Origin of the sequence: Alteromonas sp. KUL150 (genome assembly GCF_009811475.1) — a bacterium.
Taxonomy (GTDB): Bacteria; Pseudomonadota; Gammaproteobacteria; order Enterobacterales; family Alteromonadaceae; genus Alteromonas; species Alteromonas gracilis.
Window position 1 is genome coordinate 1 of the sequence record NZ_BLIJ01000037.1, and the last position, 57,671, is coordinate 57,671.

General features: G+C 45.2%; 53 protein-coding genes and 1 pseudogene (1 of these 54 running past the window's edge). 33 read left to right on the top strand and 21 right to left on the bottom strand.

Annotation, left to right across the window (positions count from 1 at the left end; translation table 11 throughout):
• From GVO62_RS08440 to GVO62_RS08460, 5 genes are all read left to right on the top strand, one after another.
• Positions 1–1,459, top strand: a 1,459-nt coding sequence (locus GVO62_RS08440; protein ID WP_159118571.1) for a TonB-dependent receptor, incomplete at its 5' end; no start/stop codon positions are given.
• A gap of 84 nt (positions 1,460–1,543) precedes the next feature.
• Entirely contained in the window at positions 1,544–3,112 is a 1,569-nt protein-coding gene (locus GVO62_RS08445) for a tryptophan halogenase family protein (protein ID WP_159118572.1), read from the top strand.
• A 26-nt stretch (positions 3,113–3,138) separates the two neighbouring features.
• The gene (locus GVO62_RS08450; protein ID WP_159118573.1) at positions 3,139–3,882 is read left to right on the top strand and encodes a SapC family protein; all 744 of its coding nucleotides are present in this window, start codon (positions 3,139–3,141) and stop codon (positions 3,880–3,882) included.
• Positions 3,861–4,562 carry a DUF6445 family protein gene (locus tag GVO62_RS08455; RefSeq protein ID WP_159118574.1) on the top strand — a complete coding sequence of 234 codons (702 nt, stop codon included), beginning with the start codon at positions 3,861–3,863 and terminating at the stop codon, positions 4,560–4,562. Before GVO62_RS08450 ends, GVO62_RS08455 begins: the two co-directional genes overlap by 22 nt.
• Before the next feature lie 170 nt (positions 4,563–4,732).
• Positions 4,733–4,915 (top strand): DUF6435 family protein, encoded by a 183-nt coding sequence (locus tag GVO62_RS08460; protein WP_105932721.1) that lies wholly within the window; start codon positions 4,733–4,735, stop codon positions 4,913–4,915.
• A 29-nt stretch (positions 4,916–4,944) separates the two neighbouring features.
• Here GVO62_RS08460 and GVO62_RS08465 read toward each other — a convergent pair whose 3' ends face one another.
• Entirely contained in the window at positions 4,945–8,031 is a 3,087-nt protein-coding gene (locus GVO62_RS08465) for a TonB-dependent receptor (protein WP_373996013.1), read from the bottom strand.
• A gap of 290 nt (positions 8,032–8,321) precedes the next feature.
• Between GVO62_RS08465 and GVO62_RS08470 the strand changes: the two genes are divergently transcribed.
• From GVO62_RS08470 to GVO62_RS08480, 3 genes are all read left to right on the top strand, one after another.
• Positions 8,322–8,912, top strand: a complete 591-nt coding sequence (locus tag GVO62_RS08470; protein ID WP_159118576.1) for a sigma-70 family RNA polymerase sigma factor — start codon at positions 8,322–8,324, stop codon at positions 8,910–8,912.
• The gene (locus tag GVO62_RS08475; protein WP_159118577.1) at positions 8,905–10,011 is read left to right on the top strand and encodes a FecR family protein; all 1,107 of its coding nucleotides are present in this window, start codon (positions 8,905–8,907) and stop codon (positions 10,009–10,011) included. Before GVO62_RS08470 ends, GVO62_RS08475 begins: the two co-directional genes overlap by 8 nt.
• Positions 10,012–10,187: 176 nt before the next feature.
• On the top strand, positions 10,188–10,934 hold the full coding sequence (locus tag GVO62_RS08480; RefSeq protein ID WP_159118578.1) for a hypothetical protein: 747 nt from the start codon (positions 10,188–10,190) through the stop codon (positions 10,932–10,934).
• 123 nt (positions 10,935–11,057) lie between these two features.
• Here GVO62_RS08480 and ppiC read toward each other — a convergent pair whose 3' ends face one another.
• Positions 11,058–11,339 (bottom strand): peptidylprolyl isomerase PpiC, encoded by a 282-nt coding sequence (gene ppiC, locus GVO62_RS08485; protein WP_012520075.1) that lies wholly within the window; start codon positions 11,337–11,339, stop codon positions 11,058–11,060.
• Positions 11,340–11,542: 203 nt separating this feature from the next.
• Between ppiC and GVO62_RS08490 the strand changes: the two are divergent.
• Positions 11,543–12,037: pseudogene (locus GVO62_RS08490) on the top strand (YgjV family protein).
• A gap of 84 nt (positions 12,038–12,121) precedes the next feature.
• Here the strand turns inward: GVO62_RS08490 and cyoE are convergent.
• From cyoE to GVO62_RS08520, 6 genes are all read right to left on the bottom strand, one after another.
• Entirely contained in the window at positions 12,122–13,018 is an 897-nt protein-coding gene (cyoE, locus tag GVO62_RS08495; RefSeq protein ID WP_159118579.1) for a heme o synthase, read from the bottom strand.
• 197 nt (positions 13,019–13,215) lie between these two features.
• Positions 13,216–13,587, bottom strand: a complete 372-nt coding sequence (gene cyoD / locus GVO62_RS08500; RefSeq protein WP_159118580.1) for a cytochrome o ubiquinol oxidase subunit IV — start codon at positions 13,585–13,587, stop codon at positions 13,216–13,218.
• Complete coding sequence (gene cyoC / locus GVO62_RS08505) at positions 13,587–14,204, bottom strand: cytochrome o ubiquinol oxidase subunit III (RefSeq protein ID WP_159118581.1); 618 nt, start codon at positions 14,202–14,204, stop codon at positions 13,587–13,589. The genes cyoD and cyoC overlap by 1 nt, the downstream gene beginning before the upstream one ends.
• Positions 14,201–16,189, bottom strand: a complete 1,989-nt coding sequence (gene cyoB, locus GVO62_RS08510) for a cytochrome o ubiquinol oxidase subunit I (protein WP_159118582.1) — start codon at positions 16,187–16,189, stop codon at positions 14,201–14,203. The genes cyoC and cyoB overlap by 4 nt, the downstream gene beginning before the upstream one ends.
• 2 nt (positions 16,190–16,191) lie before the next feature.
• Positions 16,192–17,133 carry a ubiquinol oxidase subunit II gene (cyoA, locus tag GVO62_RS08515; protein ID WP_159118583.1) on the bottom strand — a complete coding sequence of 314 codons (942 nt, stop codon included), beginning with the start codon at positions 17,131–17,133 and terminating at the stop codon, positions 16,192–16,194.
• Between the two features lie 147 nt (positions 17,134–17,280).
• On the bottom strand, positions 17,281–17,688 hold the full coding sequence (locus GVO62_RS08520; RefSeq protein ID WP_159118584.1) for a hypothetical protein: 408 nt from the start codon (positions 17,686–17,688) through the stop codon (positions 17,281–17,283).
• Positions 17,689–18,205: 517 nt separating this feature from the next.
• Here GVO62_RS08520 and vapB point away from each other — a divergent pair.
• Complete coding sequence (gene vapB / locus GVO62_RS08525) at positions 18,206–18,397, top strand: type II toxin-antitoxin system VapB family antitoxin (RefSeq protein ID WP_159118585.1); 192 nt, start codon at positions 18,206–18,208, stop codon at positions 18,395–18,397.
• 238 nt (positions 18,398–18,635) lie between these two features.
• Here vapB and groL read toward each other — a convergent pair whose 3' ends face one another.
• From groL to GVO62_RS08540, 3 genes are all read right to left on the bottom strand, one after another.
• Complete coding sequence (gene groL / locus GVO62_RS08530) at positions 18,636–20,273, bottom strand: chaperonin GroEL (protein WP_159118586.1); 1,638 nt, start codon at positions 20,271–20,273, stop codon at positions 18,636–18,638.
• A gap of 40 nt (positions 20,274–20,313) precedes the next feature.
• Complete coding sequence (locus GVO62_RS08535; protein WP_012520088.1) at positions 20,314–20,604, bottom strand: co-chaperone GroES; 291 nt, start codon at positions 20,602–20,604, stop codon at positions 20,314–20,316.
• A 304-nt stretch (positions 20,605–20,908) separates the two neighbouring features.
• Entirely contained in the window at positions 20,909–21,424 is a 516-nt protein-coding gene (locus GVO62_RS08540; protein WP_159118587.1) for an FxsA family protein, read from the bottom strand.
• A gap of 211 nt (positions 21,425–21,635) precedes the next feature.
• Here GVO62_RS08540 and cutA point away from each other — a divergent pair, with 211 nt between their 5' ends.
• The 8 genes from cutA (at position 21,636) to GVO62_RS08580 (ending at position 29,279) form a co-directional block, all read left to right on the top strand.
• Positions 21,636–21,950 carry a divalent-cation tolerance protein CutA gene (cutA, locus tag GVO62_RS08545; RefSeq protein ID WP_159118588.1) on the top strand — a complete coding sequence of 105 codons (315 nt, stop codon included), beginning with the start codon at positions 21,636–21,638 and terminating at the stop codon, positions 21,948–21,950.
• Positions 21,951–22,016: 66 nt separating this feature from the next.
• Complete coding sequence (locus GVO62_RS08550) at positions 22,017–23,888, top strand: protein-disulfide reductase DsbD (RefSeq protein ID WP_373996014.1); 1,872 nt, start codon at positions 22,017–22,019, stop codon at positions 23,886–23,888.
• Positions 23,854–24,759: a M23 family metallopeptidase gene (locus tag GVO62_RS08555; protein WP_159118590.1), complete on the top strand. Its 906-nt coding sequence runs from the start codon at positions 23,854–23,856 to the stop codon at positions 24,757–24,759. The genes GVO62_RS08550 and GVO62_RS08555 overlap by 35 nt, the downstream gene beginning before the upstream one ends.
• Before the next feature lie 247 nt (positions 24,760–25,006).
• On the top strand, positions 25,007–25,447 hold the full coding sequence (aroQ, locus tag GVO62_RS08560) for a type II 3-dehydroquinate dehydratase (RefSeq protein WP_159118591.1): 441 nt from the start codon (positions 25,007–25,009) through the stop codon (positions 25,445–25,447).
• Positions 25,448–25,461: 14 nt separating this feature from the next.
• Entirely contained in the window at positions 25,462–25,926 is a 465-nt protein-coding gene (gene accB / locus GVO62_RS08565) for an acetyl-CoA carboxylase biotin carboxyl carrier protein (protein ID WP_014951276.1), read from the top strand.
• 14 nt (positions 25,927–25,940) lie between these two features.
• Complete coding sequence (gene accC / locus GVO62_RS08570; RefSeq protein WP_105932537.1) at positions 25,941–27,284, top strand: acetyl-CoA carboxylase biotin carboxylase subunit; 1,344 nt, start codon at positions 25,941–25,943, stop codon at positions 27,282–27,284.
• A 367-nt stretch (positions 27,285–27,651) separates the two neighbouring features.
• On the top strand, positions 27,652–28,581 hold the full coding sequence (locus tag GVO62_RS08575; RefSeq protein ID WP_373996015.1) for a hypothetical protein: 930 nt from the start codon (positions 27,652–27,654) through the stop codon (positions 28,579–28,581).
• 257 nt (positions 28,582–28,838) lie between these two features.
• Complete coding sequence (locus tag GVO62_RS08580; RefSeq protein WP_159118593.1) at positions 28,839–29,279, top strand: hypothetical protein; 441 nt, start codon at positions 28,839–28,841, stop codon at positions 29,277–29,279.
• 82 nt (positions 29,280–29,361) lie between these two features.
• On the opposite strand, the gene GVO62_RS08585 is transcribed toward GVO62_RS08580, so the two are convergent.
• Positions 29,362–29,625, bottom strand: a complete 264-nt coding sequence (locus tag GVO62_RS08585; protein WP_105932719.1) for a TIGR03643 family protein — start codon at positions 29,623–29,625, stop codon at positions 29,362–29,364.
• Positions 29,626–29,743: 118 nt separating this feature from the next.
• Complete coding sequence (locus GVO62_RS08590) at positions 29,744–31,891, bottom strand: exonuclease domain-containing protein (protein ID WP_159118594.1); 2,148 nt, start codon at positions 31,889–31,891, stop codon at positions 29,744–29,746.
• A gap of 530 nt (positions 31,892–32,421) precedes the next feature.
• Here GVO62_RS08590 and GVO62_RS08595 point away from each other — a divergent pair.
• From GVO62_RS08595 to GVO62_RS08605, 3 genes are all read left to right on the top strand, one after another.
• Complete coding sequence (locus GVO62_RS08595) at positions 32,422–32,613, top strand: CPXCG motif-containing cysteine-rich protein (RefSeq protein WP_159118595.1); 192 nt, start codon at positions 32,422–32,424, stop codon at positions 32,611–32,613.
• Positions 32,606–33,235, top strand: a complete 630-nt coding sequence (locus GVO62_RS08600; protein WP_159118596.1) for a flavin reductase family protein — start codon at positions 32,606–32,608, stop codon at positions 33,233–33,235. The genes GVO62_RS08595 and GVO62_RS08600 overlap by 8 nt, the downstream gene beginning before the upstream one ends.
• Positions 33,236–33,446: 211 nt before the next feature.
• A complete protein-coding gene (locus GVO62_RS08605) occupies positions 33,447–33,740 on the top strand; it encodes a high-potential iron-sulfur protein (protein ID WP_118491294.1) in 294 nt (97 codons plus the stop codon).
• A gap of 76 nt (positions 33,741–33,816) precedes the next feature.
• On the opposite strand, the gene GVO62_RS08610 is transcribed toward GVO62_RS08605, so the two are convergent.
• Both GVO62_RS08610 and GVO62_RS08615 read right to left on the bottom strand, forming a co-directional pair.
• Positions 33,817–35,454, bottom strand: a complete 1,638-nt coding sequence (locus GVO62_RS08610; protein ID WP_159118597.1) for an amidase — start codon at positions 35,452–35,454, stop codon at positions 33,817–33,819.
• 138 nt (positions 35,455–35,592) lie between these two features.
• Entirely contained in the window at positions 35,593–36,351 is a 759-nt protein-coding gene (locus GVO62_RS08615) for a substrate-binding periplasmic protein (RefSeq protein WP_159118598.1), read from the bottom strand.
• A 226-nt stretch (positions 36,352–36,577) separates the two neighbouring features.
• Between GVO62_RS08615 and prmA the strand changes: the two genes are divergently transcribed.
• The 6 genes from prmA (at position 36,578) to purD (ending at position 43,281) form a co-directional block, all read left to right on the top strand.
• Complete coding sequence (gene prmA, locus GVO62_RS08620; protein ID WP_120962483.1) at positions 36,578–37,456, top strand: 50S ribosomal protein L11 methyltransferase; 879 nt, start codon at positions 36,578–36,580, stop codon at positions 37,454–37,456.
• A 346-nt stretch (positions 37,457–37,802) separates the two neighbouring features.
• On the top strand, positions 37,803–38,801 hold the full coding sequence (gene dusB, locus GVO62_RS08625; protein ID WP_159118599.1) for a tRNA dihydrouridine synthase DusB: 999 nt from the start codon (positions 37,803–37,805) through the stop codon (positions 38,799–38,801).
• A 30-nt stretch (positions 38,802–38,831) separates the two neighbouring features.
• Positions 38,832–39,125: a DNA-binding transcriptional regulator Fis gene (fis, locus tag GVO62_RS08630; RefSeq protein WP_012520109.1), complete on the top strand. Its 294-nt coding sequence runs from the start codon at positions 38,832–38,834 to the stop codon at positions 39,123–39,125.
• An 81-nt stretch (positions 39,126–39,206) separates the two neighbouring features.
• Positions 39,207–40,805 carry a bifunctional phosphoribosylaminoimidazolecarboxamide formyltransferase/IMP cyclohydrolase gene (gene purH, locus GVO62_RS08635; protein WP_105932525.1) on the top strand — a complete coding sequence of 533 codons (1,599 nt, stop codon included), beginning with the start codon at positions 39,207–39,209 and terminating at the stop codon, positions 40,803–40,805.
• A 340-nt stretch (positions 40,806–41,145) separates the two neighbouring features.
• On the top strand, positions 41,146–41,961 hold the full coding sequence (locus tag GVO62_RS08640) for a class I SAM-dependent methyltransferase (protein WP_159118600.1): 816 nt from the start codon (positions 41,146–41,148) through the stop codon (positions 41,959–41,961).
• A gap of 27 nt (positions 41,962–41,988) precedes the next feature.
• Positions 41,989–43,281 (top strand): phosphoribosylamine--glycine ligase, encoded by a 1,293-nt coding sequence (purD, locus tag GVO62_RS08645; RefSeq protein WP_159118601.1) that lies wholly within the window; start codon positions 41,989–41,991, stop codon positions 43,279–43,281.
• A gap of 101 nt (positions 43,282–43,382) precedes the next feature.
• Here purD and GVO62_RS08650 read toward each other — a convergent pair whose 3' ends face one another.
• Positions 43,383–44,096, bottom strand: a complete 714-nt coding sequence (locus GVO62_RS08650) for a sugar-binding protein (protein ID WP_373996016.1) — start codon at positions 44,094–44,096, stop codon at positions 43,383–43,385.
• Positions 44,097–44,299: 203 nt separating this feature from the next.
• Between GVO62_RS08650 and GVO62_RS08655 the strand changes: the two genes are divergently transcribed.
• The 5 genes from GVO62_RS08655 (at position 44,300) to envZ (ending at position 49,936) form a co-directional block, all read left to right on the top strand.
• Positions 44,300–45,235 carry an ion transporter gene (locus GVO62_RS08655; protein WP_159118603.1) on the top strand — a complete coding sequence of 312 codons (936 nt, stop codon included), beginning with the start codon at positions 44,300–44,302 and terminating at the stop codon, positions 45,233–45,235.
• Between the two features lie 120 nt (positions 45,236–45,355).
• The gene (locus GVO62_RS08660; RefSeq protein ID WP_105932506.1) at positions 45,356–46,261 is read left to right on the top strand and encodes a phosphoribulokinase; all 906 of its coding nucleotides are present in this window, start codon (positions 45,356–45,358) and stop codon (positions 46,259–46,261) included.
• A 152-nt stretch (positions 46,262–46,413) separates the two neighbouring features.
• Positions 46,414–47,544: a DUF2855 family protein gene (locus GVO62_RS08665; RefSeq protein WP_159118688.1), complete on the top strand. Its 1,131-nt coding sequence runs from the start codon at positions 46,414–46,416 to the stop codon at positions 47,542–47,544.
• Positions 47,545–47,744: 200 nt separating this feature from the next.
• Positions 47,745–48,467: an osmolarity response regulator transcription factor OmpR gene (gene ompR / locus GVO62_RS08670; protein WP_105932714.1), complete on the top strand. Its 723-nt coding sequence runs from the start codon at positions 47,745–47,747 to the stop codon at positions 48,465–48,467.
• Between the two features lie 134 nt (positions 48,468–48,601).
• On the top strand, positions 48,602–49,936 hold the full coding sequence (gene envZ, locus GVO62_RS08675; protein WP_159118604.1) for a two-component system sensor histidine kinase EnvZ: 1,335 nt from the start codon (positions 48,602–48,604) through the stop codon (positions 49,934–49,936).
• Between the two features lie 36 nt (positions 49,937–49,972).
• Here envZ and GVO62_RS08680 read toward each other — a convergent pair whose 3' ends face one another.
• The 5 genes from GVO62_RS08680 to hslR all read right to left on the bottom strand — a co-directional run bounded on the left by GVO62_RS08680 (position 49,973) and on the right by hslR (position 57,346).
• Positions 49,973–51,151 carry an MFS transporter gene (locus GVO62_RS08680; RefSeq protein WP_159118605.1) on the bottom strand — a complete coding sequence of 393 codons (1,179 nt, stop codon included), beginning with the start codon at positions 51,149–51,151 and terminating at the stop codon, positions 49,973–49,975.
• A gap of 137 nt (positions 51,152–51,288) precedes the next feature.
• Positions 51,289–53,727, bottom strand: a complete 2,439-nt coding sequence (locus GVO62_RS08685; protein ID WP_159118606.1) for a TIM-barrel domain-containing protein — start codon at positions 53,725–53,727, stop codon at positions 51,289–51,291.
• 253 nt (positions 53,728–53,980) lie between these two features.
• The gene (locus tag GVO62_RS08690) at positions 53,981–55,543 is read right to left on the bottom strand and encodes a phosphoenolpyruvate carboxykinase (protein WP_159118607.1); all 1,563 of its coding nucleotides are present in this window, start codon (positions 55,541–55,543) and stop codon (positions 53,981–53,983) included.
• Between the two features lie 475 nt (positions 55,544–56,018).
• Positions 56,019–56,918 carry an Hsp33 family molecular chaperone HslO gene (hslO, locus tag GVO62_RS08695; protein WP_159118608.1) on the bottom strand — a complete coding sequence of 300 codons (900 nt, stop codon included), beginning with the start codon at positions 56,916–56,918 and terminating at the stop codon, positions 56,019–56,021.
• Between the two features lie 23 nt (positions 56,919–56,941).
• Complete coding sequence (gene hslR / locus GVO62_RS08700) at positions 56,942–57,346, bottom strand: ribosome-associated heat shock protein Hsp15 (RefSeq protein WP_105932498.1); 405 nt, start codon at positions 57,344–57,346, stop codon at positions 56,942–56,944.
• Positions 57,347–57,475: 129 nt separating this feature from the next.
• Here hslR and gspC point away from each other — a divergent pair, with 129 nt between their 5' ends.
• Positions 57,476–57,671 carry the 5' portion of a type II secretion system protein GspC gene (gene gspC, locus GVO62_RS08705; protein WP_159118609.1) on the top strand. It continues 722 nt past the right edge of the window, so only the first 196 of its 918 coding nucleotides appear in the window; it begins with the start codon at positions 57,476–57,478; its stop codon lies beyond the right edge, outside the window.

Sequence of the window (57,671 nt, forward strand, 5' to 3'; positions counted from 1 at the left end):
AGACGAAGTAAGCCAACTGCGCTTTGACGGCGAATACGTAACAGATGGCAGCGGCCTAACTGAAATTCGCTTTGGCACACAGTACAGTACCGAAACCAAATCACTCACCCGCTGGGACAATGAAGGCGTAGGTATTCACTGTACTTACTGTGGTTACCCTGACTTACCTGAGATCCCAGCAGGCAGCCAATACGTTTTTGATGCGGGCAGCGATTTCCTTTCTGACGTAAGTGGTAGCGGTCGTATGCCCACCTCTTGGCTTGCCCATGATGGCGAAGCGAACTTTGCGTTTCTAGAATCTTATTATCAAAGCGTAAATGGCGAATCTATTAGTTTTGATGCGGTACGTCGCAACAATAGCTTTGAAGTTGAAGAAGATATTCTCTCTACCTACGTAGAATTCGATTTTGAAGGCGAAGTAGCAGACATGTTCTTAAGCGCAACCGCTGGTGTGCGTTATGAAATGACGGATGTAACGGTTAACGGAACGCAGGCGCCAATAACAGGCTTAACGATTCTGGATCAAACCGAAATGCTCGCGGGTTTTGGCGACGCGCAAAGTATTGCCACAGAGTCTGATTACGACGTGCTATTACCAAACTTCAGTGTACGTTTGGAAATTACCGACGACTTAATTGCGCGCTTTGCGGCAAGTTCAACTATTACTCGGCCCACGCTTAACAGCATGTCGCCGGTAACAGTCATTACGACCACCCGCCAAGGTGGTGACTTAACGTCCACAAGTGGTAACCCTGCACTAGAGCCATTCAAATCGGATAACCTGGACTTATCCCTTGAGTATTACTACGACGAAGCAAGCTATGCATCGATTGGTTACTTCAGAAAGCTGGTATCGAACTTTATTGTTAATAGTCAAGAAGACAAAACGTTTGAGCTTGCTGACGGCGGCCTGCTAACCGACCCTTCTACAGGAGCAAATACTAGCGCGCCAGATGCGGGTGACGAGGTGGCTGTGTTTACCAATACACTGCCAAATAACGGGGAAGACGCAACAGTAGACGGATTCGAGCTTGCAATTCAACATACGTTTGACAACGGCTTTGGGGTACTTGCCAACGGAACCATCGTTGACAGTGACGCCGAACTAGACCCGTTCGATATTAATCAAGTATTTGCGCTAACTGGGTTGAGTGATTCATACAACTTAGTGGCATTTTATGAAACTGACGACTATCAAATTCGACTTGCCTATAACTGGCGTGATGAGTTTGTTCAGTCGTTAACACAAGGGCAGGGTGACGGCCCAACCATTGTTGAGTCTTACCAACAGCTTGACATTAGCGGTAGCTACAGCGTGACAGACAATGTAGAAATCTTCTTTGAAGGTATTAACCTTACGGAAGAGTTTGTACATAAACGCGGTCGCTTCTCTAATCACTTGCTGTTAGTTGAAGACAGCGGCAGACGTTGGGCTCTCGGTGTGCGCGGAAACTTTTAGTTTCGCGTAATTGGGGCCGGCATTTGTTGGCCCTACATTCGTGGCTACCCTTTGGTAGCCACAGTTTTTATTCAGGAAATCAGTATGACAACAGCAACTCCCATAACGCACATTGTAGTAGTTGGTGGCGGTAGCGCAGGGTGGCTAACGGCTGGTCGTATTGCAGCGCAACATCAATGCGCTACCCGCAAAGACATTAAAGTAACCTTAGTAGAAAGCCCCAATGTGCCTATTATTGGCGTGGGCGAAGGCACCTGGCCAACCATGCGCTCAACACTAATTGCATTAGGTATTAGCGAAACCACTTTTATCAAAGAATGTGACGCTACATTTAAACAGGGCGCAAAGTTCGCTAAGTGGACTACAGGTGAAGAGCACGATTTTTACTACCACCCTCTCATGCTGCCCCAAGGGTTTTCGCAAACAAATTTAGGTCCTTACTGGCAGACTGTAGCACCAGAATTAAACGAGTCTTTTTCCCAGGCAGTATGTGTTCAGGAAGCTATATGCGAAGCAGGTTGTGCACCTAAAAGCATACGCCACGCAGAGTTTGCAGGCACCGCAAACTATGCTTATCACCTAGATGCAGGAAAATTTACCGCCTTTTTAACCAAACACTGTACTGAAAAACTAGGCGTACACCATGTACTAGCCGATGTTAACCGCGTCAAAAGCAATGACAGCGGCGATATTAAGGCTCTTCATACCGAGCAAGAGGTAACAGTAGAAGGCGATCTGTTTGTTGACTGTACCGGGTTTAAATCTATGCTGCTTGGCGAACATTACAAGGTGCCGTTTATTCCTTGCAACGATGTACTTTTTATCGACCGCGCGTTGGCAGTGCACGTACCCTATGATACCACACAAAGCCCTATTGCATCCCACACTATCTCCACCGCACAAGACGCTGGTTGGATTTGGGATATCGGTTTGCAGTCACGCCGAGGTGTAGGCCACGTCTATTCCAGCAGGCACCAAAGTAAAGATGACGCCTATGCTCGGTTAGATGCCTACGTTCGCCAAACTAGCTCATTGAATGGCATAGAAGGGATAAACGTAAAAGACATTACTATTCAAAGCGGACACAGGCAGCGCTTTTGGCAAAACAACTGCGTGGCTGTTGGGCTAGCAGCGGGCTTTTTAGAACCTTTAGAAGCCTCGGCCCTTGTACTGGTTGAATTATCGGCCTCAATGATTGCCGAACAATTGCCAGCAAACCGAGCCGTGATGGATATTATGGCGAAGCGCTTTAACGACACCTTTTCTTACCGTTGGCAGCGAATTATCGACTTCTTAAAGCTGCATTACATGTTGAGTAAGCGAGAAGACAGCGCATTTTGGCGGGACAATCGCGATAGTCATACTATTCCGGATTCATTAAAAGAATTACTCGTACTGTGGCAATACCACCCGCCTAGTGACAAAGACTTTACCAGCAACAACGAGGTATTCCCCGCGGCAAGCTATCAGTATGTGCTGTACGGAATGGGGTTTACTTCAGATTTAGCTACACATCAACAATGGGTAAATGAAGACTTTGCCAAGCAGCAATTGATGCAGAACAGGAAAGCACGCGACATGGCGGTGGAGAAGCTGCCTAAACATCGCGAACTTATTAATAAAATTCACCAATTCGGCCTGCAGGCCGTTTAACGTAAATCAATAAGCAGGACCTACGTATGACTCACATGGTTGCCATTAATAATAAACAGCATGCAGATTTGAAAGTAACCGACGATGCATTGTCACTCAGTGCCAATCAGCACCTTGTTCCTGTGGTGGTCTCTGAACTCAACAAGCTTGTGGTATATTACCCCGTGGTGATCACCAAGTTTGACGATTCTGGACAATTTGGCTTATCTGCCTTGCTTGGTTTTGAAGAAAAAGAAAACCTATTTTGGCAACAAGGTGAATGGGATGCGGTGTATATTCCCGCACAGTTTGAACGCTTGCCTTTTTATGTAGGAACGGAAGCGCAAAGCGCTGACAGCAGTAACCGCTTGCTGTGCATCGATATGGATAACGCTTCAGTAAGCGAAGAAAAAGGTACGCCGCTTTTTGATAACACAGGAGAGCCTAGCAGCTACCTGTTAGAGAAGCAGCAGATCCTTGCTCAGCTTCTTGACGGTGAAACGCAAAATCAGCGTTTTATTGCCGTGCTGCAACAGCACAACCTTATTACACCATTTACGTTAAATATTACCTTTGAAAACGAAAGCAAAACGTCTATAACAGGGTTATATACTATTGATGAGGATAAGCTAGCGGCGCTTAGCGCTGACGCGATTGCTGATTTGCATGCACAAAACATGTTGCAAAGCATTTACACGCTCATAGCGTCAAACGCACAAATCTATGCCCTTATCGACAAAAAGAACAAGGCAAATAAAAACGCAGACGCATGGTTTCAAACTACGAATTAATTAAAGTTGGCGAAAAAGCCACGCCGGTTGTTGTTATTGATGATTTCATACCAGACCCGCAGAGTTTGGTAGAAACAATTGCTCAACACCACCGATTTACAAAACAAGATGGCGACTTTTACCCCGGTGTTAGAAGTCACGCGCCTAAAGGGTATGAAGCACACCTACATACCTCGCTACATAAACTGTTTTGCCAACTTGCTTTGCACGAAAGTATGCAAAGCTTTGGCGTGGAAAAACCACTTCAAATACCACTTGTGCAGCTTTCCATCGCCAATCAAGCGCCGAAAAGTTTATCGCCCATTCAATGTATTCCACACATTGATACACAAAGTGATAATGAATGGGCATTCGTGCACTACCTGTTTAGTGAACCTTTGGGCGGCACGGCTTTTTATCGACATATTGAAACCGAATTAGAGCGCGTAGACTCAGCCCAGTATGAAAACTATTTCAGAACGCTAAAACGGCAGGCCACCAGCGTAGGGCTTCCGCCAAAAGCTTACATCAATGGTGATACCGACATGTTTACTCAAATAGCCCGAGTAGAACCAAAATTCAACCGCGCTTTATTGTATCCTGCCAACTTGCTGCACAGCGGCTGTTTACCTAACGATATTTCGAACTCTGTTGATGTGAAAGAAGGCAGGCTAACCGCAAACGCCAGTATTGTTTTTTGATGCGCTCTTTACCGATCATAACTTTACATTAGTTTAGCAGCTAAAAGCATGCTACGACCACAGTGTGTACTTTGTGCAAAACATTCATGAAGGTTTATTCACATACAAAAGGTGATCGAAAGTTTGTTTTCAAACGTTTCCTCGCTAAATAATCATATAGGATGTTTACCATGTTTGGACTTTTCAAAAGTAACCCAACGAAAAAGATGCGAAAGCAGTATGACGCTTTGCTTGAAAAAGCCATGCATGCTCAAAGAAACGGCGACATAAAAACCTACTCATTGCTCACCGCACAATCTGAGCAGCTTTGGAAAGAAATAGAAGCATTAGAGCAAGGTAAGCCAAAGTCGTAGAGTGCTATGCGCCAAAATAACCAGAACGATTAGTAAATGATGTTAACCCCTAATGCATAGCGGGCGCCTGCATCTTGTACAAGTAATAAATGATTACTGAAACGGCCGCGTTTATGCACAGTTTCATTAGTAATATTGATACCCTCAAAGGATATGGCGACGCGAGGGCTAATTTGATATGAAAGACTCATATCCCACTGTTGATATGGGCTGACAAAGGTTGGCTCAGTACTTTGAGTTTGGTTGAGCGATTGCAGAAAGCCTTCTCGCTGGTTCCAAGCCACGCGCCATTGTAAGGCGTCTTTTTCATAAAACAGCACCACATTCTTTGCGCCAGATAGCCCGGTAAGCGCAAAGGTTGAGCGAACATTGGCCGCATCCAGCTCTGCGTTGCTGTCTACGAAACTTGCATTGGCCTGTAATCCCCACCCTGACTCACCAAAAAAGTGTTGCATCGCTATCTCTACACCTTCGACGGTTGCAGATTCACCGTTGTTAGGCGAAATTACTGTAAACAAGGCTAAAGCGTCGGCATCATCAACTGCGTTTGGATCATCGCCGGTACTAGGGTCAGTTACGTTATTGAATGCTTGCGTATTGCTCTCATTCACGATGAAGTTATCCACTGTTTTTATGAAATAGCCTGCTGATACATAGCTGTTTTCTTGGTAATAGTGCTCAATGGCAAAATCAGTATTAATTGCCTCAAAGGGCAGTAGCTGTGAATTTCCAATACGTGCCCTTAAATCGCCTCCTTGCCGCGTGGTGGTATAAGTCACGCCTGGGGCCATCTGCTCCAAAGTTGGGCGAGTAATACTGTGGTTATAAGCCACGCGTAGCACCCAATTATCAAGCCAGCTGGCTTTCAAACTCAAACTTGGAAGTAAGTTGGTATAATTTGTGGACTCATTGATATTTACCGACGCACCAAATTCCTGCCCGAGTTCGGTTTGATCTAAAATGACAAGCGCTGATAGCTGCTCGTCGACGCCACTTACCTGCACATCTGTATATTCAGCCCGAAGCCCTACATGAATATCGATAAACCAAGGCGCGTAATCCTTTTCAATGGCGGCCTGAATATACCCCGCATACACTGTTTCTTTAACGGCAAAAGAACTTCCTCTTGTTTCAGCGGCGAGACTAACACCCCCTGTGTTTTCCAAGTAAGTGAACAATCTACTGCCGTCGTGCCTCAACCATTGATGAGGAATATTTTCATGCCCACTTATCGAACCAAGAAAATCATCGCCCGCATCAAATATGGTTTGAAAGCTATCTGGAATATCCGGCGTATCGAAATAGCCACAAAAACTACAGTGTCTTGCATCTGCTTCGTTGTCTCTTCTTTCGTTGGCTTTTTCTCGCTGAGTTAAGGCTGCACCAACGTCAATTTTGCTAAACCAGTTATCGTCGCCCAATACGCTGATATTCACCTTCGCCTGCCCTATATCGTCATCAATACTCCACCCTCTACGTAACATAACGTGAGCGCGACCGTTTGAAGGGTCTAAGTAATGCGATACGCCTACTGGCTCACCAAACGCATTTACTTGGCCTGGGTTGGCTTGCTCAAAACCCGATATCGCGGGTAGGACATTTTGCTGGGTGTGATCGAAGGAAGAGCGGTTAAGATAACCGATAAGTGAAAGTGCGTTACCTTCTCCATTATTGTCGTCGACATTGGCTTTCGAATAAGACAAGTCAGCATCGACTATAATACTATCGCTTGCAAGATAACTTGCTGAAACGCCAAAGCTCTGTGAGGTGGATGAACGATTAAATGTGCGAGCGTGAAAGTCGGTGGCATGGCCACTGATTTGTGAGAAAGCCACCGCCGTGCCGTTTTCATCCACCGTGACATCTTCAAGATTACTTGAGGTGAACCAATGTCCCATTGAGGTTGCAGAGGTCTCGACGTCGAATGTCGACCCCAAATAGTCGGCAGTAAGCTCCAGCTTGTTGTTAGGTCGATACTGTAAAACGAGCGCAGACCCTGTACGGGTTCTATCGTCAAAACGCACTCTCTGATCGTAATTTCTGGGAACGTATAACGTATCAACGTCTTTAGAAAGCTCACTTTCAGGTACGTTCGTATTTACCAACCAGCCATCGATTTGCGCTTCTTCTAGTCTGGCTTGACGTTGGTGTTGAGTAAAGGAGGCTAAAACACCCAACGAGTTATTTAAATAGGTGTTGCTGAACATAGCAGACGTTGAAGGCGCGTATTGCTGCGAGTTGGTATCGTATTGCATTTTGACGCTGCCAGCCGCTCGCATTCCCTTGAAGGACAAAGGTTTAGCTGTTTGAACATCTATCGTTGCGCCAATTCCGCCCGATTGCATACTTGCTTGGCTTTGCTTATGTACGACCACACTACTAACAATCTCAGAGGCTAGGGTATCGAAGCTAAATTCGCGCCCAAGCTTATCAGTTGCCATTGGTCTACCGTTGAGCAACACCCTATTAAATTCAGGTCCAAAACCTCGCACTGTGACAAGCTGCCCTTCTCCCTCGGCGCGGTCGATAGATACTCCAGACACCCGCTGTAATGCCTCTGCAAGGTTTTGATCAGGAAACTTACCCATGTCCACCGACTGAATTGTGTCCATAATAACGCTGGCATTGCGTTTAATAGCAACTGATTGGGCGATACGCGCCCGTAAGCCTCTTACTTCAATATATTCAATATTATAGTTGCCTTGCTCGTCTGGCACGGTTACTAGGCTGTCGCCTTGTGCGGTAACGGTATCAAACAAGCGCCCAAGTAAATAATTACTTTTATCTCTCTCACCAATAGGCACTATTTTTATGCGCGTGTTGTCCACAATGTGAGCACTCAGCCCTGTTCCTTCTAAAAGCTTTTTAATTGCGAGCTGAGGTGTATAGTTACCACTTACTTCATTCGCTGAGATATGCCTTACTTTGTTATATGGAAAGACAACAGTTAGCTCGGCTTGATTAGCAAAAGCAATAATCGCCTCGTCTGCTCTCTGTGCAGGAATAGCAAAATCTATAGCAGGAAGGGGCAACGCATTTTGCGCGAGCACCTCTGCTTGCTGATCAGGCTCTACCGACTCAGCATAAGCAACGTGGTTCACCCCTAACAACACCATGCAAAGCGCCACCGTTAAAGCGCTAGGCTTTAAAGGTAACAAGGTGATTGAATCGTGCAGAGTGGTTGCCGCAGGCATAGTTGTGTTTACGCTGTTGTTATTATGTTTTATCGGGAGTTGTGATGCGTGAGCCTCACTCTCAACTCAATTAGATGGTGTTGTTTTAAACCAGCAACGCATTTAATACAACCTATTAACAAATTTAATTTTTTAGTGATAATGCTGAAAATAGCTGGGGGAAAATCACGTGGCTTTCGTCTTAGTAAGTAACAACGATAATAAATAATAATATGCCCATAGAAACAGCTATACATAATGCCTATATGTCGGCGCGCGGTTCGATGGCCAAAATGCTATCTCGTCTTGTGCCGCCTAAAGAAGTGGATGACATACTACAAGACACCTATGTGCGCTTGTGTCAGGCGAAATCTACTGAGCATATTAAAGAGCCCAAGTCGTTTTTGTTCAGGACGGCAAAAAATTTGGCTTACGACCATCTTAAACGCGCTGAAACGCGCATGGTAGATGATAGCGTAGAGGTTGCGGCAGCGTTGGAAAGCGCAATTAGCGGTGTTGAAGATGAAACATTTCACAACAACGCCACCCAGCAAGAGTTTAAGTTATTTTGTGACGCAGTGCGCGCCCTTCCCAAGCAATGCAGGCGCGCATTTGTATTGAAGAAAGTGTATGGCTACTCTCTTAAAGAGATTGCCCAAGAATTAGAGATAAGCGAAAAAACCGTGGAAAAGCATATAGCTGAAGGTATAAAAAGATGCACCTTGTTTATGCGAAGACAAACAACGTCGCATACACAGCCGAATGCTTATCAAAGTGGTGGGCAACACAGTACGGCGGATGTAAAGAGAGACGCCCATGAATAGTTCAACAAACGAAATAAAAAACGCTAAGTCAGGCACCAATAGCAACGTTGTGCAGTTTAATAGCGATGAGCGTGTGCTTGATGCCGCCAGCGAATGGCTTGTGAAACTCGACGAGGGGCTTGATGCCGAAGAAATGCAAGCGTTAAAAACATGGCTTGCAACGCCTTTGCATCGAGACACTTTCCTAGAGATGGTAGCGTTATGGGACAAGATGTCGGTGCTTAGCGAACTGGCTGAGATCGTACCTCATACACCTGAGCCTAGCGTCAAACACAAAACAAACAGGACCGTGACTTGGAAGCGCCCGCTGGCCATTGCTGCCTCGTTTTTAATGGTTGGGCTGTTAAGTTATCAGGGGCTAGATTTATTCTCGCCGTCTAATCAAACCGAACCTGTTGCTCAAATGGCAAGCTACTCGTTACAAGCCTCGACCAAACCGGGCGAGCACAAGAGTATTAGCTTAGAGGACGGCAGTACACTATGGCTTAATACCAACTCTCAAGTGAACATTGCTTTTACTGAAACCTCACGGATTATTCAGCTTGTCAAAGGTGAGCTTCATATCGAAGTGGCGAAAGACAAATCCCGCCCGCTCAATGTACTTGCAGCAGGTAAAGCTATACAGGCGGTTGGTACTGCTTTTAATGTGCAATATCACCGCGGCGACCTTGAACTGGTAGTTACCGAAGGCGTAGTAGAAGTCGCCAGCTATACACTTAACAAAGCGAATAGCGAAAGCATTATTGATCCAATTATTAAACCGCAGGCTCAGCCACTGACGTTAGTTCAAGGTGAAAAATCGCTTTTATCTTTGCCTAACAGCACCGTTGAGACAGTGTCAGATGAAGATATCGCGAATGATTTAAGCTGGCGGGAAGGCAAGATTGTATTTCGCGGCGAGCCATTAATTGACGTAATTGAAGAAGTAAGCCGATATACGGACAAAACCGTCGTTTTAGGTGATGCTGCGCTTGCCAATATGCAAGTTGCAGGGCTATTCAACACCAATGATGTAGACGCGCTTATTGCCGCCCTTGCCGACAATTTACAGATATCTACAGACTACTCTAGCGACACCATTGTCCTTCGCCCCCGTTAACGAGGTACTTGAGTCTTAAGGGCATACTTAGTTTTATTGGGCTACAAACTAAATCCAAAGCGCGTTTCAAAGCTTAACTCGCGCTTTGACCCACTACCCCTTACAATGACGCCTTATATCAGTTCGCATGCGTTGGTATTATATATTAATGCATCAAACAATAAGGCTTCTTTGATATGCAAATTGGCAGTGCTGTCACGGCATTTAAACAGTTCACTTCTAGACTACTATTTCTGACCATCTGCACGGTGCTATCTAACACAGCTTTCGCCATTGAAGCGGGCCAATATTACTATTTTATTTCTGACAAGTGCGTAGCCAAAGGGCCTCAAACGCCAGAAGAGCGAGGCGCTATAACTCCCGATGTTATGCTATTTGAAGTAGTGCCTGCTGGAATTAGCGATTACTACGTGAACGTGAACACCAAAGCGCTACTCCACTATGGGGAAGAGGGACAAGCATACCTTTCATCACTGGAGTCTGAACAAGCGTACACCGCGGGTAAAATGCCTTCAGAAGAAAGCTTAAGAAAAGATGGCAATGCTATTCATCACGACTTTATGCTACAGCGCGAAGCCATCGACGTAAAAGCGTTAATAAATACCTTAAACGGCTTTTCACAGCTTCAAACTGATAAAGGTTACTTTTTTAAGAAAATAGTAGGCCTTTCTAACCCCGGCGCTAAATTTAAAGCCATAACCCGGGTTCGCTTAAGCGATATGGGTTACGACAATCGCATGATGCTAACAAGCTACTCCAGCGACTATTTTATGCTAAATGAACAAGGTAAGGCCTCTGACACACCTTTTATTACGGTAGATCACGGCGCAGCGCTACGCAATTCACTACACGACACCAACAGCCCGTACGCCATATTTACCAAAAATTCAGTATGCGGTGAAAAGTGGGAGCCCGGCAATTAACAAGGTAATTAGCCAAGACATACTTTAACGCTTGTTAAATGTACCGGGCTTGCTTCGGCTATTGCGGCTTTGGTTTTAAGCTGCTTTGGTTTTAAGCGGCTTTGGTTTTAAAGGGCTCTGGTTTTAATTACTACGATAAAGCGTTTTAATAAGGTGGTAGCCGAAACGGGTCTTCACCGGCCCGTGTACTTTGAGCACGTCTTTCTTAAATACCACATCGTCGAAGGCTTTTACCATTTGGCCTCTACGAAATTCACCAAGATCGCCACCACGCTTGCCCGACGGGCATTTAGAATGACGCTTTGCTAACGTCGCGAAATCCTTACCCTTTTTAAGCTGCTCTAAAATAGAAAGCGCTTCTTTCTCTGTTTTAACCAAAATGTGAAGTGCGGATGCCGTTGCCATGGAAAGGACCTAATTTGTCTCGGGGGTTTAAGAATAATATCGTGTACGCTAAGTATACCCTAGTGAACAACTCGCCTGCCATTAGTCAATGTGATGTGTTGGGCTAAAAAGCGATGTAAAGGCTACTCTGCTGTTTAAAAACTGCGTATCCTTAACCTTTATCAATGATTGACGAGCCTTCCCTTTTGTTACCAGAATTTGACTTGGCCCAAGCGATAGGCATGCTGAGTTTTGCGCTTGGCATTTTGTGCTTTTATCAGCGTGATGATCAGCACCTGCGAATAATGATGGTGGTGATGAATTTAAATCACGCCCTGCATTTTGCGCTACTTGGTGCCGTAACCGCATGCTTAAGTGCCTTGCTTTCAGTGGTAAGAACAGGCATTTTCAATTAAAACCCGCTCCCGCAGTGTCGCCTACCTGTTTATATTAATATCGCAGCAGCCGGGCTGTATTTGGCCGAAGTTTGGTACGATTTATTACCTGTTTTGGGCACGTGCATAGGCACTTATGCCTTATTTTGTTTGTCAGGAATACGCATGCGTTTAGCGTTTTTGTGCGGCGCTATATGTTGGCTAACCAACAATATTATTGTCGGTTCTATTGGCGGCACCCTGCTTGAAGCTACGCTACTGGCAGTTAATAGTTTCACCATTATTCGCTTGTACAGAGGGCAAAAAGCACTCGGTCAGGCCTGATTGCCCAAAGTGAATGCGTTGCTATACGCACACTGCATTGGAAGCTTTCAAGCCAACCACGTCGAGTGAGTCGAAACACGTCAATTAGAACGAGAGCGCAAACAGACTCGTTACTGACGTATGATAGTCCAGTGACATAGCGACGGATAACAGCGTTATATTCACAATGGAGAAACCAAAAACACGTTTTGCCCAGCCTTCTACGTTGATGTCGGGTCTATATCCGCGAAGTGCCATTAACAGCCACCAAAGGCTGGTTGCAAAGGCCACGGTTAAAAACCCAATGCCCGTATAACCGCTAAGTGGAAGCAGCATTACAACTAAAGCAAATAACGCAATATGAAGGACGATATGGCGTTTCGCTTTCGCAATACCCTGCGATACGGGCAACACAGGAATTCCAGCCGCCTTATAGTCGTTATATCTGAAGATAGCGATGGCATAAGAATGGGGCATTTGCCAAATGCTGAACATACCCAACAAAATAGCTGCGGCCATATCAAACTGACCACTTACCGCGCAATAACCGACCACTGGCGGCACCGCACCTGACAAACTGCCAACAAATGTGCCGTATACCGAGTTCCGCTTCATATACAGGCTGTAAACACCCACATAAATAACGTAGCCAAAAACAGCAAAAAATACCGCGGTAAGGTTGGTGTAAGCTGCTAACAAGCCGAACCCCGAAATGCCTAGCACAGCACCGTGCAACATCGCAGTAAGTAATGGCAACTCGCCTGTTACCGTAACCCGGTTGGCCGTGCGCTGCATTTTGCCGTCGATATCTCGGTCAATGCAGTTATTAATGACACAACCTGAAGCCACCACCAGCGATAAACCGATGAGCGCAGCGAGCAGCAGCCAGTAATCTATATCGCCACGGGACGCGAGCAAGAAACCGCCCGTTACCGAAATAGCATTGCCCATAATAATGCCGGGCTTGGTGACTGACAGGTAACGTTTATAAGTAGAGGTCATGGGTAAAATCCAAATTTAAAACGCGCCCATTTAGACGCGTATCAAGGTGTACCGAGAAGCCCCAATGTTGCCCCCCAAATAGGTTGCCCCAATAGAAGGGCAAAACATGAGGGCTTATCGTACTGACCGCGATGAAGTAAACACATTGAAAAGCCTGGCGTAATCGTCAAGCTAGACCACGCAAATACAGAGATTTGCTAATACATCATCATGGCGTTTGATTCGTAGATGATCCAAACGGATAAACCCACCACCATGAAAATAATAAGAGCACTGAATAAGAATGAAAACGTATTGGCTCTGCCTTCTTCAGTAACAAAGTTAAGGTGCAAAAAGTACTTAAGGTGCACCCAAATTTGAACCAAGCCAAGGGTTACCACGCTCCAAATCGTGGTAACTTTAGATAGGTCGCCATTCATCACTAGAGTGAACGGAATAGCGGTGAGTACCACAGATAGAATGAAGCCAATAACATAAGACTTCACATCGCCATGTGCGTCATCACTATTGTGAGTTGATGAAGCGCGACCGTCCGTATTTGAAGCTAATTTTGCATCGTGTAACGCCATTACATTGCCCCCATTAAGTACACTACGGTAAATACACATATCCATACGATATCGAGGAAGTGCCAAAACAAGCTTAAGCAGCTAAGTCGGGTAACAGTTTGCCCACCTAGACCTCGGCGGGTTACTTCAATAAACATGATTGTCATCCAAATAAGGCCCGCTGTAACGTGTAGTCCGTGCAGTCCCACTAATGAGAAAAACGCCGTTAGAAACGCACTTTGCTGCGGCCCGTTGCCATGCTCAATAAGGTGATGAAATTCGTACACCTCCATACCAATAAAACACGCACCCAGTGCCCATGTCACCGCCAGCCAAGCAAGGGCGCCTGACTTGTTTTGTCGGTGCGCGCAAATCATGGCAAAGCCAAAGGTAATGCTGCTTAAAAGCAGAGCGGCGGTTTCAACTGCAACAAAGTTGAGCTCGAAAATATCTTTGCCAGACACACCGCCTGCCGTATTCATAAACAGCACGGCATAGGTGGCAAAGAAAGAAGCAAACAACAAACAGTCGGTCATTAAATACAACCAGAAACCAAACATGGTGTTGTTTTCATGATGTTCTTCGTGTGCGTGTTCATGCGGCATTGATGCGGCGCTTGATGTTGCAATAGTACTCATGAGCGACCTCCCACTGTATTGGCACTTAAGTGCGTAGCTTCAACTCGTTCAACCTCATCTACCTGCACGTAATAATCAACATCCGAGGTATAGCAACGCTTAATAAATACTCCTATTCCTGCCACTAAACCGACAACTGCAAGCCACCAAATATGCCAGATAAGCGCAAAGCCCATTAGGGTAAAGCTCATGCTCATGAAAACTCCGGCTGAAGTATTTTTTGGCATATGAATAGGTGTGTATTTTTCAGGGCGTTGATACGACTCGCCGCGTTCTTTCATATCCGTCCATGCATCAATGTCTTTGATGTGAGGAATCTTGGCAAAATTGTAAAATTGAGGCGGTGACGCCGTTGACCACTCTAACGTGTGACCATTCCACGGATCGCCCGTTGTATCGTTAAGCTTCTCTTTGTTTTTGAAGCTTACAAACAGCTGAAGTAGCTGGAAGAAAATACCAATTGCTATAACAAACGCACCAAATGCAGCAATGTATAACCAGATATTCCAGTCAGGGTTGTCGGTGTGATTTAAGCGGCGTGTCATACCCAAAAAGCCAAGCACATATAGGGGCATGAACGCCAAAAGGAAACCAATTTGCCAGCACCAAAAGGCTGCTTTTCCGGTTTTTTCGTCAAGCTTAAAGCCCATGGCTTTCGGGAACCAAAAGGCAAAGCCCGCCAGGTAGCCAAAAACCGCACCACCAATAATGGTGTTATGAAAGTGAGCAATAAGGAACAAGCTATTGTGGAGTACGTAATCTGCGCCAGGTATAGCTAACAGTACGCCCGTCATACCGCCGATGGTGAAAGTCACCATAAAACCTAACGTCCATAGCACAGGCACACTCAGTACAAGACGACCTCGATACATGGTGAACAGCCAGTTAAATAGTTTTACCCCCGTGGGTATAGCAATAACCATGGTCATAATGCCGAAGAAAGCATTCACATTGGCGCTCGACCCCATGGTAAAGAAGTGATGCAGCCATACAATAAAGCCTAGAATGGCAATAGCGCCCGATGCATAAACCATCGACTTGTAGCCAAACAAACGCTTAGCGGTAAACGTAGATATAACCTCTGAGAAAATACCAAATGCAGGCAATACCAAAATATAAACTTCAGGGTGTCCCCATGCCCAAAACAGGTTGATATACATCATGGAGTTACCACCTGCTTCGTTAGTGAAGAAGTGAAAATCCATATAGCGGTCTAGCGTTAGCATGGCTAACACAGCGGTAAGAATAGGGAACGATGCGGCGATAAGAATATTCGCCCATGTGCAGGTCCAGGTGAAAATAGGCATTTGCATTAGCTTCATGCCTGGTGCACGCATTTTAAACACGGTAACTAGGAAGTTTACGGCGGTTAGCAGCGTACCGAGCCCGGATATCTGCAAGGCCCATATGTAATAGTCCACGCCAACCCCGGGACTGAACTCCAACCCGGCTAGCGGCGGATAAGCAACCCACCCTGTTTTTGCGAATTCACCTAACCCTAAAGACACATTCACTAGAATTGCGCCACCTGCGGTTAACCAAAAACTCAAATTATTTAAAAAAGGAAATGCCACATCACGGGCACCAATTTGCAGTGGCAGAATGATGTTCATTAGGCCAATCATAAACGGCATCGCCATGAAGATAATCATGATAACGCCATGGGCTGTGAAGATTTGGTCGTAGTGCTCTGGCGGGAGATACCCGGGCGCACCATTGGTTGCCATTGCAAGCTGAGTACGCATCATAATAGCGTCGGCAAAGCCGCGCAGCAGCATGATCATAGCCAGCACAATGTACATAATACCAAGACGTTTGTGGTCGACAGACGTGATCCAGTCAAACCACAGGGTACCCCACTGTTTGTGTTTGGTGATGAGCATGGCTATAACCACACCAACCAGTGCCACTACGGCAAGTGTCACCATAATAATAGGCTCGTGATAGGGCACGGCCTCTATAGATAATTTACCTAAAAAAGACATGATTATTGTGCATCCTCTTGATGATGACGGTGTTGCATTTGAGGTATTGTGTGATGCTCGCCAGTTGCGGCATTTTCTGGCTTGCTGTAGAAATCCATAGAGCCGTGATCTTTCATGTACTTCATCACGATGTCGTGAAAGAGACCTTCACTCACTTCGCTGTAGTAAGTTACCGGGTTGTTTTCACTTGGCTTGGCAAGCTGCTCATAAGAAGCGGAAGTTAACGGTGTTTGGGCTTGTTTTACGCTTGCAACCCAATCGTTAAAGTCGCCCTCGGTAGGTGTGGCGATAGCGTTGAATTTCATTCCCGTAAAGCCTGCGCCACTGTAGTTTGACGAAATACCCTTGTAGGTACCTGGCTCGTTGGCAATAAGGTGAAGCTTAGTTTCCATTCCCGCCATAGAATAAATCTGGCTTCCCAACTGAGGAATGAAAAACGAATTCATAGTGCTTTCGGAAGTGATTTTAAATGCCACAGGCTTATTAGCCGGAAACACTAATTCATTGACGGTAGCAATGCCTTGCTCAGGGTAAATAAACAGCCACTTCCAGTTGAGCGATACCACTTCAACAGTAAGGTGTTCTCCTTTGCCTTCTAGTGGTGAATAAGGGTCGAGTGCGTGAGTAGAACGCCATGTGATCACGCTTAACGAAATGACAATTAAGATAGGAATTGACCATACAACGGCTTCTATCTTTGTAGAGTGCGCCCACTTCGGGGTGTAAATTTCAAAGTCGCGACTAGCACGATACTTCCATGCGAAGTAAAGCGTTAGAACAATTACGGGAACAACAACAATCAGCATTAGGATGGTACAAAGAATAATAAGATTCTTTTCATCCATGCCCACTTGCCCTTTGGGGTCAAGCACGCCACCGCTGCAACCGGCTAACGTAAGCCCAGCACCAGCAACAATCAAAGTAAAAAGGTTACGAATAGACAAAACAAGTTCCTATAACCTACAAGTTAAACGGCGATGACTGAGCAGTTCCTAACGGAACTACGGGTTTACAGCATCGAAAAAACCACCAAAAGTGGCGTTATCACGCTTAAAGCGCAGCACTCATGGTGTCTAACAAATTGGAGACGTTTAACTAAAAAGCGGGGGCGCTCGGCTGCCAACCGTTTGAACAAAAGGTTGAGGAAATGTAGGGCAAAGGTAAGGGATAGGCTGGCGCTGTTTTGTTATTTGCGCCTTTGCTATAGCCGTGGCTTTAACCAATAAACCGACTAATACCAACGCGATAGTGGGAACGATAAATTGTGAAAGCGTGTGATTAGCAAGTGCAATAACGAAAGGCTCAAAAACCAAGCTTTCATTAAATGCACTAACAAACTCTGTAGCATCGGCCATGGTGCCACTAATAACTAGCGCAACATTCAGCAACAGCACCATATTAGCCAACCACAGCATAGCGCCTACACCATTGGTGTAGTTTACTGCGGGTCTAATTAATGAATTCAATTCGCTTAAAAAAGCGAAAGAACGTGGTGCCATAGTAGGTAGTATGCCTTATAAAAAATGCACTAGTTTCCTACTTCAAAGATGAAGCAGGCGTGGCAGGTTAAAGGCAATTTTTATCGAGCACAAGTCACTCGTTGATTACTCTCAAACTATTCTCTTTGCATTTAAATGAAAAATTTTCCATTTATTTAACATGTGAGGATTACTCTTCCAAATTATGCAGTCTGCTTTACTTACGCTGTACCCTTTGTTTTTAGTCATTTCATGATCATTTAACGTGAAACTTGCTTCTTCTTGAAAGAAAGTATTGTAAATTTTTCGTTTATAAAAACTAAGCAAAACATAGAACGCAGGAAAGTTTATGATGCGTTAAGCTTCCGATAAATAAGATGAAACACACAAGGCTTTTTTTAGTTGGCTATCGGGATGCTCCCAATACGCTAGAGCACGTGCAACACTTTATGGCATATGCCTTTGCTATATACCAACTAAGGGGTGTAAAAATGAAGACAGCTAAAATTTTTATGAGCACCGCTCTCAAGCAGTTAGGATGCCAGCAGAAGCACGATTTGAAGAATCTGTTAAAGCAGTTAATGTTCGAGTTGTAGGTAAGGATAGAGTATTAAGCCCTATAGAAAATACTTGGGATAGCTTTTTTGATTCAAGCAATTCAGTAACAGATGATTCTATGAACGAAAGGGCGAGCCAAGAACAAACTGCTCGAGAAAGTTTTGATGTTTAAGTACCACTAGACATAAATATTTGTATTTATGTCATCAAGAATCTCATAAAGTTTAGGACAACTAGACGTAATTTCAGATAGCGATCACACCAGTGCGGTACCTGATACATTTTCGCTAGAAATTAGGTGGTTAGGGGCAAAGTTAACCGAGAAGCAGTAGATACAAAAAAGGCGCTAACTCTGAAGTGAAGTGACCTCGTGAAGTAGCGCCTTTTTAAGCGTTAAGCTTGGGGGATGATTACATCATGCCGCCCATGCCGCCCATTCCGCCCATGTCAGGCATTCCTGGAGCGTCATCTTTAGGTAGTTCAGCTACCATTGCTTCAGTCGTGATCATTAGTGAAGCAATCGATGATGCGAACTGTAGTGCAGAGCGCGTTACTTTAGTTGGGTCAAGGATACCCATCTCTAGCATGTCGCCGTAAGTATCGTTACCTGCGTTGTAACCGTAGTTACCTTCGCCGTTCTTCACTTCGTTAACTACTACAGATGCTTCTGCACCTGAGTTGATAGAGATTTGACGTAGAGGCGCTTCCATTGCACGTAGTGCAAGCTTGATACCTACTGTTTGGTCTTCGTTGTCACCAGTTAGGTCAGCAAGTTTAGCTGCTGCGCGAACTAGTGCCACACCACCACCAGGTACCACACCTTCTTCAACCGCTGCGCGCGTTGCGTGTAGTGCATCTTCTACGCGGTCTTTCTTCTCTTTCATTTCAACTTCAGTTGCTGCACCAACTTTAATTACTGCAACACCGCCTGAAAGCTTAGCTAGACGCTCTTGAAGCTTTTCTTTGTCGTAGTCAGACGAAGACTCTTCAATTTGACCCTTGATTTGAGCACAACGGCCTTCAATCGCTTCTTGGTCGCCGTTACCGTCAACAACAGTTGTGTTGTCTTTGTTGATAACTACGCGCTTAGCAGTACCTAGGTCTTCAAGCTGAACTTTTTCAAGGTCTAGACCAATCTCTTCAGAGATTACTGTACCGCCAGTTAGGATAGCGATGTCTTGAAGCATTGCTTTACGACGGTCACCAAAACCAGGTGCTTTAACCGCTGCAACTTTAACAATACCGCGCATGTTGTTTACTACTAGTGTAGCTAGCGCTTCGCCTTCAACATCTTCAGCGATGATCATTAGCGGCTTACCAGCTTTCGCTACGCCTTCAAGGGTAGGAAGTAGTTCGCGGATGTTAGAAATCTTCTTGTCAACCAATAGGATGAACGGGTTGTCTAGTTCAACAGTACCGTTTTCTTGATTGTTGATGAAGTATGGAGACAGGTAACCGCGGTCGAACTGCATACCTTCAACAACGTCTAGTTCGTTTTGAAGTGCCTGACCTTCTTCTACAGTGATAACACCTTCTTTACCTACTTTTTCCATTGCTTGTGCAATGATGTCGCCCACTTCTGAATCAGAGTTTGCAGAGATAGTACCTACTTGAGCGATAGACTTGCTGTCTGCACAGTCAGTAGAAAGGGCTTTTAGCTCTTCAACTGCGGCAATAACTGCTTTGTCGATACCGCGCTTAAGGTCCATTGGGTTCATACCCGCTGCAACGCTCTTAAGGCCTTCAGTTACGATTGCTTGCGCTAGTACAGTTGCAGTAGTAGTACCGTCACCCGCTTCGTCGTTCGCTTTAGACGCTACTTCTTTAACCATCTGCGCGCCCATATTCTCGAACTTGTCTTCAAGTTCGATTTCTTTCGCTACAGATACACCATCTTTAGTGATAGTTGGAGCACCAAATGACTTGTCTAGAACAACGTTACGGCCTTTAGGACCAAGTGTTACTTTTACTGCGTTCGCTAGAATGTTTACGCCTTTAAGCATTTTACTGCGAGCGTCATCACCAAAACGTACTTCTTTAGCTGCCATGATTAAATTCCTCTAAAATTCGTTTTAACGTTAGTTGTAATTACTCAACAATCGCTAGAATGTCGCTTTCGCTTAGGATAAGTACTTCTTCACCATCCAGCTTTTCTGTTTTTACGCCGTAACCGTCGTTGAAAATAACGGTGTCGCCAACTTTAACGTCTAGCGCTTTTACTTCACCGTTCTCAAGGATGCGACCGTTACCTACTGCGATTACTTCACCACGTGTAGATTTTTCTGCTGCAGAACCAGTCAGAACGATACCGCCTGCAGATTTGCTTTCTTGCTCTGCGCGCTTAAGGATTACGCGGTCGTGTAAAGGACGAATTGCCATTTTCAAGTCTCCTGAAAATTCCACTATTCAAAGTTATGTAGTTACCAACACCCAGACTGTCTGAATGTTGTGTGCTTGGGTTGCTCATTGCTGAGCAGTTAAAATCGTTTCTGCACGGATAGATGGGGTAGTACCCAGATAACTTCAAGGGTTTTTAAGCAAAAAAATGTAAAAAAATTGGTTTTTTCGCTAAATATTTATTTTTCTAAGAAGATTTTACTTGGAAGGCAAAATATAAACGCCGTTTATTGTGCTAAACGGCGTACAAGTGAAATAAATCAAACACGTTGGCAGTAAGAAAAGCCTATTTCAATCGTTTATCAGGGTCGTTAGTGGTGTGATCGGTGTATTCGCCTTCGATGATATCGTCACCGCTTTGACGTTGTCCGGGTCTCTCGCCAAACGGACTCTGCCCGAAAGGTGATTGGCCTTGCCCAAAACCAGGCCCCATGCTTGGCGTAACGACGCGCATTTTCATGTGCTTGCTAACTTGTGCCGCAAAGAAATGACGGGAGCCCGGCATGGCTAACAAGAAACCAAAAATATCCGTGATAAATCCCGGCGTGACTAATAAAATACCGGCGACAACAAGCATAAGACCTTCAACGAGTTCCTTTCCAGGCACTTCGTTTCGCTGCATTTTTTCTTGTGCAGTCTGCAACGTACTTACACCTTCGCGTTTAACAAAGTACGCACCGATAAATGCTGACAAAATAACCAAGCCTACGGTATTCCAACCGCCAATCACGCTTCCCACATTAATTAGCAGCGCAATCTCTAAAATAGGTAATAGGGCAAACAATAAAAATAAAACCCGCAAAACTTTTCCTCTTTCATGTATTCATAACCCGTTATAGTGACTTTGTACGTAATAACAAGAAAAGGTGCCCATCATTTCGCTTAAATAGTCACTTAAAGCGACCGATTGCGACCGTGATATACTTTGTTTGTGAAAGAATGATGGCCCTATTTAGGTCTGTTTAGCTACGCCATAACGACCACGTAAAACATGCATATAGGTAGAAGATGCCATGACAATTAAGCTTGTATTGTGCACTGCGCCAGATGATTCGACGGCACAGTTAATTGCTCGCGCACTTGTTGAAGAAAAACTCGCCGCCTGCGTAAATATTATTAAGGGGATCGAGTCAGTGTATGAATGGCAGGGAAAGATAGAAAGCGACAGGGAATGCCAGCTTCTCATCAAAACCAACACACAAAATGTTCTTCAGGCATTTGATAGGGTAAGCGAACTTCATCCGTACGATGTTCCTGAGTGGTTAGAACTTAATGCCGAAGCAAGCAGCGCTTACGGGCATTGGTTACAAGCTACTCTGCAACGTTAACTGAACAAAAATAATCAAAAAGAAAAATAGATAATAATGAAATTTGACCTTATGACTACGTTTCTCATGTCCACAAATCTGCCAGTAGCGCCACTGTACCGCCGGTTTACAGCACATGTCATTTTAGTGCTTTGTTTAATGTCGATGTTTAGTGCAGTTTCTTTTGCGCAGGTACCCAGTGCATTCGATGATCCCTTTGCAGACGAACCACAATTTTTAGATGTAGAACAAGCGTTTGCTTTCGACTTTAATCAAAAAGAGAACACGTTAAGGCTCACCTTCGATATTGCAGACGACTATTATCTGTACCGAAAGCAATTCAAGTTCGTGGCTAAAGAAGCTGAAATTGGCGAACCCGCATTCCCAAGCGGGGTAATGATTGAAGATGAGTTTTTTGGCGAGTCTGAAGTATTTTACGACGGCGTATCTATTACTTTGCCTATCGAATCGGCGGGCAGTAACGGCGTAGTTAAAGTTCGGTATCAGGGCTGCGCTGACGCCGGGCTTTGTTACCCCCCTACGGTTAAAGTTGTATACCTAAATGAAGTAGGACGCAGCGCGCTGGCTAGTACAGATGCGGCGTCGGGATCAAATAACACCTCAACCTCTTCGCAAAGCGAACAGTTTGACCTAGCCCAACAGCTTATCGATAAAGATAATATTGCCCTTACGCTTGCTTTATTTTTCGCTCTGGGTGTAGGACTGGCTTTTACCCCTTGTGTGTTTCCTATGTACCCCATCGTCTCGGGTATCGTTATTGGTCGGGGCAAACCTAAAACCGCATCGCATTCGTTCTGGTTAACCTTTGTTTACGTTCAGGGTATGGCGATCACGTACTCATTGCTTGGTTTGGTGGTTGCTGTGGCAGGTGCCCAGTTTCAGGCTGCGTTGCAACATCCTGTGGTGCTGGGCGTGTTCATTGTACTGTTTGTGGCGCTTGCCGTTGCCCTATTTGGTGGTTTTGAAATTCAGCTTCCCGCAAAGTATCAAGAAAAGCTAACTCACATGAGTAACAACCAAACACCCGGCAGTTTCGCAGGTGTGTTTGTTATGGGCGTATTGTCTGGCCTTATTGCATCGCCCTGCACTACTGCACCGCTCACCGGTATTTTATTATTTATTGCCCAAACGGGTGATATGACGCTCGGCTTTATTTCCCTTTATCTGTTAAGTATAGGCATGGGCGTTCCGCTCATTCTCTTTGGTATGACTGGCGGAAAACTGCTTCCAAAAGCTGGTAACTGGATGAATGTGGTCAAAGTAACCTTCGGCTTTATGATGCTTGCGGTGGCTATTGTGTTTATTGAGCGTCTCTACAACAGCCCTGCCACTGGCTTTCTTTGGGGCTTGTTAGGCTTTGGTCTATTTGGTTATTACTGGGCACTTAATCGCGCTAGTAAAAATTCGTTGATGAAGCTACTGCGCGCTGTGTTGGTTGCAGTAGGTATCATGGGCAGCGCAGGTCTTACCTATCAAGCGGGGCTTAACACTGGGTTGTGGGGCGAAAGTACCGACGGTAAACATGTGGGTCACCCAGACTTTGTTATTGCAAGAGATTTAGCGGATTTACGCAATAAAATAGATGCCGCCAACGCCAATGGAAAAACCGTAATGGTTGACCTTTACGCAGACTGGTGTGTGGCCTGTAAGGAATTCGAAAAATACACCTTCCCTGACCAGAAAGTGGTTACAGCGCTTAGCAACACGGTGTGGATGCAAATGGACCTTACCGATAACACACCAGAACGCCAGGAGATTTTCGATACCTTCAACGTCCTTGGTCTCCCTACTATTTTATTCTTTGATAAAAATGGTAATGAAATAGAAAAAGCTCGCGTAACCGGGTTTATGAAAGCAAAAGCCTTTGCTAGTCATGCTGATGAATGGCTAAACCAAACACTCGATGACAGTAGCCGTGGGAATATTAGCCCTGACTAAATCATCGGATTTCCCTACAGGAAGCACGGCCCTTATCAATTTTGTTAAGGGTCGCCTCATATGGCTACTCTTAATTGTAATCATTGTTAGTTTTTGTTGTTTGCTTTCCTCGCCTGTCTTAGCGAAAACGACAGGCTGTTTTGATAATAAGCGGTTTTGCTTCGAACTCACCCCTTCATCGACTTCCCTTTATCTTGTCTCTGTTCAACGAAAAGTCTCTTTTCCCGTAGCGCTCACGCTGTATTCCGATGAACTGTTACAAATACCGTCTCAAGAAAAGTCACGAAAGCCACTATTTCATGCCAACGCGTTTTTGAATACAGACAACGCTATACCTTTAGGTGTAATAGAAGAACCTGAAACATTTTGGGAAACCATGCGCGTTAAATGGACGGTGGGGCGAATAGATGCGAAGCATGACGATACTTATACCTACCTTTCTCCCCTGCAGCCTGCCAGTAAATACAGTATTGTTCAGGGTTTCAATGGTACCTTTACCCATTCTGGAGCATCGAGATTTGCGCTCGACTTTGCCGCGCCTGTGGGCACTCCTGTTCTAGCAGCGCGCGAGGGTGTGGTCATAGACACCAAAGACGATGGCGATAAAGGCGGGCCATCGCCCGAACTTGCTAAATATGCTAATTATGTTGTTGTTCTTCATAGTGACGGCACAACCGGTGAATACTATCATCTTAAGCACAAAGGAGCGGCAGTAACACGAGGGCAAACCGTGCAGCGGGGACAACTAATCGGCTATACCGGCAACACGGGATTCTCTTCCTTACCCCACCTCCACTTCGCTGTTTATGTGGCTAAGTTTCACGGTAAATACGTTAGCGTTCCCTTTTCTCTTGGCGGCACCTCTCTCTAACTCGTGTAACCAATACCATTGAATCACACAGCGTGCTGCGGGTTCACGCCCAAAATTACCACTTAAACTTTGCGGCGAAAACACCTGATTAGACCAGTATTTTGCTGCGAAAACTTTATCTATCACTATAATCATTAGTTAACACAATAAATGAGAAAATAAATTGGCGTTTTTTCGTGCAACTGTCACAAAAATTTGTTGAAATGACGAAAACAGTGATTTTTTCCCGAAGATAGCAGCAAACTAGATGAACATTTTGTTACTGAACGGCCCTAACTTAAATATGTTAGGCCAACGAGAACCCGAAAAGTACGGCACACAAACCTTGCAAGACATCGTTGATGATTTGCAGGCGCAGGCTGCCTCGAGCGACGTGACCTTAACGCATTTTCAGTCGAACGCAGAGTTTGAACTGATTGAACGCGTGCACGCTGCTATGGGTACAGTTGATGCCATTATTATTAATCCTGCTGCTTTCACGCACACCAGCGTCGCCCTTCGCGATGCATTGTTGAGTGTCAGTATTCCGTTTATTGAAGTGCATTTGTCGAACGTTCATGCCCGCGAACCGTTTCGTCACCATTCTTATTTTTCTGATGTTGCAGCTGGCGTCATTGTTGGCCTTGGTGCCATGGGTTATTCGCTCGCGCTAACTGCAGCAATCAATTTACCGAAATCGTTAAAATAACGCAGAGACAGAACATGGATATTAGAAAGATTAAAAAACTCATCGAATTAGTGGAAGAATCTGGCATTGCCGAGCTAGAGATCACTGAAGGCGAAGAGTCTGTACGCATCCACCGTGGACCTACAGGTGTTCAAGCGCCAATGAACTACAGTTTTGCAGCGCCTGCAGCACCGCAAATGGCTCCTGCTCCAGCAGCGGCAGCCACCACCGCATCAGAAGCGCCAGCGGAGCCTGCACAGCCAGAAGGTCACGTTGTTAAGTCTCCTATGGTAGGTACTTTCTACCGTGCATCTTCTCCTACTGCAAAAGCCTTTGCAGAAGTGGGTCAGCAAGTAAAAGTTGGCGACACGCTTTGTATCGTTGAAGCCATGAAGATGATGAACCAAATTGAAGCAGATAAAGCAGGTGTGGTTAAGGCAATCTTGGTGGAAAACCAAGACCCTGTCGAATTCGACCAGCCAATGTTCATCATTGAATAAGCGAGTGCTTAACTATGCTAGATAAAGTACTTATTGCTAACCGTGGCGAGATTGCCCTACGTATTTTGAGAGCCTGTAAAGAACTAGGCATCAAAACCGTAGCCGTGCACTCTACTGCGGATAAAAACTTGAAGCACGTGTTGCTAGCTGATGAATCAATTTGTATTGGTAAAGCATCGGCAACCGAAAGCTACCTTAATATACCGCGCATCATCGCTGCCGCCGAGGTCACAAATTCAATCGCTATTCACCCAGGTTACGGTTTCCTAGCGGAAAACGCAGACTTTGCTGAGGCGGTAGAAAAAAGCGGCTTTATTTTCATTGGCCCTAAACCCGAAACTATTAACCTAATGGGTGACAAAGTTTCAGCTATTAATGCAATGAAAAAAGCCGGGGTACCCTGTGTGCCAGGCTCTGACGGCCCGCTAACGGATGACGTAGAGCGCAACAAAGCCATTGCTAAGCGCATTGGCTACCCTATCATCGTTAAAGCTGCGGGCGGCGGCGGTGGTCGTGGTATGCGCGTGGTTCGCAGCGAAGCTGAATTGATTAAAGCCATTGAAACAACGCAGGCTGAAGCTGGCGCTGCCTTTGGTAACTCAACGGTTTACATGGAAAAATTCCTTGAGAACCCACGTCACGTTGAAATTCAGGTACTAGCCGATGGACAAGGCAACGCCATCCACTTAGGTGAGCGCGACTGTTCAATGCAGCGTCGTCACCAGAAGGTCGTTGAAGAAGCTCCGGCACCAGGTATCTCTGAGCAAATGCGCACCAAAATTGGCGATCGCTGCCGCAGAGCCTGTGTTGAAATTGGCTACCGCGGCGCAGGTACGTTCGAGTTCTTGTATGAAAACGGCGAATTCTATTTCATTGAAATGAATACTCGTATTCAGGTAGAGCACCCTGTATCTGAAATGATTACTGGCGTTGATCTCATTAAAGAACAGCTTCGCATTGCTGCTGGTCAGCCACTGTCTATCGACCAGTCGCAAATTCAAATTCGTGGCCACGCCATTGAATGCCGAATTAATGCAGAAGATCCAAAAACCTTCATTCCAAGCCCTGGTCCTATCACCATGTTCCACGCGCCAGGTGGCTTAGGTATTCGCTGGGAGTCGCACATTTACGCGGGCTACCACGTACCGCCTTACTACGACTCTATGATCGGTAAGCTTATCACTTATGGCGAAAGCCGAGACGAAGCGATCGCTCGTATGCGTCACGCGCTTGAAGAGATTGTAGTTGAAGGAATTAAAACGAATATCCCGCTTCAGCGTGCCATTATGGCTGATGAAAACTTCTTCGCAGGTGGAACCAACATCCACTACCTTGAGAAGAAGCTAGGCCTAGCCTAATCCCCCCTTTGGGCTACACGGTGTTTTTTGTGTAGCCCAATTTTCTTTTCGCTATTCGCTATTCGCTATTCGCTATTCGCTATTCGCTATTCGCTATTCAGCGTCTTCTAATTTTACGATTAGCACAATCAATTTTTAACGATTTTACTATTCAACACACCAATTTAAACTAGGTACAAGTTTTAAGACATCTCCCTAGGTTTTGAAATTTTGTGTGTTTAATTGGAGTCCCACTCCACTTGTGCCGGCATCCCTGCCGGCTTTTTTTATTTTTCATCAATACCAACTCGTTACCCAATTAACAGGATTTAATGTATAAACGTAGATAAATTCACTGCTTAAGAGTTTACGAGTGCGTTTTTTTATACTGCTTATCACACCGCTTTTGTCTTGCGCGTTAACCAATGCTTATGCGAATGGGTTTTCCCCATCTTTTTCACATAAACTTGATGTACAGATACGCTATGACGATCGCTCCAACAGGCCTAGCAGAGAGCAATACCGTTTGCGTTACTATCCCTCTATCGCACTCTCGCCATCTCTGTCTGTTCATAGCTTTATTGTTACCGGAGAGGACTTTTCTTCTAGCCATAATACATTCGGTAGCGATACCACAGATTACCTTTATCCACGGCGTTTATATGTAAGACACAAAAATGACTTCGGTAAGACTGAGGTTGGCGTTATTCCAACCTACAAAGGCAGGGTTTCATCTACAGGACTTTCTAAAGATGGCTGGATAACGGGGGTTCGACACGTCCGACAGCTCAAAAACGATACGGCCATTGAAATAGTGGTGGGGCAATTAGTAAATGCACAGGCGAATGAAGCATTCAATATTGGCGAAGAAGACGATTATTTTGAAATTGAGTACTCGGCAAAAATGGGGCAGCGTCACAGTTATGAAGCAAGTTTTGAAAAAATGCTCAATGGAACGTTTGTACGGGCTGAATATCGCTTTCGAATCAATGATGAAGATACCGCTTTTGTAGAACTTGTTCAGCGAACTGACGAAAGCGCTGCTAAGTTTGTAGTTGGGACAAGTGGTGAGCTTGCAACAGGCGTTCTTAACACTTCTTATCCTATCGAATATTTTGCATATTACTCTTATATAGATAGTCGTTTCGGCGAGCGTGCCGAACTCATAGAAGACTTTTTAGGTACAGGCCATGGAGGTTCGTTGGAATTCAGTGGTGTTCTTTCGAAAAAACATGATGTTGAATGGTTTGTGAGAACAGACGTTGTTGAAAGCGTAAGCCGACTGTTAGCAGGTATCAAGCTGTCTTTCGAGGGCTGACAGCCAAGCACAACGCCATTCAAAAAAAGGCCCATCAAACGATGGGCCAAACAGCAAGAACGCGTACACACTTTAACAGTGCATAATAGATTACGGGGGTAGACTGCTAGGAGTTCAGTTATGCTTAATTACTTATTTTTAATTTCAGACGCTTTAAAGTCCTCGGCAGATTTATTAGACTTTAGACCAATAAGAGAGCTTATTCTTTCTTATCGATGTACTCATTATTTGCCCTGAAGAAATATCAAGGTGTGTTTGTGTCTAGTCGTTACGCCCAATTTAAAGAACAACTACCAATTTCTCGTCTTTCAGATGAAACGCTCCTCGCGTTTAGAGTGTTATTTGATGATCCACTCGACATTGTCGACCTCGCTCAAGACATAGCCGACTTAGCTCTTTACCCGGAACGGTTAAATGAGAGCTACCGAAAAGAATGGGAAACCTATGTCGTAAAAGCGTTAGCCCTTGAGATAAAGAAACAAGATAACTTAACGCCTGGAGAGTTTATTGAACTTATGATGACAAAAGTGGAGGACATTCAAAATAACAACGACACCTATTCAAATCTCCTTCGCCAAGTCCACCACGCTAAAAGCATTTTGTTATCAGACAACACCTTCGTATTTCCAACGCCATTGCGACAACAGCTCACTGCTTTTCTCTTGCCAATTTCTGCAATATCACCGCCTAAGAAGTGACCCAAGAGCCTTAATTACATGCGCTGATTGCCGCTCAGCCCACCATGACCCGAGCGGTGGGTGACGATATGATTGTTGATATTTACTTGTTAGCACCTTTATATTTGTACTGAGAAGGGCAGTAACCTCTATCCACGCCTTCTGGTCGCAAGCTCGCATGCTTTGTCTTCCTACCCGATACTCTCTCACGCCAGTTTTTGAAGGTTTTTTGTTTAAGGTTTTTACGCATGAGCTTTATTACGTCTTTCTCGGGTAGTCCAAACAAACGCTCAATAGCTTCAAATGGGGTGCGGTCTTCCCATGCCATTTCTATGACTCGTGATTCTTGCTCTTCAGTAAGTGCCATCTCAAACATCTCAATAAGTACTTTTTTAACTTCAATATTTACTCTATAGGGAACGATTTCGTTCAGTAAAAACCATAAATTCCGTGTTGCTAACTTACTCGCTAACTTACTCGCTAAATTACTCGCTAACGTTAGCAATAATAGCCTCATCGTCTTTTTCAAACGCTAGCTTTAAAAGCTCTGCTGCTGCTACGGCATCACTCAGTGCCCGGTGATGCCGCTCCATTTCGATATGGAAATGTTTAGTCAAGTTGGCTAGCGAATAGGACGGTAGGCCAGGGTAAGTTCGACGCATCTCGCGCACAGTACACATTTTAGGTCTTCTAAACGATTGTTCTAATCGAGCAAACTCTTGTTTAATGAATCCATAATCAAAGTTAACGTTATGTGCAACAAACACGGCATCCTGAGTAAAACTTGCGATATGATCCGCGACTTCAGAAAACAGCGGCGCGTCGGCCACCATGTCGTCTGAAATACCGGTAAGCTTGGTAATATTGCTGGGGATACGGCGCTGAGGATTAAGAAGGGTTTGAAACCTGTCTACCTCCTGTCCAGCCACAAGCTTCACCATACCTATTTCCGTAATGCGGTTGTAACTGTTATTGCCACCAGTTGTTTCGATGTCTACGACAACATAAGGTTGTTCAGGATCCCGTATCCAATTAACAGTAGTAACGGCTACATCAAACCCCGCTTGCTGCAAACGCTGGATAGACACAAGTTGGTTACGTCGAAGCTGATCGCCAGGGGCCTTTATCTCTTCAAAGCGAAGGGTGTTATCAAACACCATAATGTCGGGGAATCCGTCTCGCAGGTTGGCGAAGTCTTTACACATCATTCGTAGTAAGGTGTAAATCACCTCAAGTGAACCATGCTTTATCAGTGCTTCAATCGGCGTTAGCAAATAGCTTGACCACATAAACAAACTGTTTACTTTGCCATAATGCTTGGTCGCCATTTTATGAAGGTGGAATCGCAACTTTTCTTTAGTATCGAGCTTGCGCAGTAGGTCTTCAATACTAAGTTCAAACTTTGCATAAAAGTTGTTTTGCTTTAGCGAAAGTGGCCTGCGATCAAATTCAGTAACCAGCGTATCCTCTTCGTAAAGCTGCTTCCAGAACGTAAGGCCAAACAAACTACGCCACAACCGATTCTCTGTGCGCCAGCCCTCAATTCCTTGCCTTGCGTAGTGGGCTAAAACACCTCGCTCTACCTGCTGATTTTGACTCACATCAATATCAAGCGTTCGGCTTGCGTTTCTGAGCATGTCAGTCACCGTACTAGTGCGCTTTTTATGATATTTGCGAGCATAAAAATCTTCAGCAAAAGCCAGCAGTGTATCCGACTGGGGATTATCTATGATGTCTTCAAGCACCTGCTTTACGCCATCCTCGTTACCCTCTTTGTAACTTTCCCTTAACCACTTTTCCTTTGCTTTGTCGCTTTGTGCCTGTTGCAGAACAGCTAACCCTTTTTGGCGGTCTATTCCCAATAGTTTGAGTCCAAGCGCGTAAAGACATTGATCGCGATAAAAACTTGCCGATACGCCTTCTGTTTCTGGAAAGTCTGCCTCTGCGGTTGCAAGAAGCATATCATCGTTATAAAACGCCAACTGGCTGTAGTGGTTAGCGTAGAACCATGCTGCTAGAGCGTCTTCCTTGGTATCAAAACGGGCCGTGTCGGTAACAGAATCAGAGCGCGTTCTCATTACGCCAAGATCGCGCATAGAAAATTGATTCAGGCGGCTTTTTGTGTTGCCGAAATATATAAAAAGTAGAAAGCGAAGCGCACTATCAAAGAGACACACTAAATAATTTTCAAGTGATAACTGCTCAGGCCAACCGTGGGTTGAAATGTGCTCTTTAAGTCTTGTGACCAACTTTGGTTTGGTCAATGAAGAAAGACCCTGTGTACTGCCATACTCGGCGAGTAACGCAAGCAGTGCGTCTTTTGTTAATACACCCGCAATATCATTTAACGAAGCATGAGACAGGTCACCAAACCAACCATTTACCTTTAACCAGTCTATCTGCTCCTGCGGCGTGCTAACTTCGCTGTAATTAAACTGACTTCTATCTATTACCGCGTACTTGCGATTGGCAGCTCTCACCACAATGCATTGCTTGTCGTCATCCAATGCCCTGAAGCGTTCTATAAAGCCAGTAGCCTCATCGCTTAACAGCGCACGGTTTGCTCCCTCGAAGAACCCAAGGAATTCGTGAAAGTGTGTTAGATAATAACGGGGCGGTAAATCTTTTCGCATGGTGCATCTTTGGCTGTAAAATCTTTGATAGTGTATATTTATACAGCCCATTTAATCAAATTAAATACAGCGCCTACACAAGGTTCTGCTTCTCCCATCCGCACTTTAAACTCGTACTCTCTGCTTCGCGACCCAACGAAAAAACGTGGCTAGCTGCTCGTCTTCAAGCAAAAGCGGCAAAGTATAAAAGTGTTTAGCTAACGTCATCTCATCATAAAATCGATGGATGCCACTATGACATTGCCTACAAATATAAATACCGGTTTGCAATTCTGATTTGGTGAAATGCTTTTTAAAGAAGTTACGACGGTGCATTTTTCGTGGGATCAAATGATGAAACGTAAGGCGTGTGTCTCTTTTGCAGCAAGGGCATTCGCCTACTTTATTTGTCACTTCTCAACCTTTATGTCTGTTTATTTTGGCCCAACCAAATCTTGTCTCTTAGCTTTTGCTTCTTTCAACAATGGGTAAATCCAGTCTTCTTTACATTACGTAACAAACAGCAATTGTGATTACGAAGGCGAACTTTTATGAGCTTAACCCGTTCTATGGACTTTTCATGCCCATACTGTATGGCACCGAACGACGTAGAGATAGATGAAGTCAATGATGTAGGGCAAGTTCAGGTACTTGATTGCCAAGTGTGCTGCCAACCTATTGAACTGACGACCTATCAACATGGTGACGACATACAGATTGAGGCTGAAAGAGAGAATGACTAAACAATTTACTCGGGCCGATATTGACGCCCTTGCACAGCGATATCGCGCTAATTTAATCAACAGCCTATCAGGGTTTAAATCTGCCACTTTAGTGGGCACGACCGACGGCAAGACAAACAATCTTGCAATCGTTAGTTCTATTGTCCATGTGGGTGCAAATCCTCCACTAATTGGTATGATCATGCGCCCACATACTGTGACGCGCGATACCCTTGGTAATATCAAACAGCAAGGGTTCTACACATTGAATCACGTTTCCACCGATTGGGTAGACAAGGCGCATCAAACATCAGCGCGCTATGCACCAGATGAAAGCGAATTTGATGCCGTAGGCTTAACGCCGCAATTCAGCGGATCATTTAGTGCCCCTTATGTGGCAGAAAGCGATATTAGAATGGGGCTCAAGGTTGCTCAGCACTTTACCTTACTAAATGAGACTGAAATGGTAATTGGCGAGATTCAAGAACTTTATATGCCAGAAGACATTGTTGATGAAGATGGGTATGTCGACATTGAGCAAGCGAAGACGGCTTGTATTTCAGGTTTAGACAGCTATCACAGTACAAAGCGAATAGCGCAGTTCTCATACGCTAAGCCAGATGTTGCACTAACAAAAAAGTGAACCTACAGTGTCATTGTGTGTCTGACAGACATGGTACTGTGAAGTTTATTTAATCTGGATCAAGCGAAAATTCGAAAATTCAGTCGATCTTTTTTCAAAAAGAGATAGTATCTAGATATGAAACAAAACCTGCCTCTTGGGGCAGGTTTTTGCGTTTAAGGCACTGAATAAAAAAGAATCATTATCGTTTCTATCTCTTAAGGAGAATGTTATGAAATCTGTAAATCGCCGTGACTTCTTAAAGCTATCGGGCTCTACAGTTATCGGTCTTACGCTAGGCGGAGTTGCGTTACGTGCACAAGCTCAAGAGCAGCTTAGCGCCGACGACCCAACAGCAAAAGCATTAAACTACACACCGTCTTCAACGGTTGAAGGTGCAAAATGTGCTAACTGCATGTACGTGCAGGGCGCCGATGGCGAGCAATACCGCCCTTGTAACATTTTCCCTAACAAACTGGTTAATGCTGACGGCTGGTGTAGCGCTTGGGTTAAAAAGCCTGGTTAATGTTGTATTTCGCAACGAGCGTTTTGAGAAAGTTAAAGCCCTTGATTTGAAATCGAGGGCTTTTTTGTTGAGCCTGTTATAGCGCGGCATCTAGTCCTTTTTCAATTCCCTTGAACTTTGGGTTGTCAAAGCGTGTGGGCAGCAATCCCGGCTTGATATAAAAGCCATGTTTAGCTTCAAATATACGCCCGACTTCAAGCACTTCTTCATCTTGCCACTTACCCCCAATAAAGCTGATGCCAACAGGAAGGTCTTTCACTTGCCCAGCCGGTACCGTCAGATGAGGATAGCCAGCTATTGCCGCTAAATACCCAATACCAATAAAGCCTACCGGAGAGTGGTCTCCATATACGCCATCTATAAGAAAGGATGGGCTATTTGATGGTGCCACGAGTACCTCAACGTTATGCTTTGCCATCAGTGCATCAATGCCATTTTTGCCCGCAGTATCTTTAATAAGGCCAAGTGCTTTTTTGTATTCGTCGCTTTCAATTGTCGCTGAAGCCAAAGACTTTTCAAAAATGTTCTGATCAAAGAGTGATAGCTCTCGCTCGGTTTTCTTATTGAACGCAATAAGTTCATCAAGGTTCCTTGCAGGTAGCTCTGCCGGAGAGCCAGCTAAATAGTCGTTGATGCTGTGATGGAATTCACTAAGTAAGACATTGTAAGAATCGGCCCAGAAAGAATCCGGCTGAGAAAAGTCACTGATATCCACCAAGGTTGCTCCCGATGCTTTAAGCTGCGCTAACGCTTTTTCGTAAACGGCGAGGACGTGTGGATTATCTCCTTGTCTGTACCTTACCACGCCTATTCTCTTACCTTTTAAGTCTGTTGCGAGCATTGAGGCGGAAGGTAGCTTTGGAATATGGGATTGGGCATCTTTTGTTGCGTTATCTTCTTCATCAACACCCGCCATGATTGCGGTCATCAACCATGCATCGTGCACATTCGCTGTCATTGGCCCTGCCGTATCTTGGCTAAACGAAATCGGCACAATATGCGTTCGAGACAGAAGGCCTACCGTAGGCTTAAAGCCAACCACACCGTTTATCGAAGCTGGGCAGATAATTGAACCGTTAGTTTCAGTTCCTACAGCGAGCGATGCCAAACGAAGTGACATTGCTGCGCCTGAGCCTGACGACGAACCACACGCGCTTCGCGCTAGTATATGAGGATTGCGAGTAAGCCCACCGACGGCGCTCCATCCGCTGATTGAAGACTCTGAACGAAAGTTAGCCCACTCAGACAAGTTAGTTTTACCTAGGACAATGGCTCCAGCAGCTTTTAGCTTCGCCACAATGGGCGCATTGCGACCTGTATTATTGTTAAGAAGCGCCATCGAACCTGCTGTTGTAGGCATTTCATCACTTTCAATATTATCTTTTAACAATACAGGGATACCGGCTAAAGGGCCGAGCGCTTGCTTATTGGCTATTTGTCTATCGACTGCCTGTGCTTCGTTTAATATATTTGGGTTTAACGCAAGAACGCTGTTTACTTGATTGTCTAGCTTTTCAACACGTGATAAATAGCCTTTAACCAGCGCCGCCGATGTAATCTCTCCGTTGGCAATCGCTTGGGCTTGCTGGTAAGCAGGCATGTCCAAGTAACGCTCAAGCGTATTTTCTTGTAGTGCTTCCGAAGGGGTTGAATGAGACACACAGGCCGAGCAAACAACCACCGTGACCAATAAAAAAGACCACTGCTTCAACATAAATCTTTCCTTAACAGATAATTCCAGTGTCTAGCATTACCGCTTTATAAAAGCGGCAAGTTTCAGACGTCAAAGTACTGATAGTTTCATATACCTTGTATCAGAAATAGTTCACTGTCTATACATTAAAATCTGTATTTATGGTGTTGTTGCATGTGGCAGCAGGTGAAGGAGACTCTCGAGTTTGTATTTATCTAGCAGCTGCTGATAACGCCCATTTTCAATAAACGTGCGAAGCCTATTATTAAACGCCACTCTTAATTCCGGGTCGGGAATAGCTGCACTGTATGACGAAATAGGGAATAGCTCATGAAAGACGACTTCATCGCCCGAGTAAGCCGTATTATTTGACTTAAAATAGTTGAAAATATTCCTGTCGAGTATAACCACATCTACATGGCCGAGCATCAACATATCAACCTGTCTATCTTGCCTTGCCATCTCCATATATGTGGCCTGGTCCGTAACGATTTGGCGGAATGCTTCACCTAACACCGCATCAGCCGTTTGAAACGCAATAATGCTTTTGCCACGTAAATCTTCAATACTATTAATTTCAAACTTACTTTCAGCGCGAGTCACCGCAACGTTTTGATAGACAACATAAGGGTCCGACAAGATAGCTGAATCAAGGACGTGAGCTGAATTTTGCGTCAAACCAAGGTCAATCAAGTTATCTTCTAGTAATCTTGCTGTTCGCCCAAATGGCACGTAAATAGGCGATAAATCATGCCCCATATCTGCCAAAATAGCGCGCGCTACATCCACTTCAAAGCCAGAGTTCTCTTGTGAAATAACATAAGGTGGCTTATTCCACCCTACTACAACGTCAATTTCCTCAGATGAAGCTGAAAAAGGTAACAACAAAAAGCTCAAAACAAGGGAAAAAAAGCGCATAAGGCCTCTGTTAGATTAAAAAACAAACAACCAACGTCTACTATAAGCGTTTCTCTAAATCGCACCAGTCGACAAAAGGTTAATATTTTAATTGCTTTTTTATATTAAAGTAAGCCGGTAACATTCAAACTCACAAGGTTTAATACTGTGGCTTTTCGTTTGTCTTCATTTTGTTTCACGCCAACGAAAGGTACAATACCTACAAAGACCACAACGAATGATTAATATGGCTTGGCTACAACTTCGAATCGACACATCTTCTGAACACGCTGAATCTATTGGCGATATGCTTACCGCTAACGGCTCTCAGGCCGTCACATACGTTGATGCGAAAGATACTCCTATGTACGAACCGAAACCTGGTGAGGTACTGCTGTGGCCAGATACACAAGTGGTAGGGTTATTTGAAGCTGATGCCGACATGAAAAGCATCCTAAAGCGGTTAGGTAAAGCTAAGGTGTTGGGGGAAAATTTTAAATACAAGCTTGAACCACTTGAAGACAAAGACTGGGAGCGGGAGTGGATGGACAACTTTCATCCTATGCAGTTTGGGGAGCGCTTGTGGATTTGCCCAAGCTGGCGCGATGTTCCAGACCCGAACGCCGTTAATGTCATGCTAGATCCAGGTCTTGCCTTCGGAACAGGGACTCACCCAACTACAGCGCTATGTTTACGCTGGCTAGACGGCATAGATATGACGGATAAAACCGTCGTCGATTTTGGCTGTGGCTCAGGGATTTTAGCATTGGCTGCATTAAAGCTTGGCGCTACGCGCGTTATCGGTATTGATATCGATCCGCAAGCACTTCAAGCGACAAAAGAAAATGCGCGCCGCAACGGTGTTGAAGACCGCTTAGATGTGTACCTTCCTGAAGATCAACCTGAACTTGAAGCTGATGTGGTAATGGCGAATATATTGTCAGGCCCTTTATTAGAACTTCAAAGCGTTATCACAGACTACTGCAAATCAGACGGTTTGTTAGTCCTTTCCGGCATTCTTGCTGAACAAGTCACCCGAATAGAAGAAGCGTATTCGAAAGACATAGAACTTGAACCAAGTGCTATTGATGGTGAGTGGGCGAGAGTTTCCGGTAGAAAACGCTAAGTTGACGAATTAACCGGCTAGGCATGCAAAATATTCTGCTTGTCTAGTGCACAAAGCTGATAAAGAAACGTGCACTCGACAAGTAGCCCTCTAAATAAATGTTAAAATTTTTCACAATACAGCCCTTTTAACACGGGGCCTGTAAGACTTTCGTACAATAATCATACTAAAAAGTAGTGCTAGCTTACTAATGTGACAGTTTTTTTTCACTGTCAATACCAGGAAGTGAAATTTTGTGTGATTTTTAGCCTTTTCAAGCATTGCGAAAACACGTACACTTAGCGCCCCGTTTTAGCCGGGTGTATAATTTCTGTGCAGTTTTAGATGGCGAGCTATACATTTTACAATGCGAATTGGACCTTACGAGTTAGAAAACAATTTGATGTTAGCCCCTATGGCTGGCGTAACAGATAGACCGTTTCGTCAACTCTGTAAGCGCTTGGGCGCTGGGCTTGTTGTTTCTGAGATGCTTTCGAGTAATCCGAAAGTTTGGAATACAGCAAAATCACAAGCGCGCATGAACCATGAGGGTGAAGAAGGCATTCGCTCTGTACAGATTGCTGGGGCTGATCCTGAGCTTATGGCTCAAGCAGCGCAATTTAATGTTGAGAACGGTGCGCAAATCATTGATATCAACATGGGTTGTCCTGCCAAGAAGGTCAATAAGAAGCTTGCAGGTTCTGCTTTGCTTCAATACCCAGACACAGTGGAAGCGATTATTAAAGCAGTAGTTAATGCTGTGGACGTACCCGTGACACTGAAAATTCGTACCGGCTGGAACCCAGAAAATCGCAATGGGGTAAACATTGCCCGCATTGCAGAGCAAAACGGCATACAGTCGCTTGCGGTTCACGGCAGAACTCGAGCTTGTATGTATAGAGGGGAAGCAGAATACGACACCATACGTCAGATAAAGGCGGCAATATCAATTCCTGTTATTGCAAATGGTGACATTACTTCTCCAGAGAAAGCACAAGAGGTGCTGAATTACACCGGTGCAGATGGCGTAATGATAGGCCGCGGCGCGCAAGGTAAACCTTGGATATTTAAACAAATCCAACATTATCTTGAAACGGGCGAGAACCTAGCACCACCGCCGCTGTCAGAGCTGTATAAGCTTTTGCACGAGCATGTAGCCAATGTGCAGGACTTTTATGGTGATATAGCCGGTGTAAGAATTGCCCGTAAGCACGTGGGCTGGTATCTCGCGGAGCACGATACGGATCGTCAGTTTCGTAAAACGTTTAACGCTATCGATGATGCGAATGAGCAACTCGATGCACTAAATGCATATTTTCAAGCGCTGCAGACACGAGAAACCCGACAGATTTCTCCCGCAGCATAGTGATGACTAACTTAAGAGCAACACAGTATTATGTTCGATCAAAACGTGACTTCACCTTTTACTACTACAGTAACTACGCCTTCACAAACGCAAGCGCAAAAGCCTTTGCGTGACTCTGTAAAGCAAGCGGTTAATAAGTACCTTAAGCAACTGGATAACGCAAACATCGACAACCTGTACGAAATGGTACTGGCTGAAGTAGAAGCGCCGCTTCTAGAAGAAGTCATGACTTACACTCGCGGCAATCAAACCCGCGCGGCCATCATGATGGGCATCAACCGTGGCACACTTCGCAAGAAGCTAAAGCAATACGGCATGAACTAAGATTCCAAGGGCTTTGCCCACCAAAGAGCACCAATCGGTGCTCTTTTTGTTTCAACACTACAACATTAGAAACTAAAATTTATGCAAACACCAAAACCCATTAAACGTGCTCTTCTTAGTGTCTCTGATAAAACAGGTATCCTTGATTTCGCAACAGCGCTGCATAACGCTGGCGTAGAACTTCTGTCGACAGGTGGTACCGCAAAACTTTTAGCTGAAGCTGGCTTACCTGTGAAAGAAGTCTCTGATCACACAGGTCATCCAGAAATAATGGCCGGTCGTGTTAAAACCCTTCATCCGAAAATTCACGGCGGTATTCTTGCTCGCCGCGGTGTTGACGAAGCGGTGATGGAAGAAAACAACATTGCGCCTATCGACCTAGTAGTTGTAAACCTCTATCCGTTTGCTGCAACTGTGGCAAATGAAGACTGCACGCTTGAAGATGCCATTGAAAATATTGATATCGGTGGCCCTACCATGGTTCGCGCGGCAGCCAAAAACCACAAAGACGTGACTATTGTGGTTAACGCGTCAGACTACTCACGCGTACTTGCTGAAATGAACGACAACAATGGATCGCTAACGTACAACACGCGTTTTGATCTTGCCATTAAAGCGTTCGAGCACACGGCTGAATATGACGGCATGATCGCAAACTATTTTGGTGCCCGTTTAGACAGCACTGGTTGTGAAGCAGACTGTGACCACCAGCACAGTGAATTCCCACGTACTTACAACATGCAGCTAACTAAGAAACAAGATCTTCGCTACGGTGAAAACAGCCACCAAGAAGCGGCGTTCTACGTTGAAAACAACATTCAGGAAGCGTCGGTTGCTACAGCGACTCAGCTGCAAGGTAAAGAGTTGTCGTTCAACAACATCGCTGATACCGATGCAGCGCTAGAATGCGTGAAAGAATTCGAAGAGCCAGCATGTGTAATCGTTAAGCACGCTAACCCGTGCGGCGTTGCAATTGGCGACGATATTTTGAGTGCCTATGACCGCGCATTTAAAACTGACCCAACATCAGCATTTGGCGGCATTATTGCGTTTAACCGCGAGCTTGATGCGAAAACAGCACAAGCGATTGTTGACCGTCAATTTGTGGAAGTGATCATTGCACCAACCGTAAGCGACGAAGCGAAGGACGTAGTAAGCGCAAAGAAAAACGTACGTCTTCTTGCGTGTGGCGATTGGGCTGGCCAGCTTACTGAAGGTTATGACTTTAAGCGTGTAAACGGCGGTTTACTAGTACAAGAGCGCGACTTCGGCATGGTTGAAATGGAAGACCTAGAAGTTGTGACTAAGCGTAAGCCAAGCGAAGAAGAACTGCGCGATCTTATGTTCTGCTGGAAGGTAGCAAAATACGTGAAGTCTAACGCAATTGTTTACTGCAAAGACGGCATGACAGTAGGCGTAGGCGCAGGCCAAATGAGCCGCGTTTACTCTGCAAAGATTGCGGGTATTAAAGCTGCCGACGAGAACCTTGAAGTGGCAGGCTCTGTCATGGCATCTGACGCATTCTTCCCATTCCGTGACGGCATTGACGCTGCTGCTGAGGCGGGTATTAAAGCGGTCATCCAGCCTGGCGGCTCTATGCGTGATCAAGAAGTGATTGATGCAGCTGACGAACACGATATTGCTATGGTGTTCACCGGTATGCGCCACTTCCGTCACTAATAAGTATTTGCACAACAACTTATAGTGCAGGCTTAGTGAGGGAAACCAACAGCTAAGTTAACCACGCAGTAAAGTGGCATTTTGCTACTTTATTGCGTGTTTGTTGTTTTCCTTTAATCCCTTTTTTATTACGCATGTTCTATCTCATTTGCATGGCTAAAGTGACACTAAAGCTAAACGATATAGTTAGGAATTATTCTGCTAAGTCGTAAGTGCAAATTAGGGTTTGCTGATAGGCTTGATCTGACCTGTGGTAATTTGTAGTAATAGTGTTACTAATAAATGTTATGTTATTCCAGTCCGCATAGATAATTACCCTCGACAGAAAAAGGAAATAAGAATGAAAAAGTTAGCCCAACTTGTGTTAGCCGCAACACTCGGTGTAACAGCAACTTATGCCAGTGCTGATGCTATTTCAGACGCCGCCATGAGCGATATCCGTTCTGATAAAGCCAAAGTGCGCGACGAATACCGCAACCCGCAACAAACATTACGCTTTTTTGGCCTAAAGCCAGACATGACTGTTGTTGAAATTTCACCAGGCGGCCGCTGGTATGCCGACATTCTTTACTCGGTGGTAAAAGAAAACGGCAAATACGTTGCTGCGCATTTCTATGTTGATGAAGAAACCAGCGGCTACTACAAAAAGTCGGTTGAAGGTTTCAAAGAACAAATGAAGCCGGGCATGAAATATGAAGGTACTGAGCTTACGGCATTTGACCCAATCAAAGCGTTAAATATTGGCGAAGCTGGCAGTGCTGATATGGTGCTAACCTTCCGCAACGTACACAACTGGTATATGCGCCACGGTGACGAAGGCATCGACAACGCGTTTGGCGCTTTCTTTAAAGCACTTAAGCCAGGTGGCGTACTTGGCGTAGTGGAACATGAGCTACCTGAAAGTGCAGACGATGCAGCGATGAAGAAAAGTGGCTACATGAAGCGTTCTTATGTTGTAGCCGCCGCTGAAAAAGCAGGTTTTGTACTTGAAGCAAGTAGCGATGTAAACGCGAACCCAATGGACACGGCAGATCACCCGAAAGGTGTGTGGACGCTACCTCCACGCTTGGCGCTAGATGATCAAGACAGAGAAAAATACATGGCGATTGGCGAGAGCAATCGCATGACGCTAAAATTCACCAAACCAAAATCATAAAATTAAACACTTAAAACGGAACAGTTAATGAACGTACTTGTAATTGGCGGCGGTGGCCGCGAACACGCGTTAGCGTTTAAAGCAGCGCAGTCTTCTGATGTTTCAACAGTATTTGTAGCGCCTGGCAATGCCGGTACCGCTACAGAGCCTAAGCTTGAGAACGTAGCAATTGATGTAAACGACATCGCCGGCTTAGTTTCTTTTGCTCAAGGTAATGATGTTGCGCTTACTATTGTCGGTCCAGAAGCGCCGCTAGTTGCAGGTGTAGTAGATGCGTTCACAAATGCGGGTTTAATGATATTTGGTCCCACTCAAGCTGCAGCGCAGCTTGAGGGTTCGAAAGCGTTCACTAAAGACTTCTTGGCTCGCCACGAAATTCCTACCGCTGAGTACCAAAACTTCACGGAAATTGACCCAGCTATTGCCTATGTTCGTGAGAAAGGCGCGCCTATCGTAGTAAAAGCTGACGGTCTAGCTGCCGGTAAAGGCGTTATCGTTGCGATGACTCTTGAAGAGGCTGAAGAAGCTATTCGCGATATGCTAGCGGGCAACGCGTTTGGCGAAGCGGGCAGCCGCGTAGTTATTGAAGAGTTCCTAGACGGTGAAGAAGCGTCGTTTATTGTTATGGTAGACGGTAAGAACGTACTGCCTTTTGCCACCAGCCAAGATCACAAGCGTGCGGCTGACGGCGACAAAGGCCCAAACACGGGTGGTATGGGGGCTTATTCACCGGCTCCGGTTGTAACACCAGAAATCCACGACCGTATTATGCAAGAAGTGATCATGCCAACGGTTGATGGCATGGCCGCTGAAGGTAACGATTATGTTGGCTTTTTATATGCTGGCCTAATGATTATGGCTGACGGCACGCCAAAGGTCATTGAGTACAACTGCCGCTTTGGCGACCCAGAAACTCAGCCTATCATGCTTCGCTTAAAATCAGACTTGGTTCCACTTTGCCAAGCGGCGTGTAAAGGTGAGCTTGCAGGCAAAACCATTGAGTTCGACGAGCGCGCATCGGTAGGTGTTGTGCTTGCCGCAGGTGGCTACCCAGGCAGCTATGATAAAGGCGATGTGATTACCGGTTTTGAAGATGCAGCGAAGCTAGAAGGAAAAGTATTTCATGCTGGTACTGCACTTCAAGATGGCGAAGTTGTTACCGCAGGTGGCCGCGTACTTTGCGCAACCGCGTTAGGTAACAACGTTACCGAAGCCCAGCAAAAAGCCTACGAGCTGCTAAAAACCATCCAGTTTAAAGATGTGTACTACCGTACTGATATTGCGCATCGTGCTATTGCACGTGAAGCTGAAGCGAAATAAATAGAACATAAACACAATTCACAAAAAGCGCGGCGCAATGCCGCGTTTTTTTATAAATACTCGTTAATTATTTAAAAGTGGTGGCAAATATATCGCCGACACTATTTAGTTAAAGTCACTTTCCCAAACACCGACGCATCCTTATACCCCAAGTTTTTATCGCCATTTACTGGGGTGATCTCATGCGAACCCAAAAAATGCTCTCTGTCGTAGCCATCAGCATCACAGTAGGCAAGCATAAAGCCCAGTGTCATACCTTCTTTTAAGGTAACCGGCGAGTTATCTTTTCCGTGCTGATAGCTATCATCAAATACATGCACCGCCGCTTCCCAGTAAATCTTGTAGGGCGCTTGTGTATCACGCTGCCATTTGTTCTTTACATGGTCGTTGTAGCGTTGTGGTACCGCCTCACCTGCTTCATTTGGGCCAATATCAATAACCTGGTTATCAAGCGCCAAGTGATAGGCAAACGCATTGTAGTTATTGAGGTGATCGCCACCAGAGGCGTCCGCATCAATAAAAATTTCTAGGCAATCATCATCCCAATAACGCTCAAGCGGGTTGGCATAGGTATCTGAAAGGTGGTCGTCTTGTATTTCGGCTAACAGATACAATGCATCCTTGTTCCATCGAAGTTTATATCTACCGGAAAAGTCGCTGGATTCAGGCGCAGTCCCCCACATGAGTGAGGTCATACCGTGCCAATCGCCCTCTTCCCATACTGCGTCGTTGGCTACGCCATCGATTACGGGGGGCGTTGAAGTAAAGCGTACGCTATCAGACTTCGCTAATGCCGCGGGAATAGATGACGTCATAAACAGTGCTAAAGCCAGTGAAGTAACTAGGGGTTGTTTACTTTTCAATTGAATACGCTCTTTGTTAGGTTACTTGCGATTTAAACTACCACGTTTCGCGCCCAGCTGCGCTTGAAATAGTACGATGCAACGCACCTTAGTTAGAAGCATTACCAATTTGGTGCAGTAATTGGTATAACAAGGTCATTCGTTCTCTTACCATTTTGGCTATGTCATTTAGAAACGCGTGCTATCACATCCTGGCTCCCGCTAGCGAAGCCCACGAATACAAAAAGCTTAGCAAGCTTTTTGATATATTCCTGATCGCGTTAATTATTGTAAATGTCGTTGCCATGATGCTGGAAACGGTACCGGGTATCCCTGCTATTTGGCGATACGAACTTCATATTATCGAAGTGGCTTCTGTACTTATTTTTACCGCAGAGTACTTCCTTCGCGTATACAGTAGCGCATCAGCCCCTAACCGCCCTACCCGTGCCCAAACAACAACATGGCAAAAGCGCTGGGCCTACATTAAAAGCCCCATGGCTTTAATCGACTTAATGGCTATTTTGCCTTTTTACTTAAGCGTATTTGTAGCGTTTGATTTGCGCATATTACGAGTTTTTCGGGTAATGCGAATCTTAAAAATTGGCCGCTATTCACGTTCAATGCAAACCCTTACTACTGTATTGCGCAACGAATCTCATAGTCTTATTGCTGCTATCAGCGTGCTTTTGCTATTTACGGTTATCGCTGCCACCTGCATTTATTATATCGAGCACACAGCACAGCCCAACGTATTCAGCAGTATACCCGCATCTTTATGGTGGGCACTGGTCACGCTGACTACGGTAGGCTATGGCGACGCTGTTCCAGTTACCGCGCTAGGAAAAGTATTTGGCGGGCTAATTACCATCATGGGCATATGCTTTTATGCCTTACCTGCGGGCATTTTGTCTTCAAGCTATACCACCCAAATGCAGCTAAAACGAGACCGTTTTAAAGACACCGTGCGCAGTGTCCTTGATGATGGGGAACTTAGTGAGCGTGACGTGCACCACTTGGAACACGTGCGAGCTTTGCTCGATTTAGACGAAGAAGAGGCAAAATTGATTGTGCGCCTATTGCAACATCATCATAAAAGCCTAGACAAATGAGCCTAGCAAGATTACACAAGAGCGCTTACAAAAACTAAGCAGTTCGCACCAAGATGCCCCCTTGATTCTTAGCGCACATCAGCTTATAACTAGTACCCGTCATTTCCAAAAAGAAATCCTATGTCTGTCAAACACCCTATTATTGCTATAACAGGTTCTTCTGGTGCGGGTACTACAACCACGACCAACGCTATTCGCCATATTTTCAGGAACTTAAACGTTAATGCTGCAGTAGTCGGCGGTGATAGTTTCCACCGATTTACTCGCCCGGAAATGGAAGTGGAAATCCGTAAAGCGCAAGAACAAGGCAGACACATTAGTTATTTTGGTCCTAAAGCCAACGATTTCGAACTACTTGAGACGCTGTTTAGAGAATACGGAAGTTCGGGTACTGGCCAATTTAGGCAATATCTTCATACATTTGATGAAGCCGTGCCGTTCAATCAAATGCCTGGAACTTTTACTCCGTGGCAAGACTTGCCTAAGAACACCGACTTACTGTTTTATGAGGGGTTACATGGCGGCGTTAAAACCGAAGAAAATGACGTTGCCAAACATGTAGATTTACTTGTGGGCATGGTGCCTATTGTGAACTTGGAATGGATCCAAAAAATTGTTCGCGACACCACAGACAGAGGTCATTCTCGTGAAGCAGTAATGAGCAGTATTGTGCGAGGTCTGGACGACTACTTTCATTACATTACACCTCAGTTTTCGCGCACTCACGTCAATTTCCAACGCGTCCCTACGGTTGATACTTCAAACCCGTTTAGCGCACGTGAAATTCCAACTCAAGATGAAAGCTTTGTGGTTGTAAGGTTTAGACGGGAAATGAAAACCGTAGACTTCCCTTATCTACTGCAAATGATCGACGGCGCATTTATGTCTCGCATCAACACGCTGGTTGTACCCGGCGGAAAAATGGGCTTAGCCATGGAGCTTATCTTAACGCCGCTCCTTGAAGATATCTTAAACAAGAAACGCAGAGCAGGCCATCAGATGGACTGGCTAAATAGCGACGAATAAAGTTCAATATACATCCCTTCTATAGGCATATATTTAAAACAGTAAGTCGTAATGGCTGAATCCCTGCGCCAATCTAGGTAGTTAATACCAATCCGCATAGATAATTAATGCGTTTCGACCTAGTTCCTAATAAAACCACAGCAGGCCCTATTATGACCACAATAAAAAGCCAACAAATTTGGGTAGACCAGCAAAACCTCGCCGCCACTAAAGTGGTTAACCTCGATATAGACACCAACGACTTACAACAGGATGAAGTACTGCTTGAAACAGACAGCTTTGGTTTTTCAGCCAACAACATTACCTATGCAGCACTGGGTTTTAAAATGGGCTACTGGGGCTTCTTTCCTGCTAAATACAATAATGACAGCAGCGATACTGGGTTTGGAATAGTCCCAGTATGGGGTTTCGCCACAGTAAAAGCTTCGCGCCATAGCGATATTGAAGTGGGTGAAAAAGTGTTTGGGTATCTGCCCATGGCAAGCCACTGGGTGATAAAAGCCGGTAAAGTTGCACCTCACTGTTTCTCTGATGTGCATGAAGCACGTAAAAGTATTAGCCCGGTTTACGACCAGTACCTTCGCTGTGCTGCCGACCCTGGATACGATAAAAACCGTGAAGCATGGCAGCTCAATTTTAGACCGCTTTATATGACGTCGTTTGTGCTCGATGACTATGTTGCCGAAAAAGCGGACAACAAAATATTGCTTCTATCGAGCGCCTCAAGTAAAACCGCGCTGGGCACTGCCCAGTTACTTAAAGATCAAAAACATTCTCGCAAAGCCACCTACCGCGTAGTGGGGCTAACTTCCACAAACAATGTTGATACAGTTAGCAATTCAGGCTGCTACGACGCTGTATACAGCTATGACGAACTCGCAGAGTTTAGTAAAGATGTTGGCGGCGAAGAAAACGTTTGGCTGCTTGATTTTGCTGCCAACGGTACGCTTATTAATAACCTCGCCAAGCAGCTTGGTGACAGTTTAAGGGAAGTAACGCTAATAGGTGCTACCGACTGGCAGGCTCAGGAAAAACCAAATCCGAAGCTGCTTAATGCAGAAATTTTCTTTGCGCCTGCGCGCGTAAAGCTTCGTCAAGGCGAATGGGGCCATGAAGCTTTCTTAGCTAAATACGCCACCGCATGGCAGCGCTTCGCCGCAAAAGTTAGTGATCAGTTTATTGAACAAACTCACTGTGGTTCCGAGTCCATAACAAGGTTATACCAAGAAACACTCAACGGTACGGCACAAGCCAAAGCGCTCAATGTAGTGACGTTCAATTAACACGCAATAAATAGTACACCCTCGTTTTTGAGGGTTTGTACTAAATTAAGATAATGAGCTCGGAGGCCGAGTTACTCATCGGTCCCTCTCTGTCTAGACACTATTTGTAACAAACATCCCCGGCCTTTTACGCTTTTCTCGCTTTTGTATTTCACATCTAATGGTTATAGTGAAACAAAAGTAAAACGAAAGGTATGAGTATGGGTCAGGAAACCTCTAAAATTCTCGTTGTTGATGATGACATGCGCTTACGCAGCCTGTTAGAGCGTTATCTTTTAGAGCAAGGCTACCAAGTTCGAAGTGCAGCAAACGCAGAACAAATGGATAGATTACTTGAACGCGAGAACTTCCACTTGATGGTTTTGGACCTTATGTTACCGGGCGAGGACGGGTTGTCTATTTGCCGCCGTTTGCGCCAGCATGAAAACGATATGCCCATTATTATGCTTACCGCTAAAGGCGATGAAGTAGACCGTATTATTGGCCTTGAAATGGGTGCAGATGACTATTTGCCTAAGCCTTTTAACCCGCGAGAACTGCTTGCCCGAGCGAAAGCGGTATTGCGCAGACGAAGCAGCGAAGCGCCCGGCGCGCCGTCTAAAGATGTACAAATTGTGGAGTTTGGCAATTACAAACTTAACCTTGCCACCCGAGAAATGAGCGCTGGCGATACACCCTTAACCCTAACGAGCGGTGAGTTTGCAGTATTAAAATCTTTGGTTACCCACCCCCGTGAGCCGTTATCCCGAGATAAGCTAATGAACTTAGCCCGTGGACGCGACTACAGTGCGTTAGAGCGCAGTATCGATGTCCAGGTTTCCCGCTTGCGAAGAATGCTTGAAGAAGACCCTGCCAACCCTCGCTATATACAAACCGTATGGGGACTAGGCTACGTTTTCGTGCCTGATGGCGAACAAGTCTAGCCTCGTGACCGATACGGCGGGAACGACTATCTTGGACGATTTGTTTTTAAAGTATGTTTACTCATGACGCGTGATTGCGTGCGTGCATATAGCCATTGCAAACGCTGGCCCATGACTCAAAGCGGCGGTGTGTAATGCGTTTAATTCCTAAAAGTGCATTCGGCCAAACCGTCATGCTTATTGGCGTGCTGCTGCTTATTAACCAGATAGTGTCCTACATCTCGGTTACCTATTATTTTATCCAGCCAAGTTATCAGCAAATCAATAGCTTACTGGCAACGCAAGTTAAGTCCGTACTCGCTAACGACTTGCTAGTGACCAACCAAGAAACCCGTGATCGCTATTTTGAAAAAACGCAGGTACAAGTGTTCGATGAAAGCATAGCGAGAAGAAATGGTTTAGAGAGCGCTGTTTACTACAATTATATTTCGTCGCAAGTGAGCGAGCGGCTCAATCAACTTGCGGACGTACGTATCAGCACCACAGGGCAAGCCAGCGACGAAAATGCCCCCTACATTGTCTGGATATCGCTAAACCGTTATCCAGACACCTGGATTTCTATCCCCATTTCAGGGCTAAACGAAGCGAATATCTCCCCACTGACTATGTATCTTATGGTTATTGGCATATTGAGTGTGGCAGGCGGATGGTTGTTTGTAAGACGTATGACTCGCCCTTTATCTGCACTTCAAAAAGCGGCAATTTCTGTGGGTAAAGGTGAGCATCCAGCCCCTCTTCGCGAACAAGGCAGCACTGAAATGATTCAAGTGACTCGCGCCTTCAACCGAATGAATCAGGGCATTAAGCAGCTTGAGAATGACAGAAATATCATGACAGCAGGTATTTCCCACGACTTGCGCACGCCGCTCACTCGTATCCGCCTTGCCTCAGAAATGCTGCCCGAAGACCAAGATTGGATAAAAGACGGTATTGTGAACGACATAGAAGACATGAACGCTATTATCGATCAGTTCATTGATTATGCGCGTTACGATACCGAAGAAGCGACTCAAGAAACCGATTTAAACGCCATTATCGCAGAGCTTGTTCAAGCAAGGCACCTAGATGATAAGCATCATATTGAACTGAAACTAAATGCCATTCCTCCCTTGTCACTAAAACGCATTGCGATGAAGCGAGTGATTGATAACCTGATAGAAAATGCGTTTAAGTATGGCTCGGACAATATCGCTATCAGCAGCTTTTACAATCGCCATGAAAAACGCGTATATTGCAAGGTTCGAGATTTCGGCCCGGGCATTCCAGATGATCAATTAACATCGCTTTTCATGCCTTTCGCTCAAGGTGACAAAGCCAGAAATTCTTCTGGCTCTGGCTTAGGTCTCGCTATCATTAGGCGTATTGTTGAAGCCCATGATGGGGAAGTAACCTTGAGAAATCACCCTCAACAAGGCTTGGTTGCCGAGTTCTATCTGCCCTATTTGGCTGAACTGCCCGACAAAAAGTAGAGCGCTTAATACTCGCTTATTTAATGATAATAGATTTTAAGCGGGCCTATCGTGGTACTTAATTTTGCGGCTGTAGCCATACGAGGCTAGCCATAACAAACATCCACCAATAGGAATAACCCAGAACGCCGTGGTGAGCGGTACAAAATTCGCCCACAGCCCCGTTGAAAATGACGCTACCTGTACGCCGGTAGAGTTGCCAATAATAGCAATCCCGGACAGTACAGGGCCGTTATCACTGTCGATATTCATAGCGGCAGATAGCATTAGAGGAAACAGCCCGCCTAAGCCAAGCCCTAGTAGAAGATTACCCGCGCCAATGCCGTACATGCTAGGCATTAGCTTAAGAGCAAATACCCCTGCTAACGAGGCAGTCGCCATGAATACGATTAAGCGGTGCACAGAGACAAAGCGAAGCAAAAAAGGGAACGTTAAGCGACTTAATACCATGCCTGCGGTGAAGCAAGCCAGAAGGTTACGTGATTGCTCACCGGTGAATCCTAAACCATTTTGTGCGTAGCTAACAAACCAGTTGGCATTACCGAACTCTACTGCACCATAACCAAAAGAAAGCAGGGCCATAAAAATAAAAACCGGCTGTTTAATAATAACGCCAAATGCCAACGTCTTTTTCGGGGCCTTAGGCTGGCCTTTAAGCACCTTGGCCTGTGAGCGGGCGGCTATAAAAGTATAGCAAGCCAGTAGCACCATTACTCCAGCTAGAACCTGAATGGGAAGTCGCCAGTTTTGGTCGACCAGGTATAACAGCGTTACGAAAAATGAAGCAGCAAAGGTTCCAAGGCTAAACATGAAATCCATCAGTCCCATCATAGTGAAACGTTTTTCGGCATACATTCGGGCTATAAGCGTGTGCCCAATGGTAAAAATGGTCGAACTCACCACGCCAATAAGTACGGCAAGCACTAAAAACCATTGCCATGATGATAGAACCGACACCATCAGCAGAAGCACAGTGTTTATACTGAACAGGGTGGCTAAAAGAGGCATGTACTCGAAGCGACTGACATATTTACCGCCAATCACCGCACCTAACATCATGCCCACAGAGAAGAGGGAGAAAAGCGCACCACTGACTACCTCAGACATTTGAAGGTCGGCCGCAATATCAGGCAGCAGAATTCCCCATAGCAAAAATAATTTACCGATTAAGAAAAAACCGGCAAAGATAACAATAGTGGCGGGAAGTCGGCTCATTTAGGCTCCATGGTTGATATCAGTGCGAATACATCAGATATAGACGAAAGGGCACAGCGTAGAGGTGCGCCCTTAACCACAACGTGAACCCTTAGGGAAACTGACTTTTTATATAACCTCGTCAGTACCCTCTATTATCACATGATCAATACCTCTACAGATTGCTGATAGTCGCATGAAAATGCAAGTGAAAGCGTTTTCCCTTTATCATCCCACGTTACCGGTACACTGTTACCATCAATTGAAACGCTTTGTGGTTTATCCCTCAAACCATGTATTACGTAGGTGATATTTCGTTGTTTGGGCATACCAATATAGCTGCCCTCGCTATCAAGCGTTAGGGTTAAAGCAGCGTTTTCATCTACAGACGAACGAACATGTAGCTTTGTGTACAAGCCTTTTTCAACAGACGCTGGATTTTTGCCATCATCCTCGTAATAAGTATATGAAGATGAATTTACTGAATTGTCATGCCAGTAATGCATTTCTATTTTACGTGTATCAAACTGCTCTGTGCGGCTAAGCCCTTTAGTCATTGGCATTAAGCTGCCCGCTTTTACCCACACAGGAAAGTTATCTTGGGTTAATGGGTAATCAACGGTTTGCTCTCCTTGGTAGCGCGTGTCAGAGAAAAAGTCGAACCACACGCCTTCGGGAAGGGCTGTTGACCACGCAACTTGGTTTGGGCTAGTAACAGGCGAAACTAACAGTGCATCACCCCACAAATAACTCTCTGTATTTTCAAACCAATCGCTTTCACCGTACTTCATGGCTAATGGACGCATTAAAGGCGTACCGTAAAGCGCATTTTCAAAAGCCAGTGAATAGTTATACGGCAGCATGTCGTAGCGAAGCTGGATAAACTTACGCGCAATCGACTTTACCGGGTCAGCATGGAAAATCGGCTCTGGCGCAATATTATCTTGAGCATGAGGCCTAAATACCGGTGAAAAAGTACCGAACTGAAGCCATCTTGTATAAAGCTCGGCATCAAAAATTTCACCTCCAGCAAACCCACCTAAGTCGGAATGGGTATACGCCATTCCAAAAACACTCATTTGAAGTGCCAACTCTACCTGAGGCTTAAATCCGCCCCAGCTTCGACTTACATCGCCCGTCCACGGCACCATACCGTAACGCTGGCTGCCCAAAAAGCCTGAACGCATGAGAATAAACGGGCGTGTATCAGGTTGCAGCTCGGTTAAATTGTTATACACGGTTTTCGCCCACTGATGACCATAACCGTTATGTACTTCAGCACCGCTCACCGTCTTATTACCGAGGCCGGCGTTGCTCCAGGTGTGCTGAATATCATCAGGGTGAACCTCAGGCTCACCCAAGTCGCCCCACCAGCCAGCAACGCCCTGTGCGGCTAGCTTTTCATAATATTGCCAAAACCAGTCTTGGCCCGCTTCATTGAACACATCAACAAGGCCGGTATTGCCAAAGTAAAAGTCGAAGGTATAAGGCATACCATTGTCGTTTTGAGCAAGAGCATTATTGGCAACGGCGCTTTCCCATTGCCTTGACGTTGTCAGAATAAACGGCTCTGTTATAAGCACGGTTTTTACGTCTTGATTGCGAAGTTCACTAATCATTTTCTCTGGCTCGGGAAACGTCTCACTGTCCCAATTCAAGTTACCCATATGGCCCTGAATGTCTTTACCAAACCAGTATAAATCCAGCACTACAGCGTCAACGGGAATATCTTGCGTATTAAAGGCATCGACTACGCTTGTGACTTCATCTTGCGATTTATAACCGAAACGAGACGCGAAGTTACCCAGTAGCCAGCGCGGAGGTAGAGGCTGTTTGCCCGTTACCGCAACAGTAGATTGCACAGTGTCAGCCAAGCTTTCACCCAATACCATGATGTAACTGGCACGACCACCCTGTGCAGTAAATAAAAGTTCATCAGGTGTGCTGCTGCCTATATCAAGCTGACCGGAGGCAGTGTTATCAAAAAGCACGCTGTAGTGTTTAGAAGACATCACCGCGGATAAGCCAAAATACATCTGATTCGATGAGGTGGTGTAACCATAATGGGCCTTGTTATAAAGCGGCATAGTGTTACCACGACGATTCATACCCAACACACGCTGCCCACCGCCATAAAGCTTTTCGTCTTCATCTAACGCAAACGACAGGCTAACGCCGTTACTGGAAATACTTAGTCCACCTTGCTCTTTCGCGACAATTTTGCCGTTAATAGAATAGCTGATAGCGTGCGTCGCCTTATCAACATGCGCTGCAATATTATTGAGTTTTAAGATTAGGGTCGTCGCAGTTTCAACTAGCTCTACATCATTAGCTTTTTTGTTTGTAACATCAGTCAACGCGGGCTCGGGAAGCGCCATAGACGGTAGATTTGCGTAAGGAGTGCCATTATCATCAGTAAGATACGTTACTTGAAAGCCACTATCGTGCAACGCGCTTATCGTGAAGTCATTGGTATCCGTATCAATATTTAGCGTTGCTTTTTCGAGTGTCGCTGTTTGAACTTCGGCTACCGTATTTACCGAGAAAAATGCCAAACCAGCACATGCAAGTGCTATACGCTGTTTCCTGTCTATCATGCTCAAAACCTTCTTTATGCTTCATAGCGAAGCGCACCTAATTAGCGAGCCGCACTTAATTAACGAAGCGCGCTTAATTAAAGCCTACTTGTGTACGGTGAATGATAGCTAGTGCATTGCTCAACTTAAATAAACATACGTATTCATAATGTTAAATTTGTTAACAACAATACAAAAAAAGCCCGCAACAGGGTGCGGGCAAAACATCAATCACGTTGAGTGTGATGAACGTTGGGAAGGGGCGGACCGAGTATTAGTTACCCGGCCCGGCTTTAACGATAGCGTCGCTAACGTCGTATTTTTCAAAGTTCTGTTTAAAGTCGTTAACTAAGTTAGCGGCGTATTCGTTGTACTTCTCTTTGTCTGCCCACGTGTTTTGAGGCACAAGCAAATTGCTGTCTACACCGTCTATTGCCACTGGCACATCTAGGTTTAACGCGTCAATGTGCTGGGTTTCAACATCGGCCAAGTTACCCGATACAATGGCATCAATGATGGCGCGCGTAGTAGGGATATCAAAACGGTTACCTGTGCCGTAAGGGCCACCAGTCCAACCGGTATTAACTAAGTAAACCTTTGCACCAAACGCTTTCACGCGCTTAATCAGAAGTTCTGCATATACGCCTGCTGGACGCGGGAAGAAAGGCGCACCAAAACAGGTTGAGAAGGTTGATTCGATATCGCTAGTAGAACCAATTTCAGTAGAGCCTACTTTCGCTGTGTAACCACTTAGGAAGTGATACGCCGCAGCTTCTTCAGTAAGTACAGAAACAGGAGGCAATACGCCACTTACGTCACATGTTAGAAATACCACTGAGCGAGGTTCGCCGCCACGGTTTTCAGCAACGCGCTTTTCGATATGAGAAAGCGGGTAGGCCGCACGTGAGTTTTGAGTTAGCGACGTGTCGGTATAATCTGGCGTGCGTGTTTCATCAAGCACTACGTTTTCTAGGATGGTACCAAACTTAATGGCATTCCAAATTACTGGCTCGTTCTTTTGAGAAAGATCGATACATTTAGCGTAACAACCGCCTTCGATATTAAATACGCTACCTGGTGCCCAGCCGTGCTCGTCATCACCAATCAAGAAACGCTTAGGATCGGCTGAAAGCGTAGTTTTACCTGTGCCTGAAAGGCCAAAGAACAAGGTCACATCGCCTTCTTCGCCCACGTTGGCAGAGCAGTGCATAGGTAGCACATCTTTTGCTGGAAGCAGGAAGTTTTGCACTGAGAACATGGCTTTTTTCATTTCACCTGCGTAACGCATGCCCGCAAGCAATACACGCTTTTTAGCGAAATTAATGATAACTGTGCCGTCGCTGTTTGTACCGTCACGCTCTGGTTCGCAAGTGAAACCAGGAACGTTTAAGATTTGCCAAGGCTGGTCGCCTTTCACGTTCCACTGTTCTGGAATAATAAATAGATTACGAGCAAACACGTGCTGCCAAGCAGTTTGCGTTCTTACTTCAAGAGATAACGCGTGCTCAGGGTCTGAACCCACCTGAAGGTGTGAAAGAAAGTGTTCTTGGGTAGAAAGATAAGCCTCTACTCTGTCCCACAGCGCATCGAACTTGTCAGCATCAAAAGGCTTGTTTACCTTGCCCCAATCGATATCGTTTTCGGTCGTTGGCTCTTTCACGATAAAACGATCGTTTGGAGAGCGACCAGTACGTTTGCCGGTTTCGACGACAAGGGCGCCGTTTTTATCTAATACACCTTCGCCGCGCAATACAGCGCGTTCGATAAGTTCTGCGTTAGGCAGATCAGTGAGTGGCGTTACTTTCAGTTCCGTTTGAATTGAGGCTGCTGCGGTCATGGCTGTTACCCTATATGTAATTTTTCAAAAGCACTTTCAAAAAAGTATCACCTCTTCGATTGTAATGTAAACAAGGCCTAACGCGCATTTTTAAAAAGTATAATCACTATATTCGGCATGCCATTTTCACAAATATTGTAAATTAATTACAGGAAAAGCATTTTCCTTCGGTATATATGCGATATTTGTGGTTAAGAGCACGTGATTGATCGATGAATTTCAAAATAAAAAGAAATAAAAAACGAAGAAAGTATTTTTAAAAACTTTCAAATATTTGAAATCCTATGAAGTGACATTGAGAGACGATAAGGGGAACCATTACCGCTGGTTAATTTTTAACCATGAGTTAAGTATTGTTTCGCCTCTTATCTTGTAAATTAGGTTTGCGAAGAAATTCTAAAGTGAAATAAAAAAGCACCTAGTGAATTAGGTGCTTCTGGCGTGTTCTTTTTGCCACCGCTTAAACAGTTAAGGTTTACTGGTTAGATGATGACACATCAAAATTACCGCTATGAATGGCTTCAACGTCGATACTGTCAAAACTGTATTCAGTATGGCAGTACTGACAATTCATTTTTATCGCCCCTTCTTCAGCGATAATTGCGTGAAGCTCAGACTTTTCCACATGACGGAGCGCCTCTGCGCTGCGCTCTTTTGAACACGAGCACGCAAACGTAACGTCTTTTGCTGGATACACTTCCACGTCTTCCTGATGGTAAAGACGATATAAAATGTCTTCAACTGATAAAGAAAACATCTCTTCTTTTGTGAGTGTTTGAGTAAGTTTAGAGATATGAGCAAACTCATTCGCTTGCGACACATCGGTAGCGCTAGCATCGGTAGGCAGTACCTGAAGAAGCACGCCTGACGCTTTTGCGTTTTTAGGGTCGCTCATATCCGTCATAAGGTGAACGCTGGTCGCGAGTTGCTCAGACTGAGCAAAATAGCCTTCAATACATTCAGCAAGAGAAGGCTTGTCTAGCGCTACAACACCCTGATAGCGTTCGCCTTCATCTGGTGTAATGGTAATAACTAGTACTGCCTGCGACAAAAGTTCTGAAAAGGTTTCAGGCAAACTTTCCAACGTTTCATCCCAACGTGCTACGCCGCGAAGCGTTTGTTCATGAGTAGCGTTTAACACCGCATAGCTCACAGGCCCCTTGCTTTGAATTTGCAGTGAAATTTCACCTTTGAACTTTAGGGTTGCCGTTAACAATGATGTTGCCGCTGCCATTTCACTTAGCAAGATTTGAATTTGCACAGGGTACTCATAGCTGTGCACAATTTGCTTTAAGCTCTCGTCAAGGCGCACTAGCTCGCCACGAACGTTAGCTTGCGTAAATAAGAAGCGGTGTAATTGATCGAAATCGCTCATAAATAATCCTGTTGAGCAGCGCATTACTGCTGCTTGAATTTAATAATCTGTCGTCGCTGCTTTTTGTCAGGCCTATGATCTGGTTTAGGACTGTGAAATGCATTCATTTTACGGGCAGCTTGGTTTTCTTCACGTTTTGTTACACTTTCGTCAGTTTCTTCAAAAAGCGTTTGTGCAAGGGGCGCGCTCAAGCGCTTATCACTTAAGCCTAGCACCTTAATTTCACGAATATCCCATCCGGCGGGAACTTTAATCGTGGCGCCAAGCTCTACATGCTTACCAGGTTTGGCTCGTTGCCCGTTGTACTGGACCTTTCCCGACTGCACCATGTCTCTGGCTACCGCACGGGTTTTAAAGAACCTTGCAGCCCATAGCCACTTGTCCAGCCTGACATTTTGTGTTGTATTGTTACTTTCCAATTGGCTCATGTAATAATTTCGTAATGGTGTAGCTTTAGTGTTGTGACCCTCACCTTTACTAGGCTATTATGGGTTTGCTAAAGCACGGTTAACCAAAAATTCACTATATTATAATAAAGCAGTACCATCAGTGGCAGCATGACATTCAATAAACCCAATCCACATTCTCTGGTTGTTTATCTAAACCAGCACCAAAAACAGCTACATACAATAGTAGTGGTTCTGCTTAGCCTGTATTTAATTGCTTTTGCTGCCAAACTCGTGTGGCAAATTATACCCGAACCTCAATTATCTGCGACACCCACAGCAAGCCGAGCTCCGGTGATTTCTTCGT

Excerpts from the sequence above, each read along its gene's own strand:
- prmA (WP_120962483.1), top strand. The coding sequence starts at position 36,578 with ATGGCTTGGCTACAACTTCGAATCGACACATCTTCTGAACACGCTGAA.
- GVO62_RS08450 (WP_159118573.1), top strand. The coding sequence starts at position 3,139 with ATGACTCACATGGTTGCCATTAATAATAAACAGCATGCAGATTTGAAA.
- aroQ (WP_159118591.1), top strand. The coding sequence starts at position 25,007 with ATGAACATTTTGTTACTGAACGGCCCTAACTTAAATATGTTAGGCCAA.
- GVO62_RS08520 (WP_159118584.1), bottom strand. The coding sequence starts at position 17,688 with ATGGCACCACGTTCTTTCGCTTTTTTAAGCGAATTGAATTCATTAATT.
- dusB (WP_159118599.1), top strand. The coding sequence starts at position 37,803 with ATGCGAATTGGACCTTACGAGTTAGAAAACAATTTGATGTTAGCCCCT.
- cyoB (WP_159118582.1), bottom strand. The coding sequence starts at position 16,189 with ATGTCTTTTTTAGGTAAATTATCTATAGAGGCCGTGCCCTATCACGAG.
- purD (WP_159118601.1), top strand. The coding sequence starts at position 41,989 with ATGAACGTACTTGTAATTGGCGGCGGTGGCCGCGAACACGCGTTAGCG.
- envZ (WP_159118604.1), top strand. The coding sequence starts at position 48,602 with ATGCGTTTAATTCCTAAAAGTGCATTCGGCCAAACCGTCATGCTTATT.
- vapB (WP_159118585.1), top strand. The coding sequence starts at position 18,206 with ATGCCAGCAGAAGCACGATTTGAAGAATCTGTTAAAGCAGTTAATGTT.
- GVO62_RS08650 (WP_373996016.1), bottom strand. The coding sequence starts at position 44,096 with ATGACGTCATCTATTCCCGCGGCATTAGCGAAGTCTGATAGCGTACGC.
- cyoC (WP_159118581.1), bottom strand. The coding sequence starts at position 14,204 with ATGAGTACTATTGCAACATCAAGCGCCGCATCAATGCCGCATGAACAC.
- ppiC (WP_012520075.1), bottom strand. The coding sequence starts at position 11,339 with ATGGCAACGGCATCCGCACTTCACATTTTGGTTAAAACAGAGAAAGAA.
- GVO62_RS08590 (WP_159118594.1), bottom strand. The coding sequence starts at position 31,891 with ATGCGAAAAGATTTACCGCCCCGTTATTATCTAACACACTTTCACGAA.
- GVO62_RS08615 (WP_159118598.1), bottom strand. The coding sequence starts at position 36,351 with ATGCGCTTTTTTTCCCTTGTTTTGAGCTTTTTGTTGTTACCTTTTTCA.
- GVO62_RS08475 (WP_159118577.1), top strand. The coding sequence starts at position 8,905 with ATGAATAGTTCAACAAACGAAATAAAAAACGCTAAGTCAGGCACCAAT.
- GVO62_RS08665 (WP_159118688.1), top strand. The coding sequence starts at position 46,414 with ATGACCACAATAAAAAGCCAACAAATTTGGGTAGACCAGCAAAACCTC.
- GVO62_RS08465 (WP_373996013.1), bottom strand. The coding sequence starts at position 8,031 with ATGGTGTTGTTAGGGGTGAACCACGTTGCTTATGCTGAGTCGGTAGAG.
- GVO62_RS08685 (WP_159118606.1), bottom strand. The coding sequence starts at position 53,727 with ATGATAGACAGGAAACAGCGTATAGCACTTGCATGTGCTGGTTTGGCA.
- cyoE (WP_159118579.1), bottom strand. The coding sequence starts at position 13,018 with ATGACCTCTACTTATAAACGTTACCTGTCAGTCACCAAGCCCGGCATT.
- GVO62_RS08460 (WP_105932721.1), top strand. The coding sequence starts at position 4,733 with ATGTTTGGACTTTTCAAAAGTAACCCAACGAAAAAGATGCGAAAGCAG.
- GVO62_RS08480 (WP_159118578.1), top strand. The coding sequence starts at position 10,188 with ATGCAAATTGGCAGTGCTGTCACGGCATTTAAACAGTTCACTTCTAGA.
- cyoD (WP_159118580.1), bottom strand. The coding sequence starts at position 13,587 with ATGGCGTTACACGATGCAAAATTAGCTTCAAATACGGACGGTCGCGCT.
- GVO62_RS08690 (WP_159118607.1), bottom strand. The coding sequence starts at position 55,543 with ATGACCGCAGCAGCCTCAATTCAAACGGAACTGAAAGTAACGCCACTC.
- hslR (WP_105932498.1), bottom strand. The coding sequence starts at position 57,346 with ATGAGCCAATTGGAAAGTAACAATACAACACAAAATGTCAGGCTGGAC.
- cutA (WP_159118588.1), top strand. The coding sequence starts at position 21,636 with ATGACAATTAAGCTTGTATTGTGCACTGCGCCAGATGATTCGACGGCA.
- GVO62_RS08605 (WP_118491294.1), top strand. The coding sequence starts at position 33,447 with ATGAAATCTGTAAATCGCCGTGACTTCTTAAAGCTATCGGGCTCTACA.
- fis (WP_012520109.1), top strand. The coding sequence starts at position 38,832 with ATGTTCGATCAAAACGTGACTTCACCTTTTACTACTACAGTAACTACG.
- GVO62_RS08470 (WP_159118576.1), top strand. The coding sequence starts at position 8,322 with ATGCCCATAGAAACAGCTATACATAATGCCTATATGTCGGCGCGCGGT.
- ompR (WP_105932714.1), top strand. The coding sequence starts at position 47,745 with ATGGGTCAGGAAACCTCTAAAATTCTCGTTGTTGATGATGACATGCGC.
- GVO62_RS08680 (WP_159118605.1), bottom strand. The coding sequence starts at position 51,151 with ATGAGCCGACTTCCCGCCACTATTGTTATCTTTGCCGGTTTTTTCTTA.
- GVO62_RS08535 (WP_012520088.1), bottom strand. The coding sequence starts at position 20,604 with ATGGCAATTCGTCCTTTACACGACCGCGTAATCCTTAAGCGCGCAGAG.
- GVO62_RS08600 (WP_159118596.1), top strand. The coding sequence starts at position 32,606 with ATGACTAAACAATTTACTCGGGCCGATATTGACGCCCTTGCACAGCGA.
- purH (WP_105932525.1), top strand. The coding sequence starts at position 39,207 with ATGCAAACACCAAAACCCATTAAACGTGCTCTTCTTAGTGTCTCTGAT.
- GVO62_RS08610 (WP_159118597.1), bottom strand. The coding sequence starts at position 35,454 with ATGTTGAAGCAGTGGTCTTTTTTATTGGTCACGGTGGTTGTTTGCTCG.
- GVO62_RS08555 (WP_159118590.1), top strand. The coding sequence starts at position 23,854 with ATGACAGTAGCCGTGGGAATATTAGCCCTGACTAAATCATCGGATTTC.
- GVO62_RS08585 (WP_105932719.1), bottom strand. The coding sequence starts at position 29,625 with ATGGCACTTACTGAAGAGCAAGAATCACGAGTCATAGAAATGGCATGG.
- GVO62_RS08550 (WP_373996014.1), top strand. The coding sequence starts at position 22,017 with ATGTCCACAAATCTGCCAGTAGCGCCACTGTACCGCCGGTTTACAGCA.
- GVO62_RS08640 (WP_159118600.1), top strand. The coding sequence starts at position 41,146 with ATGAAAAAGTTAGCCCAACTTGTGTTAGCCGCAACACTCGGTGTAACA.
- hslO (WP_159118608.1), bottom strand. The coding sequence starts at position 56,918 with ATGAGCGATTTCGATCAATTACACCGCTTCTTATTTACGCAAGCTAAC.
- GVO62_RS08595 (WP_159118595.1), top strand. The coding sequence starts at position 32,422 with ATGAGCTTAACCCGTTCTATGGACTTTTCATGCCCATACTGTATGGCA.
- GVO62_RS08455 (WP_159118574.1), top strand. The coding sequence starts at position 3,861 with ATGGTTTCAAACTACGAATTAATTAAAGTTGGCGAAAAAGCCACGCCG.
- GVO62_RS08660 (WP_105932506.1), top strand. The coding sequence starts at position 45,356 with ATGTCTGTCAAACACCCTATTATTGCTATAACAGGTTCTTCTGGTGCG.
- GVO62_RS08445 (WP_159118572.1), top strand. The coding sequence starts at position 1,544 with ATGACAACAGCAACTCCCATAACGCACATTGTAGTAGTTGGTGGCGGT.
- accB (WP_014951276.1), top strand. The coding sequence starts at position 25,462 with ATGGATATTAGAAAGATTAAAAAACTCATCGAATTAGTGGAAGAATCT.
- groL (WP_159118586.1), bottom strand. The coding sequence starts at position 20,273 with ATGGCAGCTAAAGAAGTACGTTTTGGTGATGACGCTCGCAGTAAAATG.
- accC (WP_105932537.1), top strand. The coding sequence starts at position 25,941 with ATGCTAGATAAAGTACTTATTGCTAACCGTGGCGAGATTGCCCTACGT.